Source organism: Chitinimonas sp. JJ19, from assembly GCF_036961565.1.
GTDB lineage: Bacteria > Pseudomonadota > Gammaproteobacteria > Burkholderiales > Chitinimonadaceae > Chitinimonas.
The window spans coordinates 230,687-281,570 of sequence record NZ_JBAMDD010000006.1; the positions used below are offsets into that span (position 1 = coordinate 230,687).

A 50,884-nucleotide genomic window follows, 5' to 3' on the forward strand; every position below is an offset into this window, starting at 1 on the left:
GCCATTATCGAATGGAACCGGCCCCAGGCGGTGTGAGTTTTTCTTCCGGCGGCGGATGAAACTCACCCCGGCCCGGCTTTGATATTTCCGCGCCCCCTCGCGCAACATGCATCCCAAGGAGCAGGGCAACGCGGACTGCTCCCGGGCCACCCGCGGTGGCTTGCAGACCGCGATTCCAACAGCGCATACACAAGGGGTAACACCATGTCGGAACGTCTCAAGAAGCTGACGCTTGCCATCCGTAACCTGCTGGTCAAACCGGCCGCCCAGGGCGGGCAACTGGCCGCCAGCGGCCTGGCACAACACAAGGGCAAGCTGCTGGCAGGCGCCGTCTTGCTGGCAGCCGGCTACGGCCTCTATACCCACCCGCCCATCCAGACCCTGGGCAACGGCGAGATCGGTGTGCGCAGCAACCGGCTTACCGGCGGCCTGACCGAGCTGCGCGAGGGCAGCGCGCTGGTTCTGCCGGGGCTGCACGAACTGCGCCGCTTCAGCCTGCGTGATCAGGTCTACCGCCCGGTCCAGAGCAGCCGCGCCAACGGCGACGCGCCATTTCAGTCCATCGAAGGCCTGTCGCTGGGGGTAGACCTCACCATCCGGTACACCCTAGACCCCGCCAAGGTCAGCACCATGGCCCGCAAGCTGCCGGAAGACATCGGCGGCCAGATCGTCGAACCGGCGGTGCAGGGCGTCATCTACAAGACCTTCACCCGCTACACCGTGAGGCAGATCTTTTCCAGCAAGCGAGCCGAGATACAGCAGGTGATAGAGGCCGAACTCAAGCCGCGCCTGGCTGCCGATGGCATACAGCTGCGCAGCGTGCAGATGGGCAAGGTCGACCTGCCGCCCGAATACCGCGTAGGCATGGAAAGCCTGCTGGCCGAAGAGCTGCAGACCGAAAAGATGCGCTACACCCTGGAGCTCAAGGGCAAGCAGGTGGAAGCCACCGCACTGGATGCCGAGGCCGAGAAGGTACGTCGGCAGAAGGAAGCCGAAGCCGCCGCCAGCGAGCAGATCATCGCCGCCCGCGCCCAGGAGGAAGCCATGAAGCATGTGCTGCCCTTCAAGCAGAAGCAAATAGAGCAGCGCCAGCTGGAGGCCGAGGCCGACAAGCAGTCGCGCATCCGCACCGCCGAGGGCAGCGCCCAGGCCCGCCGTATCGAAGCCGCAGGCGAGGCCGACTCGCGCCAGAAGCTGGCCGATGCCGAGGTTTACCGCATGGAGCGGCTGGGCAAGACCAGCAGCGAGCAGATGGCCCGTGACGGCGCCGTCATCACCAAGCATCCGCTGCTGATCCAGAAAACCCTGGCCGACAAGCTGTCGGACAATATCTCGGTGATCATCGCCCCACCCTCGGCGGATGGTGGCTTCATCGGCTCGGGCCTGATCGGCAAACTGCCGGCCACCCCGCGCCAGGCCGATGCCGAGGGCAGCAGCGAAGCGGGAGCAGAATAATGCTGATCGCCTCCCTGGCCGCCATGGCCATCGTCACCCAGAACCAGGCCCCCCTGCGCGCCGCCCCCAAGGATAGCGCCCAGCAGCAGGCCGTGCTGTGGCAAGGCGACAGCCTGGAAATCCGCGGCGAGCGCCTGGGCTACCTGCAGGTGTGGGATCACCGGCGTGAACGCGGTGGCTATGTGCGGGCCAGCCAGGTACGCCAGACCCAACTGGATGCGGCTGCCGCACCCGAGCTGCTGAGCGTGGTGCGCTTTCTGCGCGATACCCCCGGCGCCGAAGCCCTGGGCATCGCCTACAGCGCCGCCTACCTCAAGGCCGCCCCAGCCCAGAGCATCACCGCCGAGCCCTTCGAGGCCCTGGGCAGCATGGCAGACCGGCTGGCCCGCCGCGCCAGCAGCAGTCAGGCCAAGGCCACCGATACCACCGTGGCCGCCCATCTGGAGGTCGCCGCCCATTACGGCATCAGCATGACCAGCCTGGAGCGCGACGAGCGCATCCAGCTCTGCTACCAGGGCGATGCCTACCGCCGGGTGCTGAGCCTGCCGGCCACCGACGAGCAACGCGCCCGCGCCGCCCTGGCCCTGACCCGGCCCGATTGCCAGCGCGCCGACCTGCACCCGCAGGCCCGCTACAGTGCCGACAACGAAGCCGCCGACCTGCTCAACCGCATCGCCACCGACAAGCTGCCCGAGCAGCTGAAGAACCAGCTGCGCCTGCGCCGCGCCGGCATCTGGGCCAATCTGGCCTACCAGCGCAACCGCCGGGGCGAGGCCTTCCAGCCTGCCGCCGAACGCGCCCTCAATGAGCTGGCGGCCATCAACAAGCAGGAGCTGGCCGAAGACGACCAGGCCAGCTATAACGACGCCGCCATGCGGGTGGGTGCCTCACGCTGGGCCGCCGAAACCACCACCGCCATCCCAGGCAAGCTGCGCATCGTTACCGAACCCGGCCAGCCCGGCGAAACCTGCGTGCTGCTGCAGGACACCCGCCAGAAAACCCCCACCCCGCTTTACCGCCGCTGCAGCTACGGCACGGTCTGGACCGCCTCGGCCCGCAGCAACCCCGACGGCAGCGCCCTGGCACTGGCCGTGCAACCGCTGGCCAACTGGCGCGAGCTGTGGGTATTCCAGCAAACCGCCGAGGGCTGGGTACTGAGCGTACTCCCCCCGGCCGACCAAGGCCCCGATCTCGGCTATATCGAGTTTGCCGGCTGGGTGCCCGGCAGCAAGCAGATGCTGGCCGCCCGCGAAGCCCGCGTGCAAGGCCGCTACCAGCGCAGCTTCCAGTTGATCAGCCTGGACAGCATGACGGTACTGAAACAGGCCGACCAACCCAGCTCGCTGAGCACCTTCTACCGCTGGCAGGATGCAGCCTGGAAGCGCTTGACGGTGAGCTTGCGCTGATGTTTCACGTGGAGCGAGGGACCGGCAGATCGCCGTCATGGCAGAGGATCAAGCCCTAGAATGGTGGACCGATCTATATACTTGGTGATGCTATACACCCCACGTTCAGATGATTGAAAACATGACGCCGTTGCAGAACAACCCCGATACGCCTCTGGATTTCCAACTGAAGCGTAAAGAGGACGTGCATAGCGGCTTAACGATGGAGTTGGTGCCTGGCTTGTTCAACGATGCAGCAGCACGGGCAGAAACGCTGTACCTGGATGAGGATGCCTTCGCTTTCATCGAATCCGGAATCAAGGCATGCTGGCCAGCTTACGCCCACTATGGTCACTGGGGGCTAAGCGAAATCCCATCCGATATCTGGCGGCTCATCGTAACGCACTTGCTCACGCTCCAACGGCGCCTGATGGTGGCTACAAGTGCTGACGGCTTTGACGAGTGCTTCCTGTTCGATGATGTGCGCGAATACTTCTATCGCTATTTCGATAGACTGCGGCCCAAGGTGATCCAGTTCATCAGCGAAGTCATTGCTTGGCTGGAGAGCTACCTGATCTGCCGCAGTCATATCTCCGTGAACGGTGTGTAAGCAGGTGACGCATAAGATCTCTATCACTATGCGATCATGCAAGACTACCGTTACAGGCCCGCCTCCTTGAGCGCATTCTCGATGTCGTACAGCGCGCTGTACTCAACCGACCCCGGCCCATCGCTGTGTAGCTCATCCCGCGTGTTGAGCATCACGGCAAAACTGATGCCCGATGGCAACTGCCGCATCACCGTGGTAAGGCCGGGCACCGCCCCGGTGTGCCCGCCGTTGTGTGTCTTACCCGCCAACGGCAGGCCGCTGGGTGCCTCATAGCTACCGGCAAAGGCCGCCATGGCATGGGCCGTGCTGATCACCAGGCCGGTCGACTGCCAGTTTTCCGCCCGCACCGCCCCATCCAAGGCTGACACCAGCTTGCCAGGCTCGAACACGCTGGGGACCTGCAAGGAGGTCAGATAATTGGGCTCGCGGGGGTCGTGATCCTTCAGGCGCGATGCCATGGGCTTGAAGTCCTCGCGCGGAATACCCAGGGGCTGCAGGATCTGGCCGTACACATAGTCGACATACGCCGTCTTGCTGGCCTGCTCGATAATACGCCCCAGCAGCATATAGCCAAAGTTGGAATACACCGTCTGACTGCCAGGCTGGTAGTCCAGCGGCCGGCGCACCATCCAGCGGGTGATGTCTTCCTGCTGGGCCGGTGCATTGAGGCCCAGCTCAGCCTGGATCAAGGCCGCGGCAACAAAGGCATCGCCAGACAATTCCGCATCCCAACCGCCCTGATGGGCCAATAGATGGCTGATGGTAATGTCCTTGAGCCGTGGGTCGAACGCCTCCTCCGGCGAGAGGGGCACAGGCAGCCAGCAACTTTGCCCTGCCACCGTGCAGAACACCTTGTCGTCCAAAGACAGCTGCCGTGCAGCTGCCAGATTATGTATGGCGGCAGCGGTCAGCGGCTTGATGATGCTGGCTGTGACAAACAGCGCATTGGCCGGCAAGGGGGTGCGCTGTGTGGCGTCCAGAAAGCCATAACCCTGCTCATGCAGCACCCGGCCATCATGCATGATCGAGATGGAGGCAGCGGTCACGCCATGTTTTTTCTGTATGCCCTGCATGGCCTTGTCCACCTTGGCAGACAAGTCCCCCTCACAGGCCTTTATCTGCTTGGCCGATGCACCTGGCTGCCTGGCCGCACACAGACTGGCCTGCACGTTTGAGCCGCCCGAATCGCCATTGCAGGCCGACAACAAAGCCAGGGGCAGCAGGCAAAGCGCCGCCATGCGGGCAAGGGGATTTTCAACAAGGCACTTTGAATTGAGCATGATGCAGACGTCCTGTGAGTGAGAAGGACGCCATCGTGCCTAACCCAAGCTTTGCGCCAGCTTAAGACGACCCGGCCAGGGGCTGCCCAAACAGCAGGTCTCTGCCTACACTGCAGGCTATGCATGTACTCCTTATAGAAGACGACCTGGACTTGGGTAGCGCCCTGCAAAAATCCCTGAAAGCCGCCGGTTTCAGCAGTGAATGGCTGCGGCGCAGTGCCGATGCACCACAACACCCGGCCGATCTGGATTACGCCTGTGTCCTGCTCGACCTCTCGCTACCCGATGGCAGCGGTTTTGACTTGCTCAATACCTGGCGCAAGCAGGGCGCCACGGTCCCCATCATCATCCTCACCGCCCGGGCCACCCTGGAGGAGCGCCTGCACGGCCTCGATAGCGGTGCCGACGATTTCATCGTCAAACCCTTTGCCACCGCAGAACTGTTGTCGCGCCTGCGTGCCGTGCTGCGCCGCTACGCACAGCAGGCCAGCGAAACCTGGCAGATCGGCCCCTTGCAGATAGAGCCCAAGCGCCACCGGCTCTGCCTGGCAGGTGCGGAGATCGAACTCTCACCCCGCGAGTTTCAAATTCTGTTGGAGCTGGCCCGCGAGCCTGGGGCGGTCGTCTCCAAGGGCGAGCTGGCGCAGCGCCTAGAACCCTTGGGCGAGCCGCTCACATTCAGCGCCATCGAGGTCCATATCTGCAATCTGCGCAACAAGATCGGTGCCGGCCATATCCGCACGATTCGCGGCGTCGGCTATCTGCTGCAAGCATGAACAGCCTATTTCGCCCCACCCTCATCCGACGGGTTGTCCTGGCCCTGCTGGCAGCCTTCTCCTTGGTGTGGCTGCTTTTGCTTTTAGTCATGTTTACCACCGGCAATAGCGATACCGAACTGGATACCGGCCTCCGCGATGTCGCCAGCGAGCTGCGCAATAACTTGTTGCAGCTGAAAAGCGGCGAGGAGGCGGTTGCCGCCACGCAGACGACATCGAACATGATCAACGGCCTCTACCAGCGCAATGCCATACCCAGCCAGGTGCTGTTCCAGCTATACGACCAGGATGGCCGCCTGCTCTATCGCTCCGCCCAGGCGGCAGGGCAGGCGCTGAATCGGCAGGCCAGTCATATCCAGGACCAGCAATTGCTGGGGCGCCGCTATCGGGTGCATACCGTAAGCGCATCGCGCTGGACCCTTACCGTGGCCGCCTCTCAGGTGGACGCCAGCTGGATGCTGCAATCGCTGGCCGAGGATTTGACGCTGTATCTATTGATTGCGTTTCCCTGTATCGCACTGCCGGTCTGGATAGCCGTGCGCCAGGGCATACGGCCGTTGCGGCAGTTCTCCCAATTTATTGCCGCACGCAATATCGACGATCTCTCGCCCATCACACTGCCGGTACGCCATGAGGAGCTGAAGCCGCTGCATCATGCCCTGAATCAGCTGCTCGATCAGCTACGCCTCAAGGTGGCCCGTGAACACAGCTTTGTGCAGGACGCCGCCCATGAATTGCGTACCCCCATGGCAGTCATTGCAGCCCAGGCCCATGTTCTGACCCTGGCCGCCACACCCAGCGAACGGCAAGAGGCGAAACAGCAACTCGAGCATGCCATTGCCCGTTGCGCACACCTGGTGCAACAGCTATTGCAACTGGCCCGGCTGGACCCGGCAGCCCCGCAAACCCTGCGCCAGGTGGATGCCGCACAATTGCTCCGCCAGGAAATTGCCCTACAGGCCCCCAAGGCCTTGGCAAAACAGCAGGAGCTGGCACTGGATACCCCGGACCATCTGCCCTGCCTATTGGCCGAATCGGCTTTTCAGTGCGTGATACATAATCTGCTCGACAACGCCATCCGCTACACCCCACAGGGCAGCCATATCGACATCACGCTGCAACAGACGCAGCAGTCGCTAATATTGAGCGTTCGGGACGATGGGCCAGGGATTACAGCCGAGCAGCAGGACATGGTCTTTGAGCGCTTCCATCGCGGCCAGCATCTGGACAGCAGTGGCTCAGGGCTGGGCCTGGCTATCGTCAAACAGGCCATTCAGCGCCTGGGTGGGCAGATCACGCTGGCGGCCGGCATACAAGGCAAAGGCTGCAACTTTACGGTCAGCATCCCTTTGCACGCTCCAGAAGCGCCACCGCCGATGTTGCGGTAGCGTTGTCTTGGCCCCATCCGGCGCGACATGGAGCCTACCGCCGCCGCCCCTTAAACTTCGCCGCCCCACCACCATCGCGCCGACCCTGCCGCTTTTCCTTGTCCTGGCGTTGGCGGGTATTGCGCTGGGCCAGCATGCGGTCGATCTTTTCCGAGGTGGATTGCATCAGCATCTGCGCCATGTCCTCGTCCGGGAAGGTCTCGGGCATACGGTAGCCCAGCCAGGCATAGGCGGCGTAGAGCTTGCAGCTGTCTTCCATGAACTGCAGTTCGTTGCGGCCACCCATGCCCTCCATCCGCAGCAGTGGGGCACGGCGTTTTTCGGCACGGTGGCGGGCCCAATCCTGCAGGGCACGTTCCAGCATCGGTATCTTGGTCGATACCGGGCACAGGCTCAGGGTAAAGCGGTCGGCCAGCGAGAGATTGAGGGTGTCCAGCCAGCGGGCTTTCTCGGTCTGTTCGGTCAGGTTGGCGGGCAGGAAGAATTCGTCATGCACATTGATGTGCTTGGCAAACAGCTCCAGCAGCGGCTGCAGCTTGGTCTGGCCGGTGGCCTTGGCGATCAGCTCCAGGTAATCGAGATTGGGCGCCACAAAGAAGCCGGTGTCGGGCAGCGGCTCGGGCTTGGCGCGGAGCAGGGCGGTGATGGTCTTGTGGGTGTGGGCATCGAGCCCGGCCACATAGCCGGCGGCATGCTCGCCGTAGCGGCCGGCCCGGCCGGCGATCTGCTTGGCCAGCGGGGCGGCGATCACCCCTTCGGCATAGCCGTCGAATTTGTTGGAGGTGGTAAAGATCACCCGCCGCGCCGGGGTGTTGAGGCCCATGCCGATGGCGTCAGTGCCCACCACGATCTGGGTTTCGCCTTCAATAAAGCGCTCGGCCTGGGCCTGCCGCACTTCGGGCGAGAGGTTGCCGTAGATAGCCGAGACAGCAAAACCCTGCTCCATCACCTGGTCGCGCCAGTTCAGCACCTCGCGGCGGGAGAAGGCAATCAGCACGTCGCCGGGCTTGAGGTTACGCAGCGAGCCCAGCGGCTGCTTTTCCATCTCCAGCGGCGACTTGCGCTCCATCTTGCGCACTTCCAGCGTGCCGCCCACCCGCTTGACCAGCGAACGTATGGCCTCTTCGGCTTCCAGCGCGCCCAGCAGGTAGACGGTGCTGGCCGGTACGCCGCAGACGGCTGCCGTCCAGGCAGCGCCACGGTCGGGGTCGTCGAGCAGCTGTATCTCATCGATGACCGCCACCTCTATCACCCGGTTGGGGTTGAGCATTTCCACCGTGCTGGCCACATGGGTGGCCTCGGGGTGGAGCTTGCGCTGCTCGCCGGTGACTAGGCTGACGGCCACGCCCACATCCAGCAGTCGGTTGTAGTTTTCCAGGGCCAGCAGGCGCAGCGGCGCCAGGTAGACGCCGGATCGGGCACGGGTCAGGTGCTCCATGGCCGCATGGGTCTTGCCCGAGTTGGTCGGCCCCAGGATGGCGATGAAATGCCGCTTCATGCCCTGGGCGGTGGTAAAGGATTCGGGATAGAGCGACAGATTGACCGCATCGCGGGTCTTCTCGGCCTGGCGGGTAGCGGCGCGGTTGCCCTTGGCCGCCTCGATACGATCGAGCGCCACAATGCAGCGCAGCCGCGCCAGTTCGTACTTGGCCTGCAGCGCATGCAGGGCGCTGCTGGGGTCCAGCTCGTACTCGTGGGCGATGGCGACCACCTGGTCAGCGCACTTGCCCAACTGGGCTTCCAGCCGGGCACGGGCCTCGGCATTCCAGCGCGATTGCAGCAACGCCAAGCGCTCAACGATATCGAGCTTGCGCCATTTGCTGACCTTGCCCAGGAAACCATCGTCCGGAATCAGGTGGTAGGGCACCACCCGCTTACCTACCAGGATCTCGCCATGCACCGATACGGCATAGCTGCCGTCCGAGGTCACCAGGGTGGCCTGCTGGGCCTCCAGGTAGTCGCTCAGGGCGGTGGCTTCGGTCGGGGCGATATCGTTCTGGCTGCTGTCATTCATGGAGATACGGTGCTTTCTGGGAAGTCAGCCATGCGTATACCAAAGCACGGCCATTGCCACCAGCGATTTCCGCCGCGTAGACCGTCGTAACCTTCACCGCCGGTCGGATAGCCGGCCAGCGGCGTACTTTGAACAGGCTCTTACGCCTCAGCCTTTGATCATCACATGCCGCACGCAGCTGTAATCCTCCAGCGCGTACATCGACATATCCTTGCCATAGCCTGATTTCTTCATGCCGCCATGTGGCATCTCGTTCACCAGCATGAAATGGGTATTGATCCAGGTGCAGCCGTATTGCAGCCGGCTGGCCACCTGCATGGCGCGGTTCACATCGCGGGTCCACACCGAGCTGGCCAGGCCGTAGTCCGAATCATTGGCCCAGCTGACCGCCTGCTCCACCTCGTCGAAACGGGTGATGGACACCACCGGGCCGAACACCTCGCGCCGGACAATCTCGTCATCCTGGCGGGCGCCGGCCACCACGGTGGGCTCGAAGAAGAAACCGCTGCCCACGCCGGCCTTGCCGCCAGCTGTCACCTCGATATGCGCCTGCGCCGCCGCCCGCTCCACAAAGCCGGCCACCCGGCTACGCTGCCGCTCGGAAATCAGTGGCCCCATCTCCACACCTTCCAGGTGCTGCTCGCCAAAGCGGATGCCGGACACCGCGCTGGAGAGATCGGCCACCAGCTTGTCGTAGATGCCGGGGCCGGCATAGAGGCGGCAAGCCGCCGTGCAATCCTGGCCGGCATTGTAATAGCCGAAGGTGCGCACGCCGGCCACCACTTCGTCCAGGTCAGCGTCGTCGAACACGATTACCGGGGCCTTGCCACCCAGTTCCAGGTGGGTACGCTTGAGGCTGTGGGCAGCGGTCTCCAGGATTTTCTGGCCGGTGGCCACATCGCCGGTCAGCGAGATCATGCGCACCTGCGGTTGCGAGATCAGCGGACGGCCCACCGTCTCGCCCCGGCCGGTGACTACATTGACGACGCCAGGCGGCAGCAGCTCGGCCAATAGCTCGGCCAGCTTGAGGGTGGTCAGCGGCGTCTGTTCACTGGGCTTGATCACCACGGTATTGCCAGCGGCAATGGCGGGGGCGATCTTCCAGGCCGCCATCATCAAGGGGTAGTTCCAGGGTGCAATACTGGCCACCACGCCCAGGGGGTCGCGCCGTATCATGCTGGTAAAGCCCGGCAGGTATTCGCCCGCCACCTGGCCCTGCTGGCAGCGCACCGCGCCGGCAAAGAAGCGGAAAACATCGGCCACCGCCGGTATCTCGTCATTCAGCGCAAACAGATAGGGCTTGCCGCAGTTGAGCGATTCCAGCTGGGCAAACTCGGTGGCGCGTGCTTCGATGGCATCGGCCAGCCGCAGCAGGGCGGTGGACCTGTCCTTGGGCGTGGTACGGCCCCAGGCGGCAAAAGCCGCTTCGGCCGCCGCCACGGCAGCCTGTATCTGTGCCAGGCTGGCTTCGGCCACCTGGGCGATGGCCTCGCCGCTGGCCGGGTTGAGCACGGCTTCCACATCACCTTCGCCAGCCACGAACTGGCCGTTGATCAAGAGTTGGGTCTGCATGGTGTCTCCAGATAAGCAAGCTACTTGCCGCTGCCCGCCACCGCTTCGGTGCCCTGGGTCAGCTTCCAGGCGGCAATGACAGGCACCATGGTGATCAGCATCACCGTCAGCGCCACCACATTGGTAATCGGTACATCACGCGGCCGGCCCAGCTGGTTGAGCAGCCAGATGGGCAGGGTACGTTCGTGGCCGGCCGTAAAGGTGGTCACAATGATCTCGTCAAAGCTGAGGGCAAACGCCAGCAGCCCACCGGCCAGCAGCGCGGTGGCAAGCTGCGGCAGCATTACATGGCGAAAGGTGGCGAAACCGTCCGCGCCCAGGTCCATGGAGGCTTCGACCAGGCTGTGCGAGCTACGGCGAAAGCGGGCAATCACATTGTTGTAGACCACCACCACGCAGAAGGTGGCATGGCCGATGGCGATGGTCCAGAACGAGGGCTCCCAGGCCAGCAGCTTGAAGGCCGACAGCAGGGCGATGCCGGTGATGATGCCGGGCAGGGCTATCGGCAGTATCAGCATCAGGGTCAGCGCCTCCTTGCCCCAGAATCGGCGGCGGTACAAGGCCGCTGCCGCCATGGTGCCCAGCAGCAGCGCCGCCAGGGTGGCCAGGGTGGCCACCTTGACCGACAGCCAGATGGCGGCCAGCACATCCTCGCGGCCAAAGGCGGCGGCAAACCAGTCCAGCGTAAAGCCCTGCAGGGGAAAGCTGTAGGCCGATTCCTCGGTGTTGAAGGCATACAGCGCAATCACCACAATGGGGAAATGCAAAAAAGCCAGACCGCCATAGGCCAGCAGCTTGAGCCACAGCGGGGCACGGGCTTCAGAGTGCATCAAAGGCTCCCAGGCGCCTGGCCAGGGCCAGGTATAGGCCTATCAGCACCACCGGCACCACGGTAAAGGCGGCTGCCATGGGGATGTTCCCGACCGCGCCCTGCATGGTGTAGACATAGTTGCCGATGAACAGGCCGGACGGCCCCACCAGCTGCGGCACGATAAAATCGCCCAGGGTGAGGCTGAAGGTAAAGATGGAGCCCGCCACCACACCAGGGAAAGCCAGCGGCAGCATGACGGTACGGAAAGTCTGTGCCGGCCGAGCGCCCAGGTCGCTGGAGGCCTGCAGCAGCGACAGCGGCACCCGCTCCAGCGCCGCCTGTATGGGCAGTATCATGAAGGGCAGCCAGATATAGCTGAACACCAAGAAGCGCCCCAGGTTGCTGGTGGAGAGCGAGCTGCCGCCCACCACCGGCAGGCTCAGCACGGCCTCCAGCAAGGGGGTCAGCCCCAGCACCTGCACCAGCCAGTAGACGATGCCGCCCTTGGCCAGTATCACCGTCCAGGAATAGGCCTTGACGATATAGCTGGCCCACATGGGCGCCATGACCGCGATATAGAAAAAGCCTTTCTGCCAGCCCCTGGCGTAGCGGGCCATGTAATAAGCGATGGGGAAGGCAATCAACGCGCAGGCCACTGTGACGGCAGCCGCCATGCCCAGGGTGCGCAGCACGATATCGATATTGGCGCCAAACAGCGGGTTGGCCGGGTCGGCAATGGCGCGGAAATTGGCCAGCGTCAGCTCGGGCGTCACCGCCATGGTGAAGTCGTCAAAGGTAAAAAAGCTCTGCATCAGCAGGGCCAGCAGCGCACCCAGGTAGACCACCCCGAACCACAGCAATGGCGGTGTCAGCAGCAAGAGCAGCACCAGGGTCTGGCGCCGGTACAGCAGCCTGGCCAGGCGCCGCCTGATGCTGGCAGCCGCCATGTCGTGCTGGCCAGGCTGGGCAGGTGCATGGATGGCCATAGCTCAGGCTTCCAGCATGACCATGGCGTGGGCAGGCCAGCCCACGGTCACGGCCTGGCCGGGCTCGGGCATGGCCTGCGCGGCATCGAGCAGGTTGGGGTGGCTCACGGCCAGTTGCCGGCCATCGGCCAGCACCACCTGGTAGCGGCTGACTGCGCCGTGGTACTGCACATCCACCAAAGTCGCTGCCAGCCGGATGCCGCCATCACCTTCGGTGACGAAAGCTATCTGTTCCGGCCGCACCGAGAATGCTTGCGCCCTGCCGATCAGGCTCTGGGCCAGGCTGGCGTCGATGACATTGGCGCCGCCGACAAAGTCGGCCACGAAGGCGGTACGAGGCCGGTTATACAGCTCGCGCGGGCTGGAGAGCTGCTCGATACGACCTTGCTTGAACACGGCCACCCGGTCCGACATCGACAGGGCTTCGCCCTGATCGTGGGTGACATAGACAAAGGTGATGCCCAGTTGCCGCTGCAGCGCCTTGAGTTCGGTCTGCATGGCCTCGCGCAGCTTGAGATCCAGCGCGCCCAGCGGTTCGTCCAGCAGCAGCACGCGGGGCTGGTTGATCAGGGCGCGGGCCAGGGCTACCCGCTGGCGCTGGCCGCCCGATAGCGCCGCCGGCCTGCGGCCGCCAAAGTCTGCCAGCTTGACCATGGCCAGCATGTGCTCGGCCTGCCTGTGCCGCGCTACGCGGGCCACCCCCCGCACCATGAGGCCATAGGCCACATTGTCCAGCACGCTCATATGCGGGAACAGCGCGTAATCCTGGAACACCGTGTTCACATCACGCTCATAGGGCGGCACCCCGGCAGCGTCGCGGCCATGGAGGCGGATGCAGCCGGCACTGGCCTGCTCGAAGCCCGCAATCAGCCGCAAACAGGTAGTCTTACCCGAGCCCGAAGGCCCCAGCATGGAAAAGAATTCGCCTTCGGCGACGGTCAGGTCGACCCCATCCACCGCACGGACGGTATCGAATACCCGCGTTACCTGTTGGAACTCGACAGCATGGCTCATCACGCTACCTGCAGCGGGCAAAAAACCTGGCCAACCGTTGGGTCGGCCAGGAGAGCGGTGCATGCAGCAGCCGCGGAGCAATCGGGCAGATGACAGCCCACCGGCATCAGCGGCCGCCCATGATGGCGATATAGTCGGCCGTCCAGCGGCTATAGGGCACGCAGCTGGCCTGGGTGCTGCATTTGGCCTGCGGGGTTTTCCAGAAACGTATCTGGGCAATGCGGTCGAAACCATTGCTCTTGCAGAAATCACTGCCGCCGGGCACCTTGTCCTTGCAGGCAGCCGGTACGGCAGGGTTGGAGCCAAACCATTCGGCCAGCGACGATTGCAGCTTGCGGTTGAGCGAATGCTCCATCCATTTGTAGGCGCAGACCGGGTTCTTGGCATCGGCATGCAGCATGGTGGTATCGGCCCAGCCGGTGGCGCCCTCCTTGGGTATCACACCTTCAATGGGGAATTTCTCGGCCTGCAGGGCATTGATCTGGTAGCCCCAGGCACTGCTGGCCGCCACACCCTCGTTCTTGAAGTCGTTCATCTGCACAGTCACATCGTGCCAGTAGCGATGAATCAGCTGCTTCTGCGCCCGCAGCAGCTTGAGCACCTCGGCATACTGGGCCTCGGTCAGCTCGTAGGGGTCTTTGATGCCCAGCGCAGGATTCTTGTGCATCAGGTAGAGCGCGGCATCCGCCACATAGATGGCCCCATCGTAGGCCTGCACCCGCCCCTTGTTGGTCTTGCCGTCAGGCAGCTTCTGCTCGTCGAACACCACGCCCCAGCTGTCGGGCGCCTTGGGAAAAACCTTGGTGTTGTAGGCCAGGAAATTGGCACCCCACTGGTAGGGCACGCCATAGTGCTTGCCATCCACCTTGTGCCAGGGCGCATGCTGCAGGCGGCTATCGACGGTGGCATAGGCGGGCACCAACTTCAGGTTCACCTCCTGCACCTTCTTGCCGTAGATCAGCCGCAGGCTGGCATCGCCCGAGGCCGTCACCAGGTCATAGCCACCCTGGTTCATCAGGCTGACCATCTCGTCCGAGGTGGCCGCCGTCTTGACGTTGACCTTGCAGCCGGAGGCCTTCTCGAAATCGCTCACCCAGTCGTAGTTCTTGTCGGTCTCGCCGCGCTCTATATAGCCTGGCCAGGCAATGATGTTGAGCTTGCCTTCGGGCTTGCCCAGCGCCTGTAGCGGCGCGGCCAGGGTGTTGCCTGCCAGTGCGGCGGCAACGGCGATAGAGAGCGTGCGGGCGTGCATGGTGGGTCTCCTCATTGTCACGGCCGGTTAGCCGGGCAATTAGATATAGACCATCCGCGCTAGCGATACGCCCCTACCGCCCAGGCCATCAGCTGGCTACCCATGCACCTCAGCCCAGCTGCGCGACCAGGCCAGGCTGCGCCGCAGCCCCTCGGGCAGCGATACCTGAGGGGCATAGCCCAGCAGCCGGCGGGCTTTGTCCAGGTTGGCCACATAGCGGCTGATCTCGCCGGCCTGGGTGGGTGCCTCCACCACCTGGGCCGCCCGCCCAAGCAGCCCGGCCAGGTAATCGGCCAGCTGCCGCAGGCTGTGGCCCTCGCCCCTCGCCAGGTTGAAGGTCTGGTCGCGTACCTCACCCGCCTGCAAGGCCTGTATGCCCAGGAACAGCCCTGCCACGCAGTCGTCTACATAGGTGAAATCCAGCACCTTGTCCGCACCGAACAGTGTCAGGGCCTCACCCTGCTGCAGCTTGTGCATGAACAGCGGTATGACCCGCTCCATGCGGCCCAGATCGTTATCGTAGCGGCCATAGACATTGCTGAGCCGGAACACCAGGTAAGGCAGGCCATAGCAGCGGGCATAGCTGTAGACCAACGCCTCGCCCGCCAGCTTGCTGGCTGCATAGGTACTGGCAGCCAGCGCAAAGTCGGCATCCGCCTCGGCGGTGGTATCGCGCCTGGCATTGCCATAGACCTCACGGCTGCTGCTGAAGACGATGGGCAGGCCCTGCTGCCGGCAGAACTCCAGCACCTGCTGGGTCATGGCCATATTTTCCATGGCCTTGTCGGGCTCTAGCACCAACTGATGCACCTTGGCATGGGCCGCCAGATGCACCACCACATCGGGCCTGCCCCAGTCCGCCAACTGGGTGGCCAGCACGGCAGGCGTGCCGGGCAGGGTCAGGTCATGCAGCAGCACAGGGTAGGCATCGCACCAGCCATTGGGCCGCAGGTCCACGCCATGCACGGTATGGCCCGCCGCCAAACAGCGTAGCGCCAGGTTGCAGCCTATCTGGCCGCTGGCGCCGGTAATCAGGATACGCAAGGGGAGTCCTCGGGATAATCAGCATAGTAATGATGCAGGAACACGCGGCGCGCTGCCGAAAGCACGGCCGCCGGGCTGCCATCGGCCAGGTAGCGGCCTGCCGCCGCCAGTTCGGCCTCGCCATAGGCGGCAGGATTATTCAGCATGATCTGGGCATGCAGGGCCTCGTAGCGGGGCAGGATGCCCCATAGCTGAGACTGGCGCCGCCGCCTGTGCAAGAGATAGGGCGCCGGCAGATGCTGGGCACGGGCGCCGTACAGGGCAGCCGCCAGCCAGAAATCCCAGTCGTCGAAACCGCTGACATTGACCCGGTAGCCCCCCACGGCCTGCCACAGGCTACGGCGGTACAAGCCGCAATAGGCCAGTTGGTTGAAATACTTCAAGCGGGCCAGCTCGAAGCGCCCCGATGCCCAACAGCGCGCGCTGTCGCCAAAATCCTGGCGATCGGTGTAGACCAGGTCCAGGCCGGCATCGGCATCCAGCATGGCCCCGCACTCAGCCAGCATGGCCGGGTGCAGGCTGTCGTCGGCGTCCAGCGGTAGCACATAGGTGCCCTGGGCCATGGCCATGCCCAGGTTGCGGGCTGCAGCCACCCCGGCGTTGGCCTGCTGTACCGTGCGCAGCCGTTCGCCATGGCGCTCTTGCAGGGTGGCGATCAGCGCTGCCGTGCCATCCTGGCTGCCGTCATCCACCAGGATGATCTCGCTGGCCGGGCGGCTTTGCGCCAGCACGCTGGCCACCGTCTCCGCCAGGGTATCGGCCGAGTTGTAGCAGGGAATGATCACCGAGATGGCCGGCAGGCAGGCGAGGCCCTGGTTCTCCGGCAAAGGCAGCGGGCCGGCCATCTCAGCCACCACGGGTATAGAGCAGATTGCACTTGGCGCACACCGGCATCAGGCCGCAGCGCGCCAGCGTCTCCCGCTGCCGGCGAAAGCGCGGCCCCAGCCAGACGGCCTCCACCTCCTGCTGCGCCAGGTTACCCATGCGAAACTCAGGGAAGAACTTGCAGGACACCACCTCCCCATCCGGGAACACATCCATGCGGGTGGCAAGCGACTGGCAGCGCTGCTTGTTCTGCGCCGGCACAGCGCTGCCACCGATAAAGCCCGGCAGCTCGGCCGCGCTCAGGGCCGGGTTGTAGCGCAGCTTGATGGGCCCCTGGCGGGCATCTAGCGCCGCCATGCCCTGCGCCAGCGCGGCCAGCTGGTCGGCCGCCAGCCGGTAGTTGTAGGAATACCAGCTAGGCCGTCCAAACACCTGGGGCGTACCGAAGTGGCGCTGGTAGTAGTCATCCATCCGGGCATTGGCCTCGTCCGACAAAAACCAGGGAAAGCTGACATAAACCGTGCCGACGCCCTCCTGCTCCAGCCACGTCACAAACTCGGCCATGCGGGCCACCATGGGGTCGGTGATCAGGAAGTTCACAGTGATCTCGCCCCGGTAGTCGCCAACCCGCTGCGCCGCCAGCAGCACCCGCAAGCCCTGCAGCGAGCGGGCAAAGCTGCCCTGGCCACGGACGGCATCATGCTCAGCCTCGAAACCATCGAGCGAGACCGACACCTCCAGCTGTGCCGACAGCCGCAGCAGGCCCGCCAGCCGCTTCTCTATCAGGGTGCCATTGGTACACAGGGCAACCCAGCGCGGGTCCGCCGCCAGCAGGTCGACCAGCCCATCCCAATCGCGATAGACCAGTGGCTCGCCACCCCATAGGTAGACATTGCTCTTGCGGGCCTGGGTGGCAGCCAATACCTTGGCGATGACCGCCAGGTCCATGTCTCCCCCCTTGGCACCGGCTGGCAGCATGCGGTGGTAGCCCGCCTCATTCCATTGATAGCAATGGCTGCAGCGCAGATCGCAGCGGTTGGTCAGCTTGAAGGCGACTTCCTCGGGCACCGGCCGCGCCTGTTCGGCCCCGCTCAGCTCAGCCCGCCGGCTGGCCAGGATATTGGGTGCAATACGGCGCAGTTTTTCAAAGGCCTGCTGATCCAGCAGCGACCCCTTGGTCTTATCCATGGTCTTGCTCCTTGCTTGCCAGCGTGGCCGCCAGGCAGGCCGACAGCACCTGGGCCGTGGCTTGCGGGGTATCACGCAGATACGATTCATGGTCACCCGGCGCCACCCAGCAGCGCAGTCGCCCGCCCAGCAGGGCCTGCCAGTCGCGCGCCAGCCCTGCCTGCCGGTTGGCCTGCGACAGCAGCAACTGCACCGGCAGGTCCAGCGGCCTGGGCCGATAGCGCATGGCCTGGGCGATATGGTTCGCTCCTAGGGCATGGCTGGCCGCCTGGCCCGCCTCGGCCCGGCCCACCTGCGCCACCTTGCGCCACCAGGCGGCGGCAATCCGGCCCTGGGTCAGGGCCACGTGATAGAAATAATGCAGGCTGCGGCGCGGACGAAAAGCCGGCCGCTGGCGGACATGCCCGCGCCAGGCCGCCCAGAAATCTGCCCAGCCCAGGCGTGCCAACGGTAGCCGCAAGCGCCACAACAGCCTGGGTTGCTGCCAGCAGCGCCAGTGCCAGCGCCGCCATGGCGTAGGGCACCAGCTGTCCAGCAACAGCAGCAGGGACACAGCCTCGCCCTGCGCCTGCAACTGCCCGGCCATCTCATAGGCCAGCACCCCGCCCACGCATTCGCCCGCCAGCGCATAAGGCCCCTGGGGCTGTTGCCGGCGCAGGGTGGCGATATGCCGGGCCGCCGCCTCGCTCACCGACCTGGGCAAGGGCTCACCATCGGCCAACAGCAGGCCATAGACAGCCCTGTCACCAGCCAGATGCTGCATCAGGCGGGCGTACAGTGTCATCTCCGCCATGCCGCCACGGCCACCGGGCAGCATGAACAAGGGCTGCTGCGCATCGCCCCGGCGTATCTCCACCAGCCCCGCAGCCCGCAGCACCGGCTCGGCAGCCAAGCGGTCGATATGGCCGGCTAGGCCGGCCGGCGTGGCATGCTCGAACACGGCAGCCAGGGGCAGGCGGCGGCCCAGCAGGGCTTCCAGCTGCGCCACCAGCCGCAGCGCCAGCAGGGAATGCCCGCCCAGGGCAAAGAAATCCTCGTCCGGCCCCACCTGTTGCAGCCCCAGCAGATCGGCAAACAGCTGGGCGATAGCTTCGGTTTGCGGCCCAGCGACAGCGGCAGCCACGAGCGGTCTGGGCAGCTGTTGCAGCGCAGCCCTGTCCAGCTTGCCTGTCGGGGTCAGCGGCAGGCTGGCGTGCAGCCACAGCTCAGACGGCTGCAGCGGCGCCGGCAGGCGCTCCCGCAGATAGGCCAGCAGCAATCGACGCAAACAGGCCTCGTCCAGGCTACCTGGCACCGCCACCACATGGGCCTGCAGTTGCTGCCGTGACGGTGCCGCACAGACCAAGGCCCGGGCCACCAGCGGGTGGCTGGCCAGTACGGCCTCGATCTCGCCCGGCTCGACCCGGTAGCCGCGCAATTTGAGCTGACCATCGGCCCGGCCCACAAAGGCCAGCGTGCCATCCTCCCGCCAGCGCATCCGGTCACCACAGCGGTACAGCAGCTGTCCCTGGGCGAGCGGCAGTGTGTGCAGGGCTGCCGCCGTGGCCTCGGGCTGGCCCAGATAGCCCCGCATCAAGCCATCGCCCCCCAGCCAGGCCTCGCCCACCACGCCGCTTGGCACCGGCTGCCCCAGGCTGTCCAGGATATACACGTCGGTCTGGCTCACCGGCCGGCCCAGCGGTATGGCGCCTTCGGTATCGGCCAGGGTCACGACGTGGAAGGTACTGAAGGTGCTGTTCTCGGTCGGGCCATAGCAATTGATCAAACGCCCGGCCGGCTTCCCCTGCAGATAGCGCCGGGCATGGCCGGGCGACAGCACGTCGCCCCCCACCAGCAATTGTTCAGGCAGGGCCAGGGCCGCGGGCTCGGCGTCCTGCATGGCCTCGAACAGCCCGGTGGTCAGCCAGAGCGTGGTCACACTGTGCTGCCGTATCAAACCGGCTATCTCGCTCAGGCTGGGGCGGGGCATGGGCGGCAGCACCAATCGCCCACCGTTGAGCAAGGCCCCCCAGACCTCGAAGGTCGCGGCATCAAACGCCAGCGGCGCCAGCTGCAACAAGGTGTGGCTGGACCCCAGGCTGGCATAGTTGGCACCCAGCACCAGTCGCAATACCCCCCGATGCGGTGTGCATACGCCCTTGGGCGTACCGGTAGAGCCGGAAGTGAACATCACATAGGCCAGATCGTCCGCCGCCACCGTGCGCCCGGGTGGCGTCTCCGGCAGGCCGGCCAGCGCCGCATCGTCGAGCAGCAGCACAGGCGCCAGCCCTGCCAGTTGCGGTGCAAAACCGGTGTGGCTCAACAGCATGGCCAGCGGCTGGCCGCCCAGGGCATCCGCCACCCGGCCCGCCGGCTCATCCTGCAGCAGCGGCACAAAGGCAGCACCACACTTGAGCACAGCCAGCATGGCCACGATGTAGTCCACCCCGGCCGGCAGGCAGATACCCACCAGCGCCCCTGGGCCGAGCTGGCCGGCCAGGCTGTGCGCCAGCTGGTTGGCGCGCCGCGCCAAAGCCCCGTAGCTGAGTATCTGCTCGCCGCAGACCAGAGCAGGCGCCTCAGGCTGGGCCTCGGCCCAGGTATCGAAGCGGGCCGGGATGCTGCTATCGCGGGGGTAGTCAGGTCTGGGGCCATAGCCTTGCCGCCAGGCCAGCTCACGCGCCAGCGGCGACAGCAGGGGCAGGGCATCCAGGCTCAGGCCGGGCTCTGTTACGGCGGCCGCCAACAGGGTCTGCCATTGCGCCAGCAATTGCCTGGCGGCTGCCGAGGTATAGCGATCGCAATCATATTCCAGCTGGCCGCCCAGGCAGCCATCGCGCTCCCACAGGGTCAAGCTCAGGTCCATCCTGGCTGTGCCATTGGCCACATTGTCGGCCGCTACCACCAGCCCAGGCAGCGTCCAGCCCGAGGGCGGCAGGTTGAGGTAGGCAAACAGGGTCTGCACCAAGGGGGGCACATGCGGTTGGCGCGGCAGGGGTAAGGCTTGCACCAGTAGCTCGAAGGGCATGTCCTGATGGCGGTAGGCCTCCAGCACGGTCTGCCGCAACTGCCCCAGCAGGTGGCGAAAGCTGGCCGCGCCGTCCATCAAGCTGCGCAGCGGCAGAGTATTGACCAGCAGACCCACCAAGCCCTGCAGTTCCCGCCGGTTACGGTTGGCTACAGGCGTGCCGACCACGATGTCGGTCTGGCCGCCATGCCGGTACAGCAAGGTCTGGTAGGCCGCCAGCAGCAGCACAAACAGCGTCACCCCCTCCTGCGCGGCCATGGCCTTGCAGGCTAGGCTCAAGGCCAGCGGCAAGTCGAACGGCATGCAGGCGCCACGCCGCTGCGCAACCCCACAGGCCGGCTTCTCGCCGGGTAGTTGCAGCACGGCGGGTGGCCCCGCCATCCGGGCCAGCCAGTATGCCCGTAGCTGTGCCAGTTGCTCGCCCCGCAGCCAGTCACGCTGCCAGGCGGCGTAATCGGCGTACTGCCATTGCAGGGGGGGCAAGCTCACAGGCTGGCCTTGGGACAAGGCGCCGTACACCTGCCCCAGCTCGGACATGAATACCTCGAACGACCAGCCATCGAACGCCAGGTGGTGGTGGGTCAGCAACAGGCAGTGTTGCTGCGCATCCAGCTGTAGCAGGCGGGCGCGCAGCAAGGGCGGCTGGCTCAGGTCGAACGGTGTGGCTGCCTCGGCATGGGCCAGCTCGGCCAGCGTGGCTTCGTCGGCCACCTCTTGCAGCGGCAAGTGCACGTCTGTGGTCGGGTGTATGCGCTGCAACAGCACGCCGTCTTCCAGATACAGGGTGGTGCGCAGGGCCTCGTGCCGGTCCAGCAGCAGGGTCAGGCTGCTTTGCAGTGCCGATGGTTGCAGCGGGCCACGCAGGTGCAGGCTCACGCAAAGATTGTGCTGGGCGCTGGGGCCGCTCAACTGCTCCAGCAGCCATAGCCGCTGCTGGGCAAAGCTGGCCGGCAGCGGCCCGCTACGGTCCTGCCGTGCCAGCGGCGGTGCCTGTCGCTGCGCCTGCAGGCCTGCCCGCACCGCATGCCAGCGGTCGGCATGCCCCGTATCGGTGGCAACACTGTCAGCCATGCTGGGCCGCTGGCGCAGGCAAGGCACCGGCGCCGCCGTAGTAACGGCAACAGGCAGTACAGATAGGGAACAATTGCCCGCGCAGATGCTCGCGCACCTGCCTGAGCCGCTCGCCCCGCCAGATCTCCAGCAAGGGCTGCTGGTGGATATTGCCTATGGGCAGATCGTAAAAGGAATGGCAGGTACTGACTTCGCCCCGCGCCGAGATCTCGGCGGCCAGCCAGGGCACGCCGCAGCGGCTCTTGTGGTCTACCATGGCCTGCCAGTTGGCCGAGAAGTACTGCCGGATATTGTCGGCCTGCAAGGTCTTGGGCTGGCTGTGGAACAGGATGCCACGCTCGGCACAGGCCTGTGCCACGGCCTGCATCTGCGCCGTCAGGCTGTCGCTGTCTATGCCGGCGAAGATGGCCGGATCGCGCGCATAGGCACGGGCACAGGGGGCGCCCTGCACGCCGAATTCGGTCTTGAGCACCTCAGCATACGCCTCGGTCTGGGCATGGGTGGCATAGCTCTGCAGCTCGATGCTGACGCAGGACAGCAGGCCGAGATCGATATCCTGCAAAAAGAAGGACGCCACGAAATCGCAATTGGCCGGGGTCACCACATAGGTAATGCCCAGCTCGGGGTAGCGGCTACCCCTGGCCTCTTTCACCGCCTGCAGCTTGGCCAACCCGCGCATCACCCGCTTGAACACGCCCCGGCCGCGCTGCCTGTCGTTGATGGCCGCCGGGCCATCCAGCGATATCCACAAGCGGGTCGGGCCATGGTCTACCAGTTGCTCGGCGTATTTCTCCAGCAGCGTGCCATTGGTGGGGAAGGCCAGCTCGCAGCCACCCTCGCGTATGCGGCGTATCACCTGCCAGATGCCAGGGTAGAGCAGGGGTTCGCCGCCGAAGAACTCGAAGGTGGGCTTGCTCGGCAGGCATTCGTCCACCGTGCGCAGTACCAGGTCAAGATCCAGCGTCGCCAGCTTGTCCAGCCCATGGTAGGCGCCATTGTCACCCCACTCGTAGCACATGGTGCAGCGCAGATTGCACTGCTCCAGCAGCTGTATCACCACCCAGGAAGGGGCAGCCAGTGCGTCGGACAACCGTATCATGCGGCTTGCTCCTGCAGCAGCCTGGCGGCATAGGCCTGCGGATAGTCGGTGCCGCGCCCGGCATGGGCCAGCAGATTGCGGTGCAGCTGCGCCAACAGGGCGGGGTCGAAACCGCTGTCGCGCCAGTCCTCGTAGCGTATGCCAAAGCCCAGCTGCAGCCAGATATCGGCATTGCGGGCCTCGGCATAGCCATAGGGTTCCAGCAGCACGACCGGCGTGGCCGAAGCCAGCGAGTCGATCAGGGTGCAGCCGCCCGGCTTGCTGACGATGGCCTGGTTACGGCGTATCACGTCATACAGCACATGGTATTGGGCATGCCGCAGATAGATGGTTTCACGTGAAGCCGTGACTTCGCCCATGGCGGGGAACTGCAACTCCCCAGCAGCATCGCGGTGCCAGGCCCGCCAGCCAGGCTGCAGCAGAAAGCAGGCGTCGCCTGGTCGGGCGAGGGAGGCCTCGGCCTCGGTGTGGATGACGCGATCCAGCGCAAAGCCAGCCTGCGCCAGCGCCTCGGCCCGCGCCTGGTAGGTGCCTATGCCCCAGCCGCCGCCATGTACGGTCAGCCGCGCCTGCCGTTGCTGCCAGGGCAGGGGTGGGGCGCTACCCACCGGTATCTCATGCACCAGCCTGCCGGTATCGCCATGCCATAGCCAGATTTCCCGGCCCTGGGCGGCGAGATCGGCATGCACCCGGAAAGACGCCGACATCTCGACATCGATGCGGCAATGGTCTATCTCCAGCGCCCAGCCGGTCTGGGCCTGGTAGCGCGCCAGGATGGGCAGCCAGAAGCCCGACCACACCATGAAATGGCGGCAGCCTTGCCGGGCCCAGTCCGTCAGCAAGGTCTGCAGCCGCTCGCCGTCGAGGCAGTCCTGCACATCGCGGGCCATGCGGTGAGCCAGCTGCGCCAGGGCAAAATCGGCGTGATGAGCCTCACCGTGGGCAATATGGCTTTGCTGGCGGCTGGCGGTGTAATAGTCCTCCAGCACCTCACAGCGCACCACCAGCCCTTGCTGGCGCAGGCGTCCCTGTATCAACAGGGCGGGGATATAGACCCCCAGCCCCACGGCCGAGGTCAGGATGACGGCGACCGGCGCACTCATGCCAGCCCCGTTGCCGGCTGGCGCCGTGGCATGCCCTGCAGGAAGCCCGCCAGGGTGGCGATGGAGCGCAGGTAGTCGAACTCCAGCGCGTCAAAGTCGATCTCTATGCCCAGGCGCTCTTCCACCTCCAGCATGAACTGCAACATCTCCAGCGAATCGAGTCCGACCTCGTTGATCAGGTCGGCGGTATCACCCAGGCTGTCGGCCAGGGCGGGTTCACGCTTGAGTTTGGCCACAATGGCCTTGATGGTTGCGATGGTGTTTTGCATGTTTTCCTCCGCCGTCCTGGCACGCTAGGCCAGCTCGTCCAGACGGCTGTTCTTGATGGCCAGGCCTATCCCCATATAGGGGCCCAGGCCGGGGTATTGCTCGGTGTACTCATGGCAGGTCCAACCGGGTAAGGCCTTGATCTCCTGCCAGACCGTGGCAATGCCGGGACAACCGATATTGCTGATATCGTGGAAGGCAATCATGTTGGCGTAGGGTGCCAACGCCGCGAACTCCCGCCGGCACTGGTTTTCCTCATGGTGCGAATCAATGAACACCAGGTCTACGGTGCCGTACTGCTGCAGCAGCATGCTGAACTCGGCAGACTGGCTGTTGAGACAGGCAAACCGGCTGCGCGGGTTGATGGCCTGGTATTGGGCCATGGCAGCACAGGGAATGATGTCCACCCCCACGGCAAAATCCAGCGGCCGGAACCGCTCCAGCAGCGCCACCGTGGCCAGATAGCTGCCGCCGTGGCGTATGCCCAGCTCCAGATAGGAGCGCACCTGCAGGCGGGCCAGTTGGGCCAGATAGGGGCCGAACTGGATGGGGTATTGCCAGATGCGCAGGCCCTGGCCGCAACTGCCATGCAGCGCGGGCGGAAACTCCGCCAACCCCTCGTCATTAAGGCCCAGCTGCGGCAGCAAGGCGACCAGATGATCAGGCTGGGCCAGCCACTCAGCCGGCGGCTGCTGGATCAGCGCCAGCCTGGCGAGGTCTACGGCACGGGGCCGCAGGCCCTTGAGCAGGCGCCAGGCACTCTCCTGCACCGACGGTTGGCGTACGACTTCATCCAATGCAATTCCTCCTGTCTGTACCCGGTCCAGATCCGCGCCCGGGCCGCTGCCCTGTGACGCGCTTCACAAGTCATGCAGTGATGGCTTGCATCACCACAGGTTTAGCGCCATGTTAGTTCATCGCCCATCTGGGCATAGTGAAGGACTTCACAGATGCGTCTGCCCGGCTCCCTGCTGCAGGACTATCTGGCGCACAGCGCACAGCAACTGCCCGACAAGATCGCCCTGGTCTGCGGCCAGCAGCGTCTCAGCTACGCCGAGCTGGCCCGCCAGAGCGACGCCCTGGCCCACGCCCTGCTGCAGGCTGGCCTGATGCGGGGTGATCGGGTCATCGTACTGGCCGACAACAGCGTCGCCAGCGTGGTCGCCCTGTGGGCAGTGCTCAAGGCCGACGCGGTGGTCTGCCCGGTGAGCCCACATACCCGTAGCGACAAGCTGGCCTACTACCTGCACGACACCGGCGCCCGCGCCCTGATGGCCGATGCGGCACTGGCCGACCAGCATGCCACCCTGCTGGGGCAATTCCACCAGTTGGCCTGCGTGCTGGTCGCTGGCGTTGCCACCCAGCCGCTGCCAGGGCTATGCAGCCATGCGGCCGCGCTGGCTGCCTTGCCATCCAGCTTCCAGCCACCGGGCCAGAACCTGGATATCGATCTGGCCGCCATCCTCTATACCTCGGGCAGCACCGGTGAGCCCAAGGGGGTGATGCTGAGCCACCGCAATATGCTGGCCGCCACCGCGGCCATCAACCACTACCTGGGCAATCGGCAGGATGATGTGATCCTGGCGGCCTTGCCACTGTCGTTCGACTACGGCCTGTACCAGCTGATACTGGCCACGGCTGTCGGCGCCAGGGTGCTGCTGGAGCGCTCCCATGCCCTCCTGCCGCAGCTGCTGGCCCGCGCCTGGCGCGAGGCAGTCACCGCCTGGCCCTTGGTCCCCAGCGTGCTGGCGCTGTTGGCCGAACTGCCGGCGGACAAGGTTGCACTACCTCACCTGCGCTACCTGAGCAGCACCGGCGCCGCTTTGGCACCGAGCCATATCGCCACCGCACAGCGGCTGTTCCCCGAGGCTCAGCTCTTTGCCATGTATGGCCTGACCGAGTGCAAGCGCTGCAGCTATCTGCCGCCGCAGGATTTGCCGCACAAACCCGACAGTGTGGGCCTGGCCATACCCGGCACCGAGTTGTGGCTGGTGGACGAGGCCGACCAGAAGCTGGGGCCAGGGCAGGTGGGGCAGCTGGTGATACGCGGCGCCACCGTCATGCGCGGCTATTGGAACAAACCCGAGGCCACCGCTCGCCGCTTGCGGCCCGGCCCCTTGCCCGGCGAGCAGGTGCTGTACACCGGCGACCTGTGCCGGCTGGATGAAGCGGGATATCTGTACTTTGTGGCGCGGATGGACGAGGTGATCAAGTCACGCGGCGAGAAGGTGGCGCCGCGCGAGGTGGAACTGGCCCTGCTGGCCCAGCCTGGCGTCAGGGAGGCAGCCGTCATCGGCGTGCCCGACCCCGTCTGGGGCCACGCCATCAAGGCCTATGTGCTGCCGGCCAGCGGTGCCTCGCTGGATGTAGCCAGCCTGCTGGCCGCCTGCCGGCAGCAACTGGAACCCAGCCACGTTCCCCAGTACCTGAGCCTGGTGGAGCAATTGCCACGCACCAGCACCGGCAAGGTCGACAAGACGGCCCTGTCGGTTGCAGACAGCCAGTAGCTACAGTCGCCCATCCGCCGCACCCTGCGGCAGGGCCGACTTGAGGTCGTACAGCACATGGCCGGGTTGGCCCAGCGCCCGCAGGCCCACCACGCCCCAGTGCAGGAACTCCGGCTGCGGCACGGCCAGCACCAGGGCAGCGTAAGCGCCCGGCTGGGGCGGCTGGCGCAGGAGGCGTAGGTCGTACTGCCTGAAGGCCTCGGTGGCATCGACCCAGGGGTCGTAGATATCCACCCTGGCACCGCAGGCCTGCAGCTCGCGCACCAGGTCTGCCACCTTGGTATTGCGGATATCGGGGCAGGCTTCCTTGAAGGCGAAACCCAGCACCAGCACCGGGGCACCCGCTACGGCCAGACCGGCCCGTGCCATCAGCCGTAGCACCTCGCCCGCCACATGGTGGGCCATGCCCTCGTTCACCTGCCTGGCTGCCAGCACCAGCTGCGGCGTATGGCCCACGGCGCGGGCCTGGTGGCACAGATAATAGGGATCGACGCTGATGCAGTGCCCCCCCACCAGGCCAGGCCGGTAAGGCTGGAAGTTCCACTTGCTGCCGGCCGCTTCCAGCACCTCCACGGTATCCAGCCCCAGGCGCGAGAACAGCATGGCCAGCTCGTTCACCAGGGCGATATTGAGATCGCGCTGGGTGTTTTCTATCAGCTTGGCCGCCTCGGCCACGGCAATGCTGCCAGTACGATAGATGCCCGCAGGCACCACGCAGCCGTACAGGGCCTCGATAAACTCCGCCGCCGCCGGGGTGGAGCCCGACACCAGCTTGCAGATATCGGCCAGCCGCCGCGTGCCATCGCCCGGGCTGACCCGTTCAGGGCTATAGCCCACCACAAAGCCGGTGTTGAAGGCGAGGCCCGACACCTGGGCCAGCAGCGGGGCGCAATGCGCCTCGGTCACCCCAGGGTAGACGGTGGATTCATAGATGACTACCGCACCCGCCGCCATGGCTTGGCCGACCAGCCGGGTGGCCGCCAGTACCGCAGCAAGATCTGGCTGCAGTGCCGCATCCAAGGGGGTAGGCACGGTGATGATGTAGACATTGCAGCCCGCCAGGTCGGCCGCCTGGCTGCTGCAGCGCAGCTGGCTTGCCGCCGCCAGTTCGGCGGTGCTGAGCGAGCGGGTGGCGTCGTAACCCTGCTGGATGGCGGCCACCCGGGCGGCATCGGTATCAAAACCCAGCACCGGGAAAAATCGAGCAAAGGCCACCGCCAGGGGTAGCCCCACATAGCCCAAGCCCAGCACGGCGATCCGTACGGGCTGGCCATCGGGATGCAACAGGGGTAGGGACACGCGCAGGCTCCGGTAGGCGGCAGACAATGGCGCCATCCTAGCAGCCCCCTGATGGTTTGCCTGTGGGCGGGCTCACAGGCCTGCAAACCCGGCAGGCAGAAAAAAAGCCAAGTGTCCGGCTGGAACGCTTGGCTTTCAGTGTGCCCGCAGGCGACTGTGTTTGGGCAGCTTGGCCCTGAGGTAGGCATGCTGATCGGCCAGCACATTGCGGCCGCTGAGCAGGAAATGCTCGAACCGGCAGGGTGCGTAAGGCACATAGATCAGCGGGCGGAAATCCTCCACCATCCTGGCACCCTTGGCCTGGTTGCAGTCACGGCAGGCCGTCACGCAATTGGTCCAGGTATCCTTGCCGCCACGGCTGCGGGCCAGGATATGGTCACGGGTCAGGTAGCGGCGGGCAAGACGGCGGCCACAGTAGCCACAGGTATTCTGGTCGCGCTTGAACAGCAGGGTATTGTCGCGGTCGCTCAGCACCAGCTGATCCCAGGCCATGGAGGCCATGATCTCGCTGCCGGCAATGGCAATGATGGGCGCCACTTCAATGCGCGAACGCGCGCCATGGTGGTTGTAGCCGCCACGGAATACGGCACGGGCACGGCCCAGTTCCCACGCCACCTTGTTCTTGGCGTAGTAGGTTACGGCTTCTTCGGGATTCAGCCAGGCATAGGGTCGGCCGGCGATATCGAGGGTCAGCACTTGCTTCATGGTCATGATGTCACCTTGGTTACATGTATCTGTTTTTCTCTGGGTTGGTATCGCGCCAAGGGCCGCGCGCGATATACGGCATCCGGGCATCACAAGACCCCACCCTTGCCTGCAGTGTAGTCTCTATGGCGCCATGTGAATCAATAACTTGCTGGCATAGGCAGGACAGCAACAGCCGGCCGCGGCAGCCGCGGAAAACCGGACAAAACGGCGGCAACCGGGCCAGCGCCCAACGCCCGAAACTATCCACACAGGCCCCCACCATGCCCGTGCGTGGCCCATCCCCATCTACCCCAGGCACCTACGGTGCAAGGGCATGGCGGGCCTCCCTTTCCACAGCCAGCCAGACCGTGGCATTCGGGTGGAGGGCAAGCTGCCATCCACTAAATAAGGCGCAGCACCCCGGCTTCCGCCGGACGGGTGTGAGGACACCCTGGTGCTGCATGGATGTGTCACCCCGCAGGCACAGTGGCATAGCGAGCCAGTGCGTCCATGCGAGTTGCGGGGAGGTGGTGCCGCTTAAATGCGACGCTAAAGATGGCGACCCAGGAAGGAATCGAACCTCCAACCTTCGGATTTGGAATCCGCTGCGCTGCCAATTGCGCTACTGAGCCGGATAGGGATGCCTGCAAAGGCAGGCGTGGCCGAACAGATTCCGACTTAAAGTGCCGAAACCGTTGCGGTTGTTTGGTCGAAGCGGTCAGGTTCGAACTGACGACCCCCTGGTCCCAAACCAAGTGTGCTACCGGGCTGCGCTACGCTTCGAAAGCAGATCAACATCTGGCGCCAGCGCCGAGCGCGCCTGGCAGATGCCATTACGGGCGTGGGATTCGAACCCACGAAGGCAGCCAAAACAGCCACCCGCCTTACCAGCAGGCTCCCGCCGAAAATGTGGCCGCCAAGGCTGGGGCGCTGCGCTGTTCAAGCGCCGCGAGTGCCCCACCATGGTCAGCACTTATTACCTACCTGAGTTGTTTATCTAACAGAGTTGGCAAGGGTGGAGGGATTCGAACCCCCGACCACATGGATCAAAGCCATGTGCTCTACCCACTGAGCTACACCCCAATAAAAGAAATACCCCGGTTCGACGGCAAGGCAGGCCGCGCCGGGGCTGGCCGCGCCCTACAGCGCGGGCCGCCAGGTCACCCGTGCCGCGCCATCTATGGTGGCCAGCTGGTTCTGCCTGCGTATCTCAACCATGCTGCGACTGGCCCTGACCAACACCCCGCCACGGCTCAGCAACTCGCGCGCGGCCTGCATGGCCAAGGGGGTCATGGGCTCGAAGGCATCGAGCGTCGGCTTCTTGATACTTGTAGGGTTTGCCATGATGACTCTCCTTCCTGCCACATCTGGGCACGATTGATTGAATGAAAAGCATGTACTTGGGGGAGACCGATCGGACTCGAACCGATGACCACCGGGACCACAACCTGGGGCTCTGCCAACTGAGCTACGATCTCCCCGAAGTACACGCGAAACTGATACACCGTCAGAGCCTGCTCAATGTTTTTTCGCCTTGTCGCTGATTTGGAAAAGGGCCAGACCCAAGGCGGGGAGTGCTGGCAATAACAAGTTATTGCCAAGCTCCACAACGCAGTGGATGGCTTTTTTCCAGATCAGCCCTCCGGGTTCGATGCCTTGCCAAGGGCAAGGTGTCGAACGACGAGGCGAAAAGCATTGAGCAGGCTCTATGGTTACGATCCCCTCTGACTGGATTGAAAGTCCAGTGACCTCACCAGAAGTCGAACGGTGCGCAAAACGGTAGGCTGGCTACCTCGCTACTGTATGTATCCAATTCACGTAAGCAGCCTCTGCACCGCTGCCCCTGCGTGGCGGCCATCGCACCCGCGACTTTGCCGGTACAGGCAGGCCACAGCCAGCACAGAAGCCACTTACGTGAATGCGCGGATGGTGGGATTCGAACCCACGGCCTCGACCACATTGGGTCACGCTCTACCGGTTGAGCTACATCCACGCGGCTGCCCCGGCAACCACGCCATGCACATGCTGGGCACAGGGGAGGGGGCAGTACGACGCCATGTTGTGAAAGATCGTTGCTGTCCGTATCCGGTAAGTACCGGGAACAGGCCCCGCCGAGCGAGGGCTTTACTGCTGGGTTGCGGGCCGGTGCCACTGTCCGACTGGCACGCTCGCTTGAGGTGAAGGTTCATCGATAACTCCAATGCCAAGAAAACAAAAAGCCCGGAGTCCATTTGGAGCATCCGGGCTTGGAGCCTGATCGAGCGTTTCGATCCGTCGCTAGCGTATTCCTCCAGCGACCTGTGGGGTAAACCCCGGATGCTTCCTGTACATGTGCCATGCCTGTTGGTACTGATTGAGCTTGCCCAGGCAGACTTCGTGGTGCTTGCGCTCATGACGGCCGGCTGGTTGGCCTGCCAGCGTCGGCGTGGCGGCAAACGCCTGAGCCACGCTCTCCGGCAACCCGAGGCGAGCGGCGCCAGCGCCGGCCGCAACAGCCAGCCACGACGTCATGCGCCGGCTCACTGCTATCAGGTTGATGGAAAGGGTGTTCACGTTTGCAGCTCCAGTTCGAAATTCATGTGTCCCGGCCCGCTATCGGGCTGGTATGGGATGCAGTATGGCACGATAAAAAAGCCGGGCGCAAGCCCCTGCAATCAATTTATTTCCATCTGATGCACATTTTTTTCGCCAAAGGGCCATAAAGTGCGCCTGGCGACCCGCTGCGGTATGATGTGCATGTCGTAGTGAGGAACGACATGCATGCCAGATACCACCGATTCCGCCAGCACACCGGCCGGCCAGGGCTATAAGTATGGCCAGCGCCGCCTTGCACTCAATGTCCGGGTGCTGATGGCCCAGCACGGCTACCGCGATATCTCCAAGCTCTACCGCGAGCTCATCAGCCGTGGCTGCGATATCTCCTACTCGCAGTTCAAGCGCATCGTCGACAACCAGGCCGAAAAACTCAATACCAATGTGCTGGATGCCCTGCTCAACCTGTTCGATTGCCGCATAGACGAGTTGTTCATCACCCTGGAAACCCCGCCGGACTAGCTCCGGGTAATGGCGCAAGTCATCGCTGGGTAGTGATGCGTTCAGCAGACGCCCCCAGATTGTTCCCGCCCTTGCTGGCGCTCGCCATCGCGTGCATGGGCTGCACGCCTGCCTCGATACAAGTGCTCGCGACCCTGTTGTACCCACACCGAATCTCGCGACCACTCACCCATATGGGGTATGACCGGCCTGCGTCCACTGCGTAGCATGCAGCCGGTCATGTAAAACACCAAAGGGAGAGGGTATTCAGATGGCGAACAATGCACGCATTCTCAGGCAAAGCCTGCCCCTTGAGCACTCAATGCTGCAGGGGCTACCTTTTGCCGGGTTCGACGACACGGCCTTGCTGGCCTTCTATGAGCAACAGCTGGGCAAGGTAGCTGCCACCCCCTTCAACGCCGAAGCGCTGGCCGGCTACTGGCAGGGCCGCATTCTGAGCATAGCGTCCGATATCTACGGGCCAGGCACGCATATCTACGCTTCCTGCGGGCTCAGTGATCCTGAGGCCTTCGCCGGGGAGCGGGACGCCGGCTTGGGCTATGAGCTGCTGGTGATCAGCCAGGGCCCAGCCGACTGGGCGCTGCAGGCCATAGCCCAGACCTTGTATGCCGAGGTCGTCAGTGAGGCCGGCTTTCTGGAAATCGTGGAAGCATACGATGGCATGACCACCGGCGGGCTGGACATCGGTGCTGCGGCACCGGTTAACCTGATGATCACCAAGGCCTTTGCCCCCTTGCCGCGAACCCTGCAGTCGGCCGCTGGCCCGGTAGAGATGCTGGTGATCACCGTCATCAACGACGAGGAAGTCACGCTGTCGCGCAAGTCCGGCACGCCGGCCCTGCTCAAGCAGCTGATCAGCCAGGGGGTGGGCCAGCTCAGCGATCTGGAGCGCGTCCTGCCCAAGCAAGGCGGCTTGTCGCGGCTCTGGTCGCGCCTGACCGGCTAGGCAGGGCCACCATCAGGATGGGCCAGACAGCAGCAGCCAGGTTGCATGGCCCACCCTGATCACTACACAACTATTCACACTCGCCCCCATGCAGGCAGGCATACCCACGAGCGGCTGCTAGAATTCGCCCCGACATGCCAAATGCATGCGAACTATCTGATAATCAGGGAGAAATAACTGTGCAAGAAATCTACGAAGGCGGCCCTAGCGGCGGCATGGCCGTCGCCAGCCGCGCCGAGTTCATCCGTTCCACCTATGTTCACCTCAGTGTGGCCATGCTGTCGTTCGTGGCCATCTCGGCCGTCTTCCATGTCGTCGGCCTGGGCCGCGCCATGCTGAGTGTGCTGGCTGGCGGCAAGTATATGTGGCTGGCCTTCATGGGCGGCTTCATGGTGGTGGGCTGGCTGGCCACCCATCTGGCCGATAACGCCGAGAGCAATCAGAAGCAGCTGGTCGGCCTGAGCATCTATGTGCTGGCCGAAAGCCTGATCTTTGCCCCGCTGTTCGCCCTGGCTGCCGCCATCTCCCCTGCCGCCATCCCCGCTGCAGGCTTTATCACCCTGCTTCTGGTCGGTGGCCTGACCTGGACGGCCTTCTCCACCAAGAAGGACTTCTCCTTCATGGGCGGCATGCTGCGCATCGGTGGCATGGTGGCCCTGGGCGCCATCATCGCCAGCGTGATCTTCGGCTTCCAGCTGGGCATCTGGTTCTCCGCCATCATGGTGGTGTTTGCCGGCGGCTGCGTGCTGTACGACACCTCCAACATCATTCATCACTACCCCACCGACCGCCCCGCCGGCGCTGCCCTGCATCTGTTCGCCTCCATCGCGCTGATGCTGTGGTACGTGCTGCGCATACTGCTGTCGCTGGCCAGCAGCGACGATTGATACCTGTCCCGGCGGCATCGACGCGGCCGGGGCAAGCCCTTAGGCGCAGCCGGCCAGCCTGCAGGCTGGCTGCGCCCATCCCTACATTGCATACCGATACATACATACCGTCATGATCGATAAAATCAAAAGCTTTCTGCTCGTACCCGTCCTTATCCTTGTCGGCATAGGCCTGCTCTACAGCGGCGTAGAAGAATACCGCCACAGCAAGGCCCTGAATGATCACGGCAAGCTGGCTGAGGCCGTGGTCGAGCAGGTGAACTGGTCCACCAAGCGCGGCCGTGACCGCAACTTCAAGGCCGATATCCGCTTCACCACCGAAGCCGGCCAGGAAATCGCCGGTTCGGTCGAACTGCCAGACGCACAAGGCAAGCAGCTGCGCGACAGCGACGCCCCCGCCACGCTGCAGGTGAAGTACCTGCCGGAAGACACCAAGGTGATAGAACTGGCCGACCACAAGGACAGCTCCGCCGGCATGTTCGGCGGCGCCGCCGTGGCCCTGCTGGCAGCCGTGGGCGTAGTGCTCTACCGTCACTACAAGAAGAAGTCTGCCGGCGAGATGGAAACAGCGGCTGCCTGATACGCGCTTCCTCCGGCAAAACGCAAACACACCGGCGCTAGGCCGGTGTGTTTGTTTGTACCTATCCCATCGCCGATAGTTTCCCTATCTTGTGTATTTGCGAGGCACCTTGTGTCCCCGCACCCACAGGGGCTTTTTTGCCTGGTTTACGGCAATACAGCGACAAAACAGAAAGAATGAACTGATGTTCGAATCGACAAGAGATGCGCTGACCCTGCCCGTACTTGCGGTAGTGGGCGCCATCATGTTGTACCAAGGCTATCAGGAACGCCGCGATAACCGGGCGCTGGAAGATCATGGTGTGACGACCGAGGCCACCATCGAAAGTGTGGACTGGCAGACCATAGACTGGCGCAGCCGGAACTACTCGGCCAGTATCCACTATGAAACCGAAAGCGGGCGTTCGGTGCGGGCCTCGGTTGATCTATCCGACCGCCTGGGCAAAAGCCTGCGGAATCAGTCCCCGCGCGATATGCCGCCGTTGGAGATACGCTATCTGCCCGAGGACACCCAGGCCGTCGTGCTGTCCGATCACGCAGATTCCTCGGATTTTCTGCTGGGTGTTGGCGCCGCCTGCCTGCTGGGCTCAATAGCCATGGCCATCTATCGCCGCAGCTAAGAGCCTGTTCAAAGTCTTTTCGCCGCGTCGTTCGCAACCTTGCCGGATGAAGGGCAAGGCTGCGAACCCGTACGGGAGCGCTCCAAAAGGGTTTGGTTCGCGGCGCCTAATGCAATACCCCATCAAACAGTATGCCCACCACCAAGGCCAAGGCAAAATGCCAGCCGCTGATATGGCGTGTGCGCAAGGCATACAGCATCAAGACCAGGCCACATAGCGGCAACAGCCAGAAGCGGCCCAGCACCCCGATGGCCAGTAGGGCCATGAACTGGCCTACGGCCAGCAGGCCATAGTATTGCTGCACAAAGCCGGTGGCAGCCGGGTTGGCGCCCTGCGGCGGGGTGGCAGGCGGGGTGGCATTGGGGCGGCCGGAGGTGGACTGTGGCGCTGGCCTGGGCTGCGCGGCCTCGCGCGCAGCGGCGCGCTGCTCGCGTTGCTGCTGGTCGGTCTGCTCCAGCTGGGGCACGGGCCTCTCCGCCGGCAGCCAGATGCGGCCCGGCGTCTGCCGGCCTTCGGCACTGGCCGCCCGGAAGGCACGGCGATAGCCAGTGCTGGCAGGCGCTGGCAGTACCGAGCCCCACTTGGCACGCAGCAAGGCAGCGCGCTGGCACAGCGGCTCACCCTTGGCAGGGTCCACCATGGCGATAAAGCGGGCATAGCCCTCCAGCGCGGCAATGACGTTGCTGTTGCCATTCCATTGCTTGCCCAGCGGGCCATCCTTTTCCACCTGGAACATCGTCGCCCGGAAACGCCGCAGCGTATCGCGGCAGATGGCCGGCTGCCGGTTTACCACCACGCCGGTTACTTCCTGCCGGCTGGCGGCGCGCATGATGCGCTGCTTGTCCGGGTGCAGGGTAAAGCCCTCGTCGGCAATGATGCGCTTGACCCGCCAGAGCAGTCGGGCCAGGCCGTCGGCCTGGGGGGCATCGGCCGAGAAGGTCATATCATCGGCATAGCGGGTATAGCTAAAGCCCAGCTTGGCCGCCGTGGCAGTCAGCCGCTTGTCCAGCCGCCGGCACAGCAGATTGGTAATGGCAGGGCTGGACGGCGCACCTTGTGGCAGGCAGCGCTCGCCGGTCTGCACATGGTAGCGGTTGCCATCCAGCTCCACCTCCTCGCTGGGCGTCTCGGTACAGATCAACGCCAGCAGGGTTGCCATCTGGCGCGAATAGCCAAACGACTGGAACAGGCCGCGCACACGCGGGTAGGCGACGGAGGGGAAGAAGTTCTGCAAATCCAGGTTCAGCACCACGGCGCGCCCCACATGGGGCAGGGCATTACCGACGATGGAACGCCCCGGCACAAAGCCGTGCGCCGCCTCGTGCAGTGGCAGCCTGGCCAGGATACGGTCCAGCACCCAATATTGCGCACGCTTCAGGCGCGGCATGGGGGCCGAGATCAACCGCACGCCGCCGGTCTTCTTGGCTATGCCAAAGCGGCGGTAATGGCTGATGCGCGAAACGCTGCGGTGATAGGCCAGAAAGCGCAGTTCAGCCAGTGGCACACCCATGGCTGTGGCCAGCGTCTGTGGCCCATCAAGCAGCGGCAGCTGCTTGCTGGCCAGCCTGGCGGCATCGTGGCGCGCATCATCGAGGCCCTCCGATACGCCCGCTCCCAGGTAGACGATGTCCTGCTGCATGCGGGCATGCCAGGCGGTGGCACGCTGGTAGCGCAGCTGGGCATGGCGCTGGCGGGTTTCCTCGCGGCGGCGCTTGGCAGCCGCCATGCGCTCTTTTTTCATCTCCAGTAGCGCGGCCTGCGGGTCGCGCACACGGGCCAGGTTGCGGTTGATCTGTTGCAGTTCCTGGATCAGCGCGGCTTCCTGTTCGATCAGCGCAGCCACCTCGCCCTCACCGGGCGAAGCCTGGCCCTGGGGCCAAAAGCCCAGGCGGCGCATTTCTTCCAGGACGACGGCGTCCTTGCTGCTGTTGCGGATGCGCGCGATGACTGCTTCGCGGCTGGTTTGGGCGGCGTCGCTCATAAGGTGGCGCTACGCCGGGCAGGACAGAGGGGGGAACGCGATGGCGGGGTTCTCATCGAAGAGCCTTGTAGACTGGACTGTTCCACTCGAAGCCGTAACGCACCCCTAGCGCCATCGGGCTTGGCACAAGCCGCACCGTCATGGCGCTAGGGGTGTGTTACGGCCCAGTGAAGAGCAGGCCAGTGACGCGTGGGGCAGCTAGGTACAAGGACGGCGATCCACCGTCCGGGTTGCAAGAGCCACCCCGCCATACGCGAGCCCGAGTCTATCAGACCCGGCGTTTTCTCCTCAAGGTAAAGACTGGGTTCATTCCATCCGGCCCAGCGTGGGCCGGTATCCGGTATCGCTATTGCGCAGCCTGGCCTGCCCGCTGGCGGCTGGCCGCCAATCGCGCTGCCAGCATGTGCTCGCAGGGGCCTTTGTAGAGCCGGTTGCGGACAAAGTAATCGCATTGGCAGCTGGCCTCCACCAGCCGCTCATCGCCATCCAGCACCAGCCTGACCGGCCGCTTGCGGCCAGCGTCGTCCACCAGGGCCTCTATCACCCTGCCGGCCGCCTGGGCCTGTATGGCCAGCTTGCCCACCTGGCCTGCCGCCACCATGCCGGCAGCGCGCTCCTCCCGCTCATTACCGTAGCGCAACTGATCCAGCGGCAGCGGCTCACGCGACAGTTCGCGCAGCCGGTAGGCGCGGTCGCCCAGGTCATAGACCACCCGGCCAGCCTCGGCAAACAGCAGCAGGCAGGATTCCGCCACCTGCGGGTCCAGCCCGGCGGCCGCACCCAGCTCGGTGGGCGTCAGCTTCCAGTGCTGGGCCAGGGTCTGGTAAACCTTCTCACGGGTCAGCGCATCGGCATGCTTGCGCGGGCCCAGCAGGTCGAACTGGCCGGCGCGCGACCAGTCATTGGCAGTCCAGCCCGACAGCCCCAGGGTAAAGCGCAGGCCCGAGCCTTCCACCACCCAGAAACTGGGCAGGCCGGTGCCCAGCAGATGGACTTCCACCGTCTGCGCCAGCGCAATGAAGCGCTCCAGCGTCAGCAAGCGGCGACGACCCCATACCCGTATGGTCTGCGGCTCGGTGGCTGTGTGGCTGGAACGCGGGCATACCACTTCCACGCCCCAGGGCTCGAACACAGCCCGCACCGGCTTGCCCGGCTCCAGCTCGAAGCGGATAGCGCGCGGCCCGGCCTTCTCCTTACGGCGCCGTAGCAGCAGGCAGAAGTTATGCAGATCCATGGGATGCAGACTGAGCCTGTGGCCCGGCTGGGCCATGGCCGCGCTGACCTGCAGAAAGCCGCGCACCCAGCTATCGGGCACGTCTATCTTGTGTTCCACAAACCCAGGGTCGTCGCCGGTCTGGACGGTAAAGCCCTCGGCCGCCACCGCCAGCCGCGTGGTCTTGTAGTCGCGTATCTTCTGGAACTCGTCATACAGCGCGGCCGAGTAATCGATATTGGTGGTGCCGCAGGCAAACTCGCCACGGTGATCAAACGCCTCATGGCTGCAGCTAACGCTGGCATAGGTCGATTCATCGCGGCTGAAGCACTCGAAGAACACCCGGTCCGGATGCACGGTGATCACCGGGTCCAGCATGACCCACAGGCTGCGGTCGCTGGCGTAGATATGGTCGAAATAACGCTGCCTGGCCTTCCAGAAAGGGGCCAGCATGGCCTGCTTGCGCCGCTGTACCTCGCCCAGCTGGGCCTGCACCGCCTTGGCTTGGCCCTGCAGTTCGCCAGCCCGTTCCATAAACTCGGCCAGCAGGGCACCTTCCTGCGATTGCAGCCAGGCCTGGTATTCGCTGTGATCGCGCTGGCGGGTGCGCAGATCCGACACCACCACGTCATGCAAGGCCGAGATTGCCTCGCGGAAGGGCAGATGGCGATTGATGTCGGCCACGAAATGCACCGGCTTGCGCAGGGTATCGGGCGCAAAGCTGATGCCCGTGCTGCTGGCATCGTTGCTGACCCGGCTCTCGCCGTAATAACGGTACTGAAACTCCATCAAGCCACCTCTCGCACAGCTGCCGCATGCACGGCCAGACCCGTCGCAATGGCGGGATAACGCCGGCGTATATCGTAAAGACCGGCGATGTATTGCGCCCGGTCGGTCAGGGCCACCGTTACAGCAAGGTGCTCGAACAGCGTGACCACCTCACGTGCCGCCGGTTCAGATGCAGCCGCCCGCTGGCGCAGGAAATCCAGCACCGCCGTCTTGGCGGCACGGCCCCGGTTCACCTGGGCCAGCACGGTCAGGAAATAAGGCCGCAGCCGCACCAGGGATGCCACATCGTCGGCCACTGCCTGCTGCAGATAGTCCGCCACAAAGCGCTGTACCTTGAGCGAAGGGTGCTGGGCCAGTGCCATCAGGGCCTCGGTATCGCTACCCTGGGCCAGCCGACCGCCCAGCAGCGCACAGCCCAGGGCCTGCACATCGGCATGCTCGTGGTCACACAGCTGGATCAACTGCGCCATCTGCCAATCTGCCGCCGCCACCCGCGCCTGCAGGCAGGCAATCAAGGCGCCACGGGCATCGTCCCAGCGGTTGGCCAGGGCCGGCAGCAGGCCATCCACGCCCAGCGCAGCAAAATTGGCCGCCACCATCGCCAGCGCCCGCTGCCGCACGGCCAAGGTTTCGTGGCGAGTCAGCCTGACCCACAGGCTCAGCGGCAGCTCGGCATCGCTATAACCGTCCAACAACCAGCTACCCAGGCGCTGGGCCGCACGGCTGCGGGCTTCCAGCAGGCGCTGGGTGGTGTCGTACGGCTGCTCGCGGCTGGCCTGGGCCAGCGGCCCGGTCAATAGGGCCAGCACCTCGTCCTGCAATCCCTCAACGGTCTCGGCCCGGAACACCACATCCAGCAGGCTGGGCATCAGGCCCGCCAGGAAAGCCGCATCCAGCCCCGCCAACCGCAGCATCAGCGGCTGCACGGCGCGGCGCACGGTAGCCGCCGGGCATAGGGCAAATCGGGCAATCAGCTCGGCCTGGGTCAACAACACCGGCTCGGGCAGAGCGCCCAGCAAGCGGATGGCAGCCGCCAGCACCCGCTCGTCCTCGCTCTGCAACAAGGGGCGGTAACCGGCCGGCGGCAGGCTGCTGACCGGCTGCTCATGGGCAATCAGCCAATCCATGGCCAGGCAGACCACCGGCACAGCCGCATGCTGCAGCAGCGTCTGCAGGCGGCCATGGTCCACCTTGCCGGCCGCCGGGCGGAAGGTATTGCCCACCAGCCAAGCCAGGTTGTCGCAGATGGGTTCCAGCGCTTCGGTGGCCGGGTCGGCATCGTCCAGCCAATCGAGCAGCCTTTGCACCGTGGCCTCGGCCACCCCCGGCATGGCCAGGGCGGCTTGGCACAGCAGGCGGCTCAGCTTGCGTACCTTGGCCGTGCGCGCCAGCAGCACCGCCGTGACCAGCGTGGGGCTGCTGGCATGGCCGGCCGGGTCTGCTTCCAGCAGGGCCAGGGCTGCATCGCAGATAGCCGGGTGGCGGCTGCCTACCAGCAGGGCCAACCAGGCCTCGCGCCGTTCACGGTCGGGCTCGGCGGCAATGCGCTGGAACAGGTAGTCGTAAGCAAACTGGACCGTGGCGGTAAATGGGCTGTTGAGCAAGCGACGCCACAAGGTATCGCTGATGCCGGCGCAATAGGCCGGCAGACCCGCCAGGGCACGGGCGGCAAAGCACTGCACCTGCTCGGCACGGGATTCCAGCGCCAGCCGCAACAGCAGGTCGGGCCGCTGATCCCAGCACTCGGCCAGGGGCTCCAGCCGTGGCCCCAGCGTGACCGGCAAGGCCTGATCAGCCGCCCAGCTATTGGCATGGCGGTTGCTGCGCACCGGCCCACCGGGGCGGAACAGCAGGCGGTTGAACAGGGTGGCATCGTGGTGGCGGTAATGGTATTCGCGCCGGGTCTGGTAGCGGCGGCCATCCCATACGGAACGGCTGACCGCCACATCGGGCTGGGCTGCCGCATCGTCATACTGCAGCAGGGCGGCAAAAGCCAGCGGCGGAAACTCCGCACTGCCAGCGCCACCCAAGCGGCGCAGCGTGCGCCAGCCGCGCTGCACCAGATAGCGGCGAGTGCGTTGCGAATAGGCCAGACGGCTGTCCTGGCGGACCAGCTCATCGCTGATGCGTACCCAGCGGCCATCCAGATACCGGCCCTGGCCTTCGTAAGCATGGTTGAAGGCAGCGCCGGTCTGCTCGAAGCGCCGTTGCAGCAAGGCCCACACCGCCGCATCGCCCCGGAACTCCGCCGCCTTGTACAAGCGCCTGGCGGTACGGAAGCTGCCGGCCGCAAACGGTAGCTGCGCCAGCTCCTCCAGCAGCAGCTGCCGCGCCAGTGGCTGGGCCAGCGCAACCTGGTCCAGCTGTTCCAGCCACTCGGCACGCTTGTGCCGCTGCCAGGTATCGGCATCGGCCAGCACCTGCGCCAGTTGCGCCGGCTCACCCGCCTGCCAGGCCTCGCGCAGGGGCAGGGGCCAGTCACCCACCAGCCGCACCGCATGGGCTGCACGCTCATCCGCCGTAGCCAGTTGCAGCCAGGCCAGCAGCGCCATGCGCTTGACCATCTCGCTACCACCACGCCGCGACAAACCCGCCATGGCCTCCTTGGCCCCGGCATCACCGCAGCGGCCTATGGCCCAGGCCAGGCAGTAATCCAGCATGGCATCGCCAGTGGCCAGCAACTCGACCAGACGCGGCACCGCCGCCGCCACCCGCAATTCGCCCACCCGCCAGACCAGGCGCGAGCGCTGCCGGGCCGCCAGCAAACGCCACTGGCCGTGCTCCAGCCGGGCCAACAAGCCCGCCTGCTGCGCCGCCGTCACACCCAGCGCCGAGGTATCCACCACCGGCACAGCGCTCTCCAGGCCCACAAAGCCATCGTCGAGCTTGGCCGCCACGGTGCGCTCCAGCAGTGCCTGAGCGGCAGCCAGGGGCAAGGGGGTGTTGTTCTTGTGCAGCGCAACCAAGGCCTCGCCCGGCGCGCCCTGGCTCAGTACCACCCAGTAGCCACCATCACCCGCCGCCGACAGTGCCAGCGTCAGCTGCAAGGGTTCGGCCCCAGGCCGGAAAAGCGCGACCGTGCTCGCGGCCATATTGTGCGTAGTCAAACTGCCCCCTCCCGTATTCGCCAGAGATGGTCGTAGCCATCGTGGCGGACGATTATAGGGGCCAGGCAGGGGCTTGCCTATGGCGCTGGCATGGGTGCTTTTCCACTTGCCAGATGGGGTAGAGGGCGGGGCGTTTCACGTGGAACGGCCACGCCCCCCAGCCATGCCGGTCTAGCCGGGCACTCGCACCCAGCCCTCCATCAGCACCCGGGCACTACGGCTCATGATGGCCTTGCTCACCACCCAATCACCCTCCTGCTGGCGGGCTTCCGCCCCCACTCGCAGAGTGCCCGAGGGGTGGCCGAAGCGGACTGCCGTGCGCGCCCCACCGCCCGCCGCCAGATTGACCAGGGTGCCAGGTATGGCCGCCGCCGTGCCTATGGCCACCGCCGCCGTACCCATCATGGCGTGGTGCAGCTTGCCCATGGACAGCGCCCGCACCAACAAGTCGATATCGGCCGCCGCCACCGTCTTGCCGCTGGACGCCACATAGTCGGCCGGCTTGGCCACAAAGGCCACCTTGGGCGTGTGCTGGCGGTTGGCCGCTTCGTCCAGGTGCTGGATCAAGCCCATGCGCAACGCACCATGGGCCCGCAATGTCTCGAACATGACCAGGGCCTTGGCGTCGCCGTTGATGGCGTCCTGCAGTTCGGTGCCGGTATAGCCGATGGCCGCCGCATCCACGAATATGGTCGGGATGCCGGCATTGATCAGCGTGGCCTTGAGCTTGCCCAGCCCAGGCACCTCCAGCTCATCCACCAGGTTGCCGGTAGGAAACATGGCACCGCCTCCGCCGTCCTCATCGGCCGCCGGGTCCAGGAAATCCAGCTGGATTTCCGCCGCCGCAAAGGTCACGCCGTCCAGCTCGAAATCGCCGGTCTCCTGCACCATGCCATTGCTGACCGGCACCTGGGCCACGATGGTCTTGCCTATATTGGCCTGCCAGATACGCACGGTAACCATGCCATCCTGGGGAACACGACTGGCATCGATCAGGCCATTGCTGATGGCAAACGGCCCCACCGCTGCCGACAGGTTGCCGCAGTTGCCGCTCCAATCGACAAAGGCCTTGTCGATGGCCACCTGGCCGAACAAATAATCCACATCATGATCCGGCCGGCTGCTCTTGCTGACGATCACCGTCTTGCTGGTACTGGAGGTCGCCCCGCCCATGCCATCGATCTGCTTGCCGTAGGGGTCCGGGCTGCCTATCACCCGCAACAGCAGGGCATCACGGGCGGCACCCGCCACCTGGGCCGCCTCGGGCAGATCCTGCAGGCGAAAGAACACACCCTTGCTGGTGCCGCCACGCATATAGGTAGCGGGAATCTTGATCTGCGCCGCGTGCTTGCTCATGTCTCGTCTTCCTGTATTGAATAATCCGCCCCGGCGGTCACCGTGCGGGTGAGGGCAGACCCGGTCGCCGCCCAGATGGCCGTCAGGACTGCATCGGTCTGCTGCAATATCTCGTTGTTCCAGAACCGCAAGACCCGAAAGCCCTGCCGCCGCAGCCAGGCATCCCTGGCTTCATCCGCCACGCCGCCATGCTGGCCACCATCTGCCTCCACGATCAAGCGTGCACCGAAATGGACGAAGTCCACGATATAGGGGCCCAATGGTTGCTGGCGGCGGAATTTCTCGCCATCCAGGCGATGCGCACGCAAATGCCGCCACAACAGCCGCTCGGCATCGGTCATGTTCTGCCGCAGGGCTTTGGCGAACTGCCGCTGTTCCATGGTGCCCCCCTCTCCCCAACCCCTCTCCCTCGGGGGGAGAGGGGCTAGTGAATGATTTTATGGTTGTTGCTGTGTTCTGCTTGGTCTGGGGCGGGGGGAGTGCATGGGTTGTGCGCTGTTCCATCGCCCCCTCTCCCCAACCCCTCTCCCTCGAGGGGAGAGGGGCTACTGAATCATTCTGACGAGGTCAACAGCCACCTATCCCATCAGCTCACTCAGAAAAACCCAACAACCCCAGATCCCACCCCCACCCGCCATTCATTCGTCACCCCTCTCCCCCCGCGGGAGAGGGGCCGGGGGAGAGGGGGAGGCTGCCCATCACCCCCTGGCAGACGCCAGAAAATCCTGAGCAAAGCGCTGCAGCACGCCGCCAGCCTCGTAGATCGAAACCTCCTCGTCGCTATCCAGGCGACAGGTCACCGGCACTTCCACCCGCTCACCACTGCGGCGATGCACCACCAGCGTCAATGTCGCCCGCGGCCGGCGTTCGCCGATCACGTCGTAAGTCTCGGTACCATCCAAGCCCAGGGTCAGGCGGTTTACGCCGGGCTTGAACTCCAGCGGCAGCACGCCCATGCCCACCAGGTTGGTGCGGTGGATACGCTCGAAACCCTCGGCCACAATGGCTTCCACCCCCGCCAGGCGCACGCCCTTGGCTGCCCAGTCGCGCGATGAACCCTGGCCGTAGTCGGCCCCGGCGATCACCACCAGCGGCTGCTTGCGCGCCATATAGGTCTCGATGGCCTCCCACATGCGGGTAACCTTGCCCTCGGGCTCTACCCGCGCCAGCGAACCGGGCTTGACCTTGCCGTCCTCGCGCACCATCTCGTTCAGCAACGTCGGGTTGGCAAAGGTAGCCCGCTGGGCCGTCAGGTGGTCGCCACGGTGGGTGGCGTAGGAATTGAAATCCTCTTCCGGCAAGCCCATCCTGGCCAGGTACTCACCCGCTGCGCTATCCAGCAAAATGGCATTCGATGGCGACAGGTGGTCGGTGGTGATGTTGTCGCCCAGCACTGCCAGGGGGCGCATGCCCTGCAGCGTGCGCTCGCCGGCCAGCGCACCCTCCCAATAGGGCGGGCGGCGGATATACGTGCTCTGGCTGCGCCAGGCATACAAGGGGCTCACCTGCTGGCCGGCATCCTGCTGCGGCGCAAACATGGGGATATACACCTGGCGGAACTGCGCCGGCTGTACCGCCTGCTTCACCACCGCATCGATTTCCTCGTCCGAGGGCCAGATATCCTTTAGCCGTATCTCGCGGCCATCCACCACGCCCAGCACATCCTTCTCGATATCGAAGCGTATGGTGCCGGCGATGGCATAAGCCACCACCAGGGGTGGCGAGGCCAGGAAGGCCTGCTTGGCGTAAGGGTGGATGCGGCCATCAAAGTTGCGGTTGCCCGAGAGCACGGCGGTCGCGTACAGCTTGCGGTCTATGATTTCCTGCTGGATCTTGGCATCCAGCGCGCCCGACATGCCGTTGCAGGTAGTACAGGCAAACGCCACCACCCCAAAGCCCAGGGCCTCCAGATCGGGCATCAGCCCGGCGGCTTCCAGATACAGCTGCACCGCCTTGGAGCCCGGCGCCAGCGACGATTTCACCCAGGGCTTGCGCACTAGGCCCAGCCGGTTGGCGTTGCGGGCCAGCAGGCCAGCGGCGATCACATTGCGCGGATTGCTGGTGTTGGTGCAGCTGGTAATGGCGGCAATGATGACCGCACCATCCGGCATCAGGCCCTGGGCCTCCTGCGCGCGGGCCTGCTCCAGGCCCACGGCGATGCCCCGCTCGGCCAGATCGCTGGTGGGCAGGCGCTTGTGCGGGTTGGATGGCCCCGCCATATTACGCACCACCGTCGCCAGATCGAACCGCAGCACCCGCTCGTATTGCGCGCCCGCCAGGGCATCGGCCCACAGGCCGGTATGCCGGGCATAGGTCTCCACCAGCTTGACCTGCTCGTCCTCCCGGCCGGTCAGCCGCAGGTAGTCCAGTGTCTGCTGGTCAATAAAGAACATGGCCGCCGTCGCACCATACTCCGGCGCCATATTGGAGATAGTCGCCCGGTCGCCCAGGGTCAGCGCTGCCGCGCCCTCGCCACGGAACTCCAGATAAGCCCCCACCACCTTTTCCTTGCGCAGGAACTCGGTCAGCGCCAGCACCACATCGGTCGCCGTAATACCGGGCCCAGGCCGGCCCGAGAGTTCCACGCCCACGATATCGGGCAGGCGCATCCATGATGCGCGGCCCAGCATCACGTTCTCGGCCTCCAGCCCGCCCACCCCGATGGCAATCACACCCAGCGCATCCACATGTGGTGTGTGGCTATCGGTGCCCACGCAGGTATCGGGGTAGGCCACGCCATCCAGCACGCCTATCACTGGCGACATCCGCTCCAGATTGATCTGGTGCATGATGCCGTTGCCCGGCGGGATCACATCCACGTTCTTGAAGGCCTGCTTGGTCCAGTCGATAAAGTGGAAGCGATCCTCGTTGCGGCGATCCTCGATCGCCCGGTTCTTGGCAAAGGCATCGGGGTCGAAGCCGCCGCACTCCACCGCCAGCGAGTGGTCCACAATCAGCTGCACCGGCACCACCGGGTTCACCTTGGCCGGGTCGCCCCCTTGATCCGCAATGGCATCGCGCAGGCCGGCCAGGTCCACCAGGGCGGTCTGGCCCAAAATGTCATGGCACACCACCCGCGCCGGAAACCAGGGGAAGTCGAGATCCCGCTTGCGCTCGATCAGCTGCCGCAGGGCATCGTCCAGGTTGGCCGGCTCGCAACGGCGCACCAGATTTTCGGCCAGCACGCGGGAGGTATAAGGCAAGCCATCCCAGGCGCCGGGCTGGATGGCATCGACCGCCTCACGGGCGTCAAAATAATCCAGCCGGGTGCCGGGAAGGGGTTTGCGGTGGGCGGTATTCATGGATGTCCCCATCTGCTACGTGTCGCTACGGTACGGTATGTTTTTTTTGGGTGATACAGGCCAGCCAGCGGGGCAGGGCGCCTGGCCCCGCCACCGCGCAATCGCGCCGGTCAGCGCTGTGCCAGCGGCACGAACTGCAGGTTTTCGGGCCCGGTGTAGTTGGCGCTGGGGCGGATGATCTTGCCGTCTATACGCTGCTCGATCACATGCGCACTCCAGCCACTGGTACGGGCAATCACAAACAAGGGCGTAAACATGGCCGTGGGCACACCCATCATGTGGTAGCTGACCGCGCTGAACCAATCCAGGTTGGGGAACATCTTCTTGATATCCCACATCACCGATTCCAGACGCTCGGCAATATCGAACATCTTCATATCGTCGGCCTGCTGCGACAGCGTACGCGCCACTTCCTTGATCACCTTGTTGCGCGGGTCGCTGATGGTATAGACCGGGTGGCCAAAGCCGATCACCACCTCCTTGCGCTCCACCCGGGCGCGAATATCTGCCTCGGCCGCATCGGGCGATTCGTAGCGCTTCTGCACCTCGAACGCCACCTCGTTGGCACCGCCATGCTTGGGGCCGCGCAGCGCGCCGATGGCACCGGTAATGGCCGAGTAAATGTCCGAACCCGTGCCGGCAATCACCCGCGCAGTAAAGGTCGACGCATTGAATTCATGCTCGGCATACAGCACCAGCGAGGTATGCATGGCCTTCACCCACTCTGCCGACGGCTTCTCGCCATGCAGCAGGTGCAGGAAGTGACCACCTATCGAATCATCATCGGTCTCCACCTCGATACGGCGGCCGTTATGGCTGAAGTGATACCAATACAGCAGCATCGAACCCAGCGACGCCATCAGCCGGTCGGCAATATCGCGTGCGCCCGGCATATTGTGGTCGTCCTTCTCCGGCAGGGCGCAACCCAGGGCCGACACGGCAGAACGCATCACATCCATGGGGTGGGCGCTGGCTGGCAAGGCCTCCAGCACCGCCTTCACGCTGGACGGTATGCCGCGCAGCGCCTTCAGCTTGTTCTTGTAGCCACGCAGCTCCGCCGCATTCGGCAGCTTGCCATGCACTAGCAGGTAGGCAATCTCCTCAAACTCGCAGGCATCGGCCACGTCCAGAATGTCGTAACCCCGGTAATGCAGATCGTTACCGGTGCGGCCCACGGTACACAGCTCGGTATTACCGGCAGCAACGCCCGACAGGGCAACAGACTTCTTCGGCTTGGGCAGAACGGATTGGGTATCGGACATGCTGTACTCCTTCACGGCCCGACCAGCGGGCAGGGTTAGATTGATCTTGGGTCTGATAAAACTTGAACGGCTGGCAGCGCCCTGGCCACCAGGGCAAACCTGGCAGCGCACCCTAGGGCGCCATGCGCCCGCCAGGGTGAATCGCGCCGCACGCCGGGTTGGACAAGGCCACCGCACCAATTAGGCGGCCCCGCCACTATGCACCTAGTGGCGCTTACTGCCCGCTCTGCGCAAACAGCGCATCCAGCTTCTGCTCATACTCGTGGTAACCCAGGTGCTCATACAGCTCCATACGGGTCTGCATGCGGTCTATCAGGTTCTTCTGGGTACCCTCGGCCGCAATGGTCTGGTAGCTGTGCAAAGCCGCCTGCGCCATGGTGCGGAAGGCCGACAGCGGGTAAAGCATCATGCTCACCCCCACGCTGCCCAGCTCGTCGCGGGTAAACAGCGGCGTCTTGCCAAACTCGGTGATATTGGCCAGCACCGGCACCTTCACCGCCGCCACAAAGCGCTGGTACATCTCCAGGCTCTCCATGGCTTCGGGGAAAATCATATCGGCACCTGCCTCCACGCAACGGCAAGCCCGGTCGATAGCTGCATCCAGACCCTCCACCGCCAAGGCATCGGTACGCGCCATGATCACAAAATCGGCATCGGTCTTGGCATCCACCGCCGCCTTCACCCTATCCACCATCTCCTCGGCCGACACTATCGCCTTGCCCGGACGGTGGCCGCAACGCTTGGCCAGCACCTGATCCTCGATATGCACAGCGCCAGCACCGGCCCGTATCATCTCCCGCACGGTACGGGCGATATTGAAGGCGCCGCCCCAACCGGTATCAATATCCACCAGCACCGGCAGCTGGGTACGGTCGGTAATCCGCCGCACATCGATCAGCACGTCTTCCAGCGTGGTAATGCCCAGATCAGGGATGCCGCAAGAGCTGGCCGCCACCCCACCACCCGACACATACAAAGCCTTATGGCCACTATGCTCGGCCAATATGGCCGCATAGGCATTGATGGCGCCCACAATCTGCAAAGGGGCTTCGGCGGCAACGGCATCGCGAAAGCGACGGCCGGCGGAGACTTGGGTCATAAGGCACTCCTGAATGAGGGATGGCGAGGCACTGAGCAGTTACCATGCCAGGCCAGCACAGGCCCAAGCAGGGTGTTTGGAATCAACGATATACCGGCATGGCGGGCAGGGTGGTCCTGGCTGACAGGCTGGGGATGCGTTTCATCAAAGAAACATAGTCTCACAGATGAAACGCAAGACGTGCCCAGGACGTATCTGGAGCATCGTTTATCGGTAGCACCGGCAATCGATTGATGGACCGGGTTTCATGTGAAACCATGCAGCCCAGCGCCTACTCAACCCTGCTGCAATAGTTGCTCCAGCAAGGGCTAGAGCCACATCGTCTACCCACCAATGCAGCGGGATGTCGTCCAATCCACCGTCAACCCGTCCAGGCAAGCCGTCGAATCAGTGTCATCGCCTAACCGTAGGCGGCACATGCCATAAATGACTAAGGTTGGACATAAAATGGGACTAGAGGCCAAAGCATGCCTTTGATCGAAGGCTTGCCTCGCTGCTATGCCTTCAAGACGACCGAGCGCTTTACATCGCCGTCTTCGACAGTAAACTCGAACTCCGACTCGCTGAGCCAGCCCTTGACCCCGAAAACGTCTTCAACGCGCATGATCTCTGGCAGTGGGCTGCGACACGGATCTGAAAAATCATAGATAGCGATGTCGTAGGGACCACCCCAATAGCAGCCCTCAACGGCGAGCACTTGGCCCGTTGGTGAGGGATAGACGCCGCCCCAACAGAAGCCCAAACCCTTATAGGCTTCCACTGGAAACGTTAGCGCGTTGACTTCTCGGGCGAGGTCGATCACGTTGTACCCTTGGTAGTCTTCTCCGCACAGTAGATACTCACCGTCGGGCCGCAACACCCACGCGAACCAGAAGCTAGCCAAATTGCGCTTTACGTCTGCAATGATTTTCTGAGATGCGATGTCTCGAACTAGCCCACGGCTGTAATTCCAAGACTGGGGACCCTCTGTGTACTCAATGATCTCCAACGAGTAGTTGCCCGATGGCGAGATGTGTATCTCCGGAGGCTTGTCGGTGGGACTCATTTCAGAGAACCGCTTCTCCGTGTGACTTCGCCATTCGGCGTAACTTGTGTCGCTCATCGCGAGGCCTATCGTTTGATATGAGGGGCAGAAAGTAAAACGCCGCGCCGGACGCATAAGCTAGTCGAGTACTCACCTCCTTGGCAGACACCACTTACGGCCACGGCGGCATGCCGCCGTTTAACAGGAATCTGCTCGCAGCAAAGACGCGTAGGCTAACGGGCCAATCCCGCCAATATAGATGCTTGAAGAAGACAGCTTCTTGCCTTGCTATACCTAAACCCCAGCACCTGCTACGCCCGTCCAGATCAGAGAATGCACAGACCAACCAAAGTCGATATCCGGCCACTATGAGTACGCTAGACCCCTTGTTCCAGTCCTTGCAACGCCGTCTACGCCCCGAAGACGTCATCGAAATGATACTCGAGGTGCTAGCCGACGAGCTTACCGAACCAGAACGCACACTGCTGGAAAAGGCCGCAGCCAACTCGTTCAAGCGCGGCCTGCATCAGTTCAGCGCTATGCTGCAGGATTTTCAGCGGCCTGTCCCACCAGCAAGACAAGCCAACAAGGCTGCCGAACTCTTCCACGCCGTACCCAGGCTGTCGACCGAAGCCTGTAGTGATCCCGAGCAGCTTGCCGGCTTGATCGAACAGCTATCCAAGACGCTTATCAAGCAGGTGGGGGACAGCGATTTCAAGGCGAACCGACTCAATGGCGAACAACGGCAACAAGCAGGCCTTGAACTATCCAAACGACGCTACAACAAGCTGTTTCGCTTTCTACAGCGGTTTGAGCGCAAACTGGAGACCTACAGGCTGGAGCAGCGCAAATATGCCGCAACCCGGGTTGCCAAAGCGGGGCTAGCTACGCTGATACGCTGGGAGGACTTTTCCGACTCGCCTAATGCCGCCTGCTTCGTAGCCTATTACACCGCAGCCAAGAATCGGCGCAGCACCTACACCAACCAAAGCCAGGCTCCCGCCTTCGATGCCATAGCGGCCATG

Annotated in this window: 40 protein-coding genes and 5 tRNA genes; 12 read left to right on the plus strand and 33 right to left on the minus strand. The window is 64.3% G+C overall.

Features of this window, described 5'->3' with window-relative positions; all coding sequences use genetic code 11:
• Positions 1–204 precede the first annotated feature (204 nt).
• The 3 genes from V7714_RS09920 to V7714_RS09930 all read left to right on the plus strand — a co-directional run bounded on the left by V7714_RS09920 (position 205) and on the right by V7714_RS09930 (position 3,450).
• On the plus strand, positions 205–1,455 hold the full coding sequence (locus tag V7714_RS09920) for a prohibitin family protein (protein WP_335709572.1): 1,251 nt from the start codon (positions 205–207) through the stop codon (positions 1,453–1,455).
• Positions 1,455–2,861 carry a hypothetical protein gene (locus V7714_RS09925; protein ID WP_335709573.1) on the plus strand — a complete coding sequence of 469 codons (1,407 nt, stop codon included), beginning with the start codon at positions 1,455–1,457 and terminating at the stop codon, positions 2,859–2,861. Before V7714_RS09920 ends, V7714_RS09925 begins: the two co-directional genes overlap by 1 nt.
• Before the next feature lie 121 nt (positions 2,862–2,982).
• Positions 2,983–3,450 carry a hypothetical protein gene (locus tag V7714_RS09930; protein WP_335709574.1) on the plus strand — a complete coding sequence of 156 codons (468 nt, stop codon included), beginning with the start codon at positions 2,983–2,985 and terminating at the stop codon, positions 3,448–3,450.
• 50 nt (positions 3,451–3,500) lie between these two features.
• Here the strand turns inward: V7714_RS09930 and V7714_RS09935 are convergent, their stop codons facing one another.
• Positions 3,501–4,730 carry a serine hydrolase domain-containing protein gene (locus tag V7714_RS09935; protein WP_335709575.1) on the minus strand — a complete coding sequence of 410 codons (1,230 nt, stop codon included), beginning with the start codon at positions 4,728–4,730 and terminating at the stop codon, positions 3,501–3,503.
• Between the two features lie 119 nt (positions 4,731–4,849).
• Here V7714_RS09935 and V7714_RS09940 point away from each other — a divergent pair, with 119 nt between their 5' ends.
• A complete protein-coding gene (locus tag V7714_RS09940; RefSeq protein WP_335709576.1) occupies positions 4,850–5,506 on the plus strand; it encodes a response regulator transcription factor in 657 nt (218 codons plus the stop codon).
• The gene (locus V7714_RS09945; RefSeq protein WP_335709577.1) at positions 5,503–6,894 is read left to right on the plus strand and encodes a sensor histidine kinase; all 1,392 of its coding nucleotides are present in this window, start codon (positions 5,503–5,505) and stop codon (positions 6,892–6,894) included. The genes V7714_RS09940 and V7714_RS09945 overlap by 4 nt, the downstream gene beginning before the upstream one ends.
• Positions 6,895–6,928: 34 nt before the next feature.
• On the opposite strand, the gene V7714_RS09950 is transcribed toward V7714_RS09945, so the two are convergent.
• From V7714_RS09950 to V7714_RS10015, 14 genes are all read right to left on the minus strand, one after another.
• Positions 6,929–8,908 carry a helicase-related protein gene (locus tag V7714_RS09950; RefSeq protein ID WP_335709578.1) on the minus strand — a complete coding sequence of 660 codons (1,980 nt, stop codon included), beginning with the start codon at positions 8,906–8,908 and terminating at the stop codon, positions 6,929–6,931.
• A gap of 147 nt (positions 8,909–9,055) precedes the next feature.
• Complete coding sequence (locus tag V7714_RS09955; protein ID WP_335709579.1) at positions 9,056–10,480, minus strand: gamma-aminobutyraldehyde dehydrogenase; 1,425 nt, start codon at positions 10,478–10,480, stop codon at positions 9,056–9,058.
• A 20-nt stretch (positions 10,481–10,500) separates the two neighbouring features.
• Positions 10,501–11,310 carry an ABC transporter permease gene (locus tag V7714_RS09960; protein WP_335709580.1) on the minus strand — a complete coding sequence of 270 codons (810 nt, stop codon included), beginning with the start codon at positions 11,308–11,310 and terminating at the stop codon, positions 10,501–10,503.
• Positions 11,300–12,277, minus strand: coding sequence for an ABC transporter permease (locus tag V7714_RS09965; RefSeq protein WP_335709581.1), 978 nt, complete (start codon positions 12,275–12,277; stop codon positions 11,300–11,302). The genes V7714_RS09960 and V7714_RS09965 overlap by 11 nt, the downstream gene beginning before the upstream one ends.
• A 3-nt stretch (positions 12,278–12,280) precedes the next feature.
• Entirely contained in the window at positions 12,281–13,291 is a 1,011-nt protein-coding gene (locus V7714_RS09970) for an ABC transporter ATP-binding protein (protein WP_335709582.1), read from the minus strand.
• Between the two features lie 106 nt (positions 13,292–13,397).
• Positions 13,398–14,543, minus strand: a complete 1,146-nt coding sequence (locus tag V7714_RS09975; protein ID WP_335709583.1) for an ABC transporter substrate-binding protein — start codon at positions 14,541–14,543, stop codon at positions 13,398–13,400.
• 96 nt (positions 14,544–14,639) lie between these two features.
• A complete protein-coding gene (locus V7714_RS09980) occupies positions 14,640–15,587 on the minus strand; it encodes an NAD-dependent epimerase/dehydratase family protein (protein ID WP_335709584.1) in 948 nt (315 codons plus the stop codon).
• Complete coding sequence (locus V7714_RS09985; RefSeq protein WP_335709585.1) at positions 15,575–16,432, minus strand: glycosyltransferase family 2 protein; 858 nt, start codon at positions 16,430–16,432, stop codon at positions 15,575–15,577. The genes V7714_RS09980 and V7714_RS09985 overlap by 13 nt, the downstream gene beginning before the upstream one ends.
• A gap of 1 nt (position 16,433) precedes the next feature.
• The gene (locus tag V7714_RS09990; RefSeq protein ID WP_335709586.1) at positions 16,434–17,600 is read right to left on the minus strand and encodes a radical SAM protein; all 1,167 of its coding nucleotides are present in this window, start codon (positions 17,598–17,600) and stop codon (positions 16,434–16,436) included.
• Positions 17,593–21,678 carry a non-ribosomal peptide synthetase gene (locus V7714_RS09995; protein WP_335709587.1) on the minus strand — a complete coding sequence of 1,362 codons (4,086 nt, stop codon included), beginning with the start codon at positions 21,676–21,678 and terminating at the stop codon, positions 17,593–17,595. Before V7714_RS09995 ends, V7714_RS09990 begins: the two co-directional genes overlap by 8 nt.
• Positions 21,671–22,777 carry a radical SAM/SPASM domain-containing protein gene (locus tag V7714_RS10000; RefSeq protein WP_335709588.1) on the minus strand — a complete coding sequence of 369 codons (1,107 nt, stop codon included), beginning with the start codon at positions 22,775–22,777 and terminating at the stop codon, positions 21,671–21,673. The genes V7714_RS09995 and V7714_RS10000 overlap by 8 nt, the downstream gene beginning before the upstream one ends.
• On the minus strand, positions 22,774–23,880 hold the full coding sequence (locus V7714_RS10005) for a hypothetical protein (protein WP_335709589.1): 1,107 nt from the start codon (positions 23,878–23,880) through the stop codon (positions 22,774–22,776). Before V7714_RS10005 ends, V7714_RS10000 begins: the two co-directional genes overlap by 4 nt.
• Positions 23,877–24,149, minus strand: a complete 273-nt coding sequence (locus V7714_RS10010; protein ID WP_335709590.1) for an acyl carrier protein — start codon at positions 24,147–24,149, stop codon at positions 23,877–23,879. The genes V7714_RS10005 and V7714_RS10010 overlap by 4 nt, the downstream gene beginning before the upstream one ends.
• 24 nt (positions 24,150–24,173) lie before the next feature.
• Positions 24,174–24,944 carry a class I SAM-dependent methyltransferase gene (locus tag V7714_RS10015; RefSeq protein ID WP_335709591.1) on the minus strand — a complete coding sequence of 257 codons (771 nt, stop codon included), beginning with the start codon at positions 24,942–24,944 and terminating at the stop codon, positions 24,174–24,176.
• A gap of 153 nt (positions 24,945–25,097) precedes the next feature.
• On the opposite strand from V7714_RS10015, the gene V7714_RS10020 reads away from it, so the two are divergent.
• Positions 25,098–26,654, plus strand: coding sequence for a class I adenylate-forming enzyme family protein (locus V7714_RS10020; protein ID WP_335709592.1), 1,557 nt, complete (start codon positions 25,098–25,100; stop codon positions 26,652–26,654).
• On the opposite strand, the gene V7714_RS10025 is transcribed toward V7714_RS10020, so the two are convergent.
• The 9 genes from V7714_RS10025 to V7714_RS10065 form a co-directional block, all read right to left on the minus strand.
• Positions 26,655–27,953, minus strand: coding sequence for a nucleotide sugar dehydrogenase (locus V7714_RS10025; protein WP_335709593.1), 1,299 nt, complete (start codon positions 27,951–27,953; stop codon positions 26,655–26,657). It abuts the gene before it with no gap.
• Positions 27,954–28,088: 135 nt separating this feature from the next.
• Positions 28,089–28,664 (minus strand): HNH endonuclease, encoded by a 576-nt coding sequence (locus V7714_RS10030; protein WP_335709594.1) that lies wholly within the window; start codon positions 28,662–28,664, stop codon positions 28,089–28,091.
• Between the two features lie 532 nt (positions 28,665–29,196).
• Positions 29,197–29,272: transfer RNA gene (locus V7714_RS10035), tRNA-Trp, on the minus strand.
• A 74-nt stretch (positions 29,273–29,346) separates the two neighbouring features.
• A tRNA-Pro gene (locus V7714_RS10040) sits at positions 29,347–29,423 on the minus strand.
• Positions 29,424–29,474: 51 nt separating this feature from the next.
• Positions 29,475–29,542: transfer RNA gene (locus V7714_RS10045), tRNA-OTHER, on the minus strand.
• Positions 29,543–29,780: 238 nt separating this feature from the next.
• A complete protein-coding gene (locus V7714_RS10050; RefSeq protein WP_335709595.1) occupies positions 29,781–29,984 on the minus strand; it encodes a hypothetical protein in 204 nt (67 codons plus the stop codon).
• Positions 29,985–30,041: 57 nt separating this feature from the next.
• Positions 30,042–30,119, minus strand: a tRNA-His gene (locus V7714_RS10055).
• A 442-nt stretch (positions 30,120–30,561) separates the two neighbouring features.
• A tRNA-OTHER gene (locus tag V7714_RS10060) sits at positions 30,562–30,633 on the minus strand.
• Between the two features lie 284 nt (positions 30,634–30,917).
• Positions 30,918–31,193, minus strand: a complete 276-nt coding sequence (locus tag V7714_RS10065) for a hypothetical protein (RefSeq protein ID WP_335709596.1) — start codon at positions 31,191–31,193, stop codon at positions 30,918–30,920.
• A gap of 207 nt (positions 31,194–31,400) precedes the next feature.
• On the opposite strand from V7714_RS10065, the gene V7714_RS10070 reads away from it, so the two are divergent.
• The 5 genes from V7714_RS10070 (at position 31,401) to V7714_RS10090 (ending at position 34,726) form a co-directional block, all read left to right on the plus strand.
• Positions 31,401–31,694: a helix-turn-helix domain-containing protein gene (locus V7714_RS10070; RefSeq protein WP_335709597.1), complete on the plus strand. Its 294-nt coding sequence runs from the start codon at positions 31,401–31,403 to the stop codon at positions 31,692–31,694.
• A 250-nt stretch (positions 31,695–31,944) separates the two neighbouring features.
• Positions 31,945–32,640, plus strand: coding sequence for a suppressor of fused domain protein (locus tag V7714_RS10075; RefSeq protein WP_335709598.1), 696 nt, complete (start codon positions 31,945–31,947; stop codon positions 32,638–32,640).
• 179 nt (positions 32,641–32,819) lie between these two features.
• A complete protein-coding gene (locus V7714_RS10080; protein ID WP_335709599.1) occupies positions 32,820–33,527 on the plus strand; it encodes a Bax inhibitor-1/YccA family protein in 708 nt (235 codons plus the stop codon).
• Positions 33,528–33,639: 112 nt separating this feature from the next.
• Positions 33,640–34,107, plus strand: coding sequence for a DUF3592 domain-containing protein (locus V7714_RS10085; protein ID WP_335709600.1), 468 nt, complete (start codon positions 33,640–33,642; stop codon positions 34,105–34,107).
• A 184-nt stretch (positions 34,108–34,291) separates the two neighbouring features.
• Complete coding sequence (locus V7714_RS10090; RefSeq protein ID WP_335709601.1) at positions 34,292–34,726, plus strand: DUF3592 domain-containing protein; 435 nt, start codon at positions 34,292–34,294, stop codon at positions 34,724–34,726.
• A gap of 106 nt (positions 34,727–34,832) precedes the next feature.
• Here the strand turns inward: V7714_RS10090 and V7714_RS10095 are convergent, their stop codons facing one another.
• From V7714_RS10095 to V7714_RS10135, 9 genes are all read right to left on the minus strand, one after another.
• On the minus strand, positions 34,833–36,707 hold the full coding sequence (locus tag V7714_RS10095) for a reverse transcriptase family protein (protein WP_335709602.1): 1,875 nt from the start codon (positions 36,705–36,707) through the stop codon (positions 34,833–34,835).
• 346 nt (positions 36,708–37,053) lie between these two features.
• The gene (locus V7714_RS10100) at positions 37,054–38,709 is read right to left on the minus strand and encodes an SWIM zinc finger family protein (RefSeq protein ID WP_335709603.1); all 1,656 of its coding nucleotides are present in this window, start codon (positions 38,707–38,709) and stop codon (positions 37,054–37,056) included.
• A complete protein-coding gene (locus V7714_RS10105) occupies positions 38,709–41,816 on the minus strand; it encodes a hypothetical protein (RefSeq protein WP_335709604.1) in 3,108 nt (1,035 codons plus the stop codon). The genes V7714_RS10100 and V7714_RS10105 overlap by 1 nt, the downstream gene beginning before the upstream one ends.
• A gap of 171 nt (positions 41,817–41,987) precedes the next feature.
• Complete coding sequence (gene prpF / locus V7714_RS10110; RefSeq protein WP_335709605.1) at positions 41,988–43,172, minus strand: 2-methylaconitate cis-trans isomerase PrpF; 1,185 nt, start codon at positions 43,170–43,172, stop codon at positions 41,988–41,990.
• Positions 43,169–43,552 (minus strand): endonuclease domain-containing protein, encoded by a 384-nt coding sequence (locus tag V7714_RS10115; RefSeq protein WP_335709606.1) that lies wholly within the window; start codon positions 43,550–43,552, stop codon positions 43,169–43,171. The genes prpF and V7714_RS10115 overlap by 4 nt, the downstream gene beginning before the upstream one ends.
• Before the next feature lie 318 nt (positions 43,553–43,870).
• Positions 43,871–46,474, minus strand: a complete 2,604-nt coding sequence (gene acnD, locus V7714_RS10120; RefSeq protein WP_335709607.1) for a Fe/S-dependent 2-methylisocitrate dehydratase AcnD — start codon at positions 46,472–46,474, stop codon at positions 43,871–43,873.
• 110 nt (positions 46,475–46,584) lie between these two features.
• Positions 46,585–47,736 carry a bifunctional 2-methylcitrate synthase/citrate synthase gene (gene prpC, locus V7714_RS10125; RefSeq protein WP_335709608.1) on the minus strand — a complete coding sequence of 384 codons (1,152 nt, stop codon included), beginning with the start codon at positions 47,734–47,736 and terminating at the stop codon, positions 46,585–46,587.
• A gap of 214 nt (positions 47,737–47,950) precedes the next feature.
• A complete protein-coding gene (prpB, locus tag V7714_RS10130) occupies positions 47,951–48,835 on the minus strand; it encodes a methylisocitrate lyase (protein WP_335709609.1) in 885 nt (294 codons plus the stop codon).
• A gap of 496 nt (positions 48,836–49,331) precedes the next feature.
• Complete coding sequence (locus V7714_RS10135; protein WP_335709610.1) at positions 49,332–49,880, minus strand: hypothetical protein; 549 nt, start codon at positions 49,878–49,880, stop codon at positions 49,332–49,334.
• A 347-nt stretch (positions 49,881–50,227) separates the two neighbouring features.
• Here V7714_RS10135 and V7714_RS10140 point away from each other — a divergent pair.
• Positions 50,228–50,884: hypothetical protein (locus V7714_RS10140; protein ID WP_335709611.1), on the plus strand; the 657-nt coding region annotated here is incomplete at its 3' end.

What these genes read in the sequence shown, in the direction of transcription:
- V7714_RS09920 (WP_335709572.1), top strand. Translation starts at nt 205, where the DNA reads ATGTCGGAACGTCTCAAGAAGCTGACGCTTGCCATCCGTAACCTGCTG.
- V7714_RS09925 (WP_335709573.1), top strand. Translation starts at nt 1,455, where the DNA reads ATGCTGATCGCCTCCCTGGCCGCCATGGCCATCGTCACCCAGAACCAG.
- V7714_RS09930 (WP_335709574.1), top strand. Translation starts at nt 2,983, where the DNA reads ATGACGCCGTTGCAGAACAACCCCGATACGCCTCTGGATTTCCAACTG.
- V7714_RS09935 (WP_335709575.1), bottom strand. Translation starts at nt 4,730, where the DNA reads ATGCTCAATTCAAAGTGCCTTGTTGAAAATCCCCTTGCCCGCATGGCG.
- V7714_RS09940 (WP_335709576.1), top strand. Translation starts at nt 4,850, where the DNA reads ATGCATGTACTCCTTATAGAAGACGACCTGGACTTGGGTAGCGCCCTG.
- V7714_RS09945 (WP_335709577.1), top strand. Translation starts at nt 5,503, where the DNA reads ATGAACAGCCTATTTCGCCCCACCCTCATCCGACGGGTTGTCCTGGCC.
- V7714_RS09950 (WP_335709578.1), bottom strand. Translation starts at nt 8,908, where the DNA reads ATGAATGACAGCAGCCAGAACGATATCGCCCCGACCGAAGCCACCGCC.
- V7714_RS09955 (WP_335709579.1), bottom strand. Translation starts at nt 10,480, where the DNA reads ATGCAGACCCAACTCTTGATCAACGGCCAGTTCGTGGCTGGCGAAGGT.
- V7714_RS09960 (WP_335709580.1), bottom strand. Translation starts at nt 11,310, where the DNA reads ATGCACTCTGAAGCCCGTGCCCCGCTGTGGCTCAAGCTGCTGGCCTAT.
- V7714_RS09965 (WP_335709581.1), bottom strand. Translation starts at nt 12,277, where the DNA reads ATGGCCATCCATGCACCTGCCCAGCCTGGCCAGCACGACATGGCGGCT.
- V7714_RS09970 (WP_335709582.1), bottom strand. Translation starts at nt 13,291, where the DNA reads ATGAGCCATGCTGTCGAGTTCCAACAGGTAACGCGGGTATTCGATACC.
- V7714_RS09975 (WP_335709583.1), bottom strand. Translation starts at nt 14,543, where the DNA reads ATGCACGCCCGCACGCTCTCTATCGCCGTTGCCGCCGCACTGGCAGGC.
- V7714_RS09985 (WP_335709585.1), bottom strand. Translation starts at nt 16,432, where the DNA reads ATGGCCGGCCCGCTGCCTTTGCCGGAGAACCAGGGCCTCGCCTGCCTG.
- V7714_RS09990 (WP_335709586.1), bottom strand. Translation starts at nt 17,600, where the DNA reads ATGGATAAGACCAAGGGGTCGCTGCTGGATCAGCAGGCCTTTGAAAAA.
- V7714_RS09995 (WP_335709587.1), bottom strand. Translation starts at nt 21,678, where the DNA reads ATGGCTGACAGTGTTGCCACCGATACGGGGCATGCCGACCGCTGGCAT.
- V7714_RS10000 (WP_335709588.1), bottom strand. Translation starts at nt 22,777, where the DNA reads ATGATACGGTTGTCCGACGCACTGGCTGCCCCTTCCTGGGTGGTGATA.
- V7714_RS10005 (WP_335709589.1), bottom strand. Translation starts at nt 23,880, where the DNA reads ATGAGTGCGCCGGTCGCCGTCATCCTGACCTCGGCCGTGGGGCTGGGG.
- V7714_RS10010 (WP_335709590.1), bottom strand. Translation starts at nt 24,149, where the DNA reads ATGCAAAACACCATCGCAACCATCAAGGCCATTGTGGCCAAACTCAAG.
- V7714_RS10020 (WP_335709592.1), top strand. Translation starts at nt 25,098, where the DNA reads ATGCGTCTGCCCGGCTCCCTGCTGCAGGACTATCTGGCGCACAGCGCA.
- V7714_RS10030 (WP_335709594.1), bottom strand. Translation starts at nt 28,664, where the DNA reads ATGACCATGAAGCAAGTGCTGACCCTCGATATCGCCGGCCGACCCTAT.
- V7714_RS10050 (WP_335709595.1), bottom strand. Translation starts at nt 29,984, where the DNA reads ATGGCAAACCCTACAAGTATCAAGAAGCCGACGCTCGATGCCTTCGAG.
- V7714_RS10070 (WP_335709597.1), top strand. Translation starts at nt 31,401, where the DNA reads ATGCCAGATACCACCGATTCCGCCAGCACACCGGCCGGCCAGGGCTAT.
- V7714_RS10075 (WP_335709598.1), top strand. Translation starts at nt 31,945, where the DNA reads ATGGCGAACAATGCACGCATTCTCAGGCAAAGCCTGCCCCTTGAGCAC.
- V7714_RS10085 (WP_335709600.1), top strand. Translation starts at nt 33,640, where the DNA reads ATGATCGATAAAATCAAAAGCTTTCTGCTCGTACCCGTCCTTATCCTT.
- V7714_RS10090 (WP_335709601.1), top strand. Translation starts at nt 34,292, where the DNA reads ATGTTCGAATCGACAAGAGATGCGCTGACCCTGCCCGTACTTGCGGTA.
- V7714_RS10095 (WP_335709602.1), bottom strand. Translation starts at nt 36,707, where the DNA reads ATGAGCGACGCCGCCCAAACCAGCCGCGAAGCAGTCATCGCGCGCATC.
- V7714_RS10100 (WP_335709603.1), bottom strand. Translation starts at nt 38,709, where the DNA reads ATGGAGTTTCAGTACCGTTATTACGGCGAGAGCCGGGTCAGCAACGAT.
- prpF (WP_335709605.1), bottom strand. Translation starts at nt 43,172, where the DNA reads ATGAGCAAGCACGCGGCGCAGATCAAGATTCCCGCTACCTATATGCGT.
- V7714_RS10115 (WP_335709606.1), bottom strand. Translation starts at nt 43,552, where the DNA reads ATGGAACAGCGGCAGTTCGCCAAAGCCCTGCGGCAGAACATGACCGAT.
- acnD (WP_335709607.1), bottom strand. Translation starts at nt 46,474, where the DNA reads ATGAATACCGCCCACCGCAAACCCCTTCCCGGCACCCGGCTGGATTAT.
- prpC (WP_335709608.1), bottom strand. Translation starts at nt 47,736, where the DNA reads ATGTCCGATACCCAATCCGTTCTGCCCAAGCCGAAGAAGTCTGTTGCC.
- prpB (WP_335709609.1), bottom strand. Translation starts at nt 48,835, where the DNA reads ATGACCCAAGTCTCCGCCGGCCGTCGCTTTCGCGATGCCGTTGCCGCC.
- V7714_RS10135 (WP_335709610.1), bottom strand. Translation starts at nt 49,880, where the DNA reads ATGAGTCCCACCGACAAGCCTCCGGAGATACACATCTCGCCATCGGGC.